This is a genomic window from Rhodococcus sp. SG20037 (assembly GCF_031763325.1).
In the GTDB taxonomy this organism is placed as follows: Bacteria; Actinomycetota; Actinomycetes; order Mycobacteriales; family Mycobacteriaceae; genus Rhodococcus_F; species Rhodococcus_F qingshengii.
Genome location: NZ_CP134497.1, coordinates 3718358 through 3776028 on the forward strand (window position 1 = coordinate 3718358; position 57671 = coordinate 3776028).

The 57671-nt window shown below is 63.9% G+C and carries 56 protein-coding genes and 1 riboswitch (2 of these 57 running past the window's edge); of the genes, 24 read left to right on the plus strand and 32 right to left on the minus strand.

All coding sequences use genetic code 11. The features are described from left to right. The 8 genes from murD to mraZ form a co-directional block, all read right to left on the minus strand. Positions 1 to 911: the 5' portion of a UDP-N-acetylmuramoyl-L-alanine--D-glutamate ligase gene (gene murD / locus RHP72_RS16980; RefSeq protein WP_047270101.1), read on the minus strand. The gene continues 613 nt to the left of window position 1, outside the view; the window shows 911 of its 1524 coding nt (coding positions 1-911); it begins with the start codon at positions 909 to 911; the stop codon falls past the left edge of the window. Between the two features lie 5 nt (positions 912 to 916). Further along, positions 917 to 1999, minus strand: coding sequence for a phospho-N-acetylmuramoyl-pentapeptide-transferase (gene mraY / locus RHP72_RS16985; protein WP_003941699.1), 1083 nt, complete (start codon positions 1997 to 1999; stop codon positions 917 to 919). After that, positions 1996 to 3555: a UDP-N-acetylmuramoyl-tripeptide--D-alanyl-D-alanine ligase gene (murF, locus tag RHP72_RS16990; RefSeq protein ID WP_073512219.1), complete on the minus strand. Its 1560-nt coding sequence runs from the start codon at positions 3553 to 3555 to the stop codon at positions 1996 to 1998. Before murF ends, mraY begins: the two co-directional genes overlap by 4 nt. After that, positions 3552 to 5186, minus strand: a complete 1635-nt coding sequence (locus RHP72_RS16995; RefSeq protein ID WP_042921840.1) for a UDP-N-acetylmuramoyl-L-alanyl-D-glutamate--2,6-diaminopimelate ligase — start codon at positions 5184 to 5186, stop codon at positions 3552 to 3554. Before RHP72_RS16995 ends, murF begins: the two co-directional genes overlap by 4 nt. Before the next feature lie 183 nt (positions 5187 to 5369). After that, positions 5370 to 7244 (minus strand): penicillin-binding protein 2, encoded by a 1875-nt coding sequence (locus RHP72_RS17000; protein ID WP_311093630.1) that lies wholly within the window; start codon positions 7242 to 7244, stop codon positions 5370 to 5372. Then, complete coding sequence (locus RHP72_RS17005; protein ID WP_003941715.1) at positions 7241 to 7885, minus strand: hypothetical protein; 645 nt, start codon at positions 7883 to 7885, stop codon at positions 7241 to 7243. Before RHP72_RS17005 ends, RHP72_RS17000 begins: the two co-directional genes overlap by 4 nt. Continuing rightward, the gene (gene rsmH, locus RHP72_RS17010; protein ID WP_007730079.1) at positions 7882 to 8895 is read right to left on the minus strand and encodes a 16S rRNA (cytosine(1402)-N(4))-methyltransferase RsmH; all 1014 of its coding nucleotides are present in this window, start codon (positions 8893 to 8895) and stop codon (positions 7882 to 7884) included. Before rsmH ends, RHP72_RS17005 begins: the two co-directional genes overlap by 4 nt. Before the next feature lie 190 nt (positions 8896 to 9085). Beyond that, positions 9086 to 9517 carry a division/cell wall cluster transcriptional repressor MraZ gene (mraZ, locus tag RHP72_RS17015; protein ID WP_003941779.1) on the minus strand — a complete coding sequence of 144 codons (432 nt, stop codon included), beginning with the start codon at positions 9515 to 9517 and terminating at the stop codon, positions 9086 to 9088. Between the two features lie 403 nt (positions 9518 to 9920). Here mraZ and RHP72_RS17020 point away from each other — a divergent pair, with 403 nt between their 5' ends. Then, positions 9921 to 10115: a hypothetical protein gene (locus RHP72_RS17020; protein ID WP_003941749.1), complete on the plus strand. Its 195-nt coding sequence runs from the start codon at positions 9921 to 9923 to the stop codon at positions 10113 to 10115. Here RHP72_RS17020 and RHP72_RS17025 read toward each other — a convergent pair. Further along, positions 10112 to 10558 (minus strand): DUF3040 domain-containing protein, encoded by a 447-nt coding sequence (locus tag RHP72_RS17025; protein ID WP_003941660.1) that lies wholly within the window; start codon positions 10556 to 10558, stop codon positions 10112 to 10114. The two genes, RHP72_RS17020 and RHP72_RS17025, sit on opposite strands and share 4 nt — an antisense overlap. Before the next feature lie 237 nt (positions 10559 to 10795). Next, positions 10796 to 11347, minus strand: coding sequence for an SAV_6107 family HEPN domain-containing protein (locus RHP72_RS17030; protein WP_223304500.1), 552 nt, complete (start codon positions 11345 to 11347; stop codon positions 10796 to 10798). Positions 11348 to 11494: 147 nt separating this feature from the next. On the opposite strand from RHP72_RS17030, the gene RHP72_RS17035 reads away from it, so the two are divergent. The 3 genes from RHP72_RS17035 (at position 11495) to RHP72_RS17045 (ending at position 14560) form a co-directional block, all read left to right on the plus strand. Further along, positions 11495 to 12100, plus strand: coding sequence for an N-acetyltransferase (locus RHP72_RS17035; protein ID WP_073512218.1), 606 nt, complete (start codon positions 11495 to 11497; stop codon positions 12098 to 12100). Further along, positions 12097 to 13695, plus strand: coding sequence for an NAD(P)/FAD-dependent oxidoreductase (locus RHP72_RS17040; RefSeq protein ID WP_073512217.1), 1599 nt, complete (start codon positions 12097 to 12099; stop codon positions 13693 to 13695). Before RHP72_RS17035 ends, RHP72_RS17040 begins: the two co-directional genes overlap by 4 nt. Before the next feature lie 70 nt (positions 13696 to 13765). Beyond that, positions 13766 to 14560 carry an LppM family (lipo)protein gene (locus tag RHP72_RS17045; RefSeq protein WP_073512231.1) on the plus strand — a complete coding sequence of 265 codons (795 nt, stop codon included), beginning with the start codon at positions 13766 to 13768 and terminating at the stop codon, positions 14558 to 14560. A gap of 48 nt (positions 14561 to 14608) precedes the next feature. On the opposite strand, the gene RHP72_RS17050 is transcribed toward RHP72_RS17045, so the two are convergent. Next, positions 14609 to 15598: a methylenetetrahydrofolate reductase gene (locus RHP72_RS17050; RefSeq protein ID WP_003941803.1), complete on the minus strand. Its 990-nt coding sequence runs from the start codon at positions 15596 to 15598 to the stop codon at positions 14609 to 14611. Between the two features lie 170 nt (positions 15599 to 15768). Here RHP72_RS17050 and RHP72_RS17055 point away from each other — a divergent pair, with 170 nt between their 5' ends. The 4 genes from RHP72_RS17055 to RHP72_RS17070 all read left to right on the plus strand — a co-directional run bounded on the left by RHP72_RS17055 (position 15769) and on the right by RHP72_RS17070 (position 21134). Beyond that, positions 15769 to 16908, plus strand: coding sequence for a polyprenyl synthetase family protein (locus RHP72_RS17055; RefSeq protein ID WP_080712766.1), 1140 nt, complete (start codon positions 15769 to 15771; stop codon positions 16906 to 16908). Between the two features lie 2 nt (positions 16909 to 16910). Continuing rightward, positions 16911 to 18503, plus strand: coding sequence for a phytoene desaturase family protein (gene crtI / locus RHP72_RS17060; RefSeq protein ID WP_073512216.1), 1593 nt, complete (start codon positions 16911 to 16913; stop codon positions 18501 to 18503). A 98-nt stretch (positions 18504 to 18601) separates the two neighbouring features. Next, on the plus strand, positions 18602 to 20179 hold the full coding sequence (locus RHP72_RS17065) for an alpha-(1->6)-mannopyranosyltransferase A (RefSeq protein ID WP_143173041.1): 1578 nt from the start codon (positions 18602 to 18604) through the stop codon (positions 20177 to 20179). 10 nt (positions 20180 to 20189) lie between these two features. Next, the gene (locus RHP72_RS17070) at positions 20190 to 21134 is read left to right on the plus strand and encodes a phytoene/squalene synthase family protein (protein ID WP_007730072.1); all 945 of its coding nucleotides are present in this window, start codon (positions 20190 to 20192) and stop codon (positions 21132 to 21134) included. A 20-nt stretch (positions 21135 to 21154) separates the two neighbouring features. Here RHP72_RS17070 and RHP72_RS17075 read toward each other — a convergent pair whose 3' ends face one another. Further along, entirely contained in the window at positions 21155 to 21523 is a 369-nt protein-coding gene (locus RHP72_RS17075; RefSeq protein WP_003941747.1) for an Rv2175c family DNA-binding protein, read from the minus strand. A 303-nt stretch (positions 21524 to 21826) separates the two neighbouring features. Here RHP72_RS17075 and pknB point away from each other — a divergent pair, with 303 nt between their 5' ends. Both pknB and RHP72_RS17085 read left to right on the plus strand, forming a co-directional pair. Beyond that, positions 21827 to 23890 carry a Stk1 family PASTA domain-containing Ser/Thr kinase gene (gene pknB, locus RHP72_RS17080; protein WP_003941667.1) on the plus strand — a complete coding sequence of 688 codons (2064 nt, stop codon included), beginning with the start codon at positions 21827 to 21829 and terminating at the stop codon, positions 23888 to 23890. Between the two features lie 27 nt (positions 23891 to 23917). Further along, complete coding sequence (locus tag RHP72_RS17085; RefSeq protein ID WP_003941706.1) at positions 23918 to 24346, plus strand: protein-tyrosine phosphatase family protein; 429 nt, start codon at positions 23918 to 23920, stop codon at positions 24344 to 24346. A gap of 83 nt (positions 24347 to 24429) precedes the next feature. Here RHP72_RS17085 and RHP72_RS17090 read toward each other — a convergent pair whose 3' ends face one another. The 8 genes from RHP72_RS17090 to RHP72_RS17125 all read right to left on the minus strand — a co-directional run bounded on the left by RHP72_RS17090 (position 24430) and on the right by RHP72_RS17125 (position 31060). Beyond that, positions 24430 to 25815, minus strand: a complete 1386-nt coding sequence (locus RHP72_RS17090; protein WP_007730070.1) for a class II 3-deoxy-7-phosphoheptulonate synthase — start codon at positions 25813 to 25815, stop codon at positions 24430 to 24432. A 90-nt stretch (positions 25816 to 25905) separates the two neighbouring features. Then, entirely contained in the window at positions 25906 to 26397 is a 492-nt protein-coding gene (locus RHP72_RS17095; RefSeq protein WP_003941683.1) for a polyadenylate-specific 3'-exoribonuclease AS, read from the minus strand. Positions 26398 to 26463: 66 nt separating this feature from the next. Continuing rightward, positions 26464 to 27270, minus strand: coding sequence for a 1-acyl-sn-glycerol-3-phosphate acyltransferase (locus tag RHP72_RS17100; protein WP_003941692.1), 807 nt, complete (start codon positions 27268 to 27270; stop codon positions 26464 to 26466). Positions 27271 to 27364: 94 nt separating this feature from the next. Next, on the minus strand, positions 27365 to 28405 hold the full coding sequence (locus RHP72_RS17105) for an ROK family protein (protein WP_020969875.1): 1041 nt from the start codon (positions 28403 to 28405) through the stop codon (positions 27365 to 27367). A 124-nt stretch (positions 28406 to 28529) separates the two neighbouring features. Next, a complete protein-coding gene (locus tag RHP72_RS17110) occupies positions 28530 to 28925 on the minus strand; it encodes a hypothetical protein (protein ID WP_007730069.1) in 396 nt (131 codons plus the stop codon). Beyond that, positions 28922 to 30172 carry an ArsA family ATPase gene (locus RHP72_RS17115; RefSeq protein WP_073512214.1) on the minus strand — a complete coding sequence of 417 codons (1251 nt, stop codon included), beginning with the start codon at positions 30170 to 30172 and terminating at the stop codon, positions 28922 to 28924. Before RHP72_RS17115 ends, RHP72_RS17110 begins: the two co-directional genes overlap by 4 nt. Beyond that, the gene (locus tag RHP72_RS17120; RefSeq protein ID WP_003941701.1) at positions 30173 to 30610 is read right to left on the minus strand and encodes an SRPBCC family protein; all 438 of its coding nucleotides are present in this window, start codon (positions 30608 to 30610) and stop codon (positions 30173 to 30175) included. Between the two features lie 63 nt (positions 30611 to 30673). Further along, positions 30674 to 31060 (minus strand): hypothetical protein, encoded by a 387-nt coding sequence (locus RHP72_RS17125; protein WP_003941776.1) that lies wholly within the window; start codon positions 31058 to 31060, stop codon positions 30674 to 30676. 159 nt (positions 31061 to 31219) lie between these two features. Here RHP72_RS17125 and RHP72_RS17130 point away from each other — a divergent pair, with 159 nt between their 5' ends. Continuing rightward, the gene (locus RHP72_RS17130; protein ID WP_311093631.1) at positions 31220 to 33031 is read left to right on the plus strand and encodes a long-chain fatty acid--CoA ligase; all 1812 of its coding nucleotides are present in this window, start codon (positions 31220 to 31222) and stop codon (positions 33029 to 33031) included. 96 nt (positions 33032 to 33127) lie between these two features. On the opposite strand, the gene RHP72_RS17135 is transcribed toward RHP72_RS17130, so the two are convergent. The 4 genes from RHP72_RS17135 to RHP72_RS17150 all read right to left on the minus strand — a co-directional run bounded on the left by RHP72_RS17135 (position 33128) and on the right by RHP72_RS17150 (position 37701). Beyond that, positions 33128 to 34255: a glycosyltransferase family 4 protein gene (locus tag RHP72_RS17135; protein ID WP_003941734.1), complete on the minus strand. Its 1128-nt coding sequence runs from the start codon at positions 34253 to 34255 to the stop codon at positions 33128 to 33130. A gap of 78 nt (positions 34256 to 34333) precedes the next feature. Continuing rightward, a complete protein-coding gene (locus RHP72_RS17140) occupies positions 34334 to 35692 on the minus strand; it encodes a peptidase MA family metallohydrolase (RefSeq protein ID WP_223304499.1) in 1359 nt (452 codons plus the stop codon). 74 nt (positions 35693 to 35766) lie between these two features. Next, entirely contained in the window at positions 35767 to 36819 is a 1053-nt protein-coding gene (locus RHP72_RS17145) for a C40 family peptidase (RefSeq protein ID WP_003941704.1), read from the minus strand. A 324-nt stretch (positions 36820 to 37143) separates the two neighbouring features. After that, the gene (locus RHP72_RS17150) at positions 37144 to 37701 is read right to left on the minus strand and encodes a C40 family peptidase (protein ID WP_003941754.1); all 558 of its coding nucleotides are present in this window, start codon (positions 37699 to 37701) and stop codon (positions 37144 to 37146) included. Positions 37702 to 37715: 14 nt separating this feature from the next. Then, positions 37716 to 37894, minus strand: a riboswitch (cyclic di-AMP (ydaO/yuaA leader). 522 nt (positions 37895 to 38416) lie between these two features. On the opposite strand from RHP72_RS17150, the gene RHP72_RS17155 reads away from it, so the two are divergent. Next, complete coding sequence (locus tag RHP72_RS17155; protein WP_311093632.1) at positions 38417 to 40177, plus strand: DEDD exonuclease domain-containing protein; 1761 nt, start codon at positions 38417 to 38419, stop codon at positions 40175 to 40177. Positions 40178 to 40255: 78 nt separating this feature from the next. Continuing rightward, a complete protein-coding gene (locus RHP72_RS17160) occupies positions 40256 to 40531 on the plus strand; it encodes an Lrp/AsnC family transcriptional regulator (RefSeq protein ID WP_003941677.1) in 276 nt (91 codons plus the stop codon). Between the two features lie 8 nt (positions 40532 to 40539). On the opposite strand, the gene trpD is transcribed toward RHP72_RS17160, so the two are convergent. Together trpD and RHP72_RS17170 are read right to left on the minus strand one after the other, a co-directional pair. Then, positions 40540 to 41631: an anthranilate phosphoribosyltransferase gene (gene trpD, locus RHP72_RS17165; protein WP_003941751.1), complete on the minus strand. Its 1092-nt coding sequence runs from the start codon at positions 41629 to 41631 to the stop codon at positions 40540 to 40542. Between the two features lie 139 nt (positions 41632 to 41770). Further along, a complete protein-coding gene (locus RHP72_RS17170; RefSeq protein WP_054826532.1) occupies positions 41771 to 42259 on the minus strand; it encodes a hypothetical protein in 489 nt (162 codons plus the stop codon). Positions 42260 to 42386: 127 nt separating this feature from the next. Between RHP72_RS17170 and RHP72_RS17175 the strand changes: the two genes are divergently transcribed. The 4 genes from RHP72_RS17175 (at position 42387) to RHP72_RS17190 (ending at position 46717) form a co-directional block, all read left to right on the plus strand. After that, complete coding sequence (locus tag RHP72_RS17175; RefSeq protein ID WP_007730060.1) at positions 42387 to 42998, plus strand: heme-copper oxidase subunit III; 612 nt, start codon at positions 42387 to 42389, stop codon at positions 42996 to 42998. A 64-nt stretch (positions 42999 to 43062) separates the two neighbouring features. Continuing rightward, complete coding sequence (locus tag RHP72_RS17180; protein ID WP_003941682.1) at positions 43063 to 43914, plus strand: cytochrome c; 852 nt, start codon at positions 43063 to 43065, stop codon at positions 43912 to 43914. Then, entirely contained in the window at positions 43911 to 45053 is a 1143-nt protein-coding gene (locus tag RHP72_RS17185; protein WP_007730058.1) for a ubiquinol-cytochrome c reductase iron-sulfur subunit, read from the plus strand. The genes RHP72_RS17180 and RHP72_RS17185 overlap by 4 nt, the downstream gene beginning before the upstream one ends. A 59-nt stretch (positions 45054 to 45112) precedes the next feature. Next, positions 45113 to 46717: a cytochrome bc complex cytochrome b subunit gene (locus tag RHP72_RS17190; RefSeq protein WP_007730057.1), complete on the plus strand. Its 1605-nt coding sequence runs from the start codon at positions 45113 to 45115 to the stop codon at positions 46715 to 46717. Positions 46718 to 46866: 149 nt separating this feature from the next. On the opposite strand, the gene RHP72_RS17195 is transcribed toward RHP72_RS17190, so the two are convergent. Beyond that, entirely contained in the window at positions 46867 to 47163 is a 297-nt protein-coding gene (locus RHP72_RS17195; RefSeq protein ID WP_019748908.1) for an antibiotic biosynthesis monooxygenase, read from the minus strand. Between the two features lie 66 nt (positions 47164 to 47229). On the opposite strand from RHP72_RS17195, the gene RHP72_RS17200 reads away from it, so the two are divergent. Then, on the plus strand, positions 47230 to 47619 hold the full coding sequence (locus tag RHP72_RS17200) for a DUF3224 domain-containing protein (protein WP_030537047.1): 390 nt from the start codon (positions 47230 to 47232) through the stop codon (positions 47617 to 47619). Between the two features lie 109 nt (positions 47620 to 47728). Here RHP72_RS17200 and RHP72_RS17205 read toward each other — a convergent pair whose 3' ends face one another. Further along, positions 47729 to 48145 (minus strand): cytochrome c oxidase subunit 4, encoded by a 417-nt coding sequence (locus RHP72_RS17205; protein ID WP_003941723.1) that lies wholly within the window; start codon positions 48143 to 48145, stop codon positions 47729 to 47731. Between the two features lie 39 nt (positions 48146 to 48184). Further along, positions 48185 to 49249, minus strand: a complete 1065-nt coding sequence (locus RHP72_RS17210; protein WP_030537048.1) for a cytochrome c oxidase subunit II — start codon at positions 49247 to 49249, stop codon at positions 48185 to 48187. 319 nt (positions 49250 to 49568) lie between these two features. On the opposite strand from RHP72_RS17210, the gene asnB reads away from it, so the two are divergent. Next, entirely contained in the window at positions 49569 to 51494 is a 1926-nt protein-coding gene (gene asnB, locus RHP72_RS17215) for an asparagine synthase (glutamine-hydrolyzing) (protein ID WP_283377206.1), read from the plus strand. Between the two features lie 63 nt (positions 51495 to 51557). Here the strand turns inward: asnB and RHP72_RS17220 are convergent, their stop codons facing one another. From RHP72_RS17220 to RHP72_RS17230, 3 genes are all read right to left on the minus strand, one after another. Beyond that, complete coding sequence (locus tag RHP72_RS17220) at positions 51558 to 52535, minus strand: carbohydrate kinase family protein (RefSeq protein ID WP_003941700.1); 978 nt, start codon at positions 52533 to 52535, stop codon at positions 51558 to 51560. Positions 52536 to 52731: 196 nt separating this feature from the next. Beyond that, on the minus strand, positions 52732 to 53082 hold the full coding sequence (locus RHP72_RS17225; RefSeq protein WP_007730053.1) for an iron-sulfur cluster assembly accessory protein: 351 nt from the start codon (positions 53080 to 53082) through the stop codon (positions 52732 to 52734). A 150-nt stretch (positions 53083 to 53232) separates the two neighbouring features. After that, positions 53233 to 54300, minus strand: coding sequence for a glycerate kinase (locus RHP72_RS17230; protein WP_283377207.1), 1068 nt, complete (start codon positions 54298 to 54300; stop codon positions 53233 to 53235). A 134-nt stretch (positions 54301 to 54434) separates the two neighbouring features. Between RHP72_RS17230 and RHP72_RS17235 the strand changes: the two genes are divergently transcribed. The 5 genes in view from RHP72_RS17235 to RHP72_RS17255 are tightly spaced (at most 23 nt apart) and all read left to right on the plus strand, a layout consistent with a single transcriptional unit that may run on beyond the window. Then, positions 54435 to 55091 (plus strand): DUF3043 domain-containing protein, encoded by a 657-nt coding sequence (locus tag RHP72_RS17235; protein WP_007730051.1) that lies wholly within the window; start codon positions 54435 to 54437, stop codon positions 55089 to 55091. Between the two features lie 2 nt (positions 55092 to 55093). Continuing rightward, positions 55094 to 55681 (plus strand): bifunctional adenosylcobinamide kinase/adenosylcobinamide-phosphate guanylyltransferase, encoded by a 588-nt coding sequence (gene cobU / locus RHP72_RS17240; protein WP_257216599.1) that lies wholly within the window; start codon positions 55094 to 55096, stop codon positions 55679 to 55681. A gap of 23 nt (positions 55682 to 55704) precedes the next feature. Next, entirely contained in the window at positions 55705 to 56850 is a 1146-nt protein-coding gene (cobT, locus tag RHP72_RS17245) for a nicotinate-nucleotide--dimethylbenzimidazole phosphoribosyltransferase (protein ID WP_054187294.1), read from the plus strand. 2 nt (positions 56851 to 56852) lie between these two features. Beyond that, entirely contained in the window at positions 56853 to 57620 is a 768-nt protein-coding gene (locus tag RHP72_RS17250; RefSeq protein ID WP_080961137.1) for an adenosylcobinamide-GDP ribazoletransferase, read from the plus strand. A gap of 9 nt (positions 57621 to 57629) precedes the next feature. Beyond that, a protein-coding gene (locus RHP72_RS17255; protein ID WP_283377208.1) for a GlxA family transcriptional regulator crosses the window boundary here: on the plus strand, positions 57630 to 57671 show its 5' end (the start). The gene runs 933 nt beyond the window's last position; only the first 42 of its 975 coding nucleotides appear in the window; the start codon lies at positions 57630 to 57632; its stop codon lies off the right edge, out of view.

Here is a 57671-nt window from a genome sequence, read left to right on the forward strand (position 1 = left end):
AACGCGGCGGCGGCCAGCGCGTCCATGACGCCTGCCGGGCCGGCGGGATCTATCGACGCTGCTTCGGCCAAGCGGACGTGATCGCCGAATGCGTTGTCCACGAGGTGTCCCGCTTCGACACCCAGTTCTCCTTCGCCCGGTTCACCCAATCTGAACCCGGTGACAATGTCTGCAGTTGCGCGAGTTCCCAGTTCGGAAGCGATCGCGTCATCGAGGCCGACCACCGCGACCTTTCCGCTCAGCGCCCGCGACTTGGCCTCGGCGTACGCGCTCATTCCGCCGTGCCAGTCGAGGTGATCCTCGGCGACGTTGAGGACCACGCCGGCATCCGGACGCACCGAAGGCGCCCAGTGCAATTGGAAGGACGACAGTTCGACAGCGAGGTACTCCACGCGCGGCGACGTCTCGGCGAGTGCGTCGAGTATCGGCAGCCCGATGTTTCCGCAGGCTCGGCCGACAACTCCGGCGGCGTCGAGAATCGAGGCCAGCATCGACGTCGTCGTGGTCTTTCCGTTCGTCCCCGTCACGACGAGCCATTTACGGGGTGTGCCGAAGTGCCCGCTGTGGTCGACGCGCCAGGAGAACTCGACGTCTCCCCAGATGGGAATCCCGTGACCGGCGGCGGCTGCAAGGATCGGTGCATCCGGCCGAAAGCCCGGACTGGTGACTACGAGCCCGTACTCGGTGATCGAATCCGGAGCATCCTCGATCGAGGTGGTGGTCACCATGTCCGCGCCGAGCTCCGCGCAGCGCTCCGCGAAGTCCAAGGTCGAATCGGCAACCGTCACGACAGCACCGAGGGCGACGAGAGGTTCGATGGTCGCTTGACCGGACACCCGCCCACCGGCGACCAGCACTCGCGTACCGCGGAGCCAGGACAGGTCGTTCTCGGAATCCGCTGAGCTGGTCATGGTTTTCAGCCTCCGAGCGCTGCGAGGTATTCGCTGTAGAAGAGTGCCAATCCGATAGCCGACGCAATAGCCGCCAGCAACCAGAATCTGATGATGACCGTGGTTTCAGCCCACCCGGCGAGTTCGAAGTGGTGATGGAACGGCGCCATTCGGAAGACCCGCCGTCGGCTGGACCGGAACACCGCTACCTGGATCACCACCGACGCGGCCTCCGCGACGAACAGTGCACCGATGACCACCATCAACAGTTCCGTGCTGGTGGTGATCGACAATCCGGCGAGCATGCCGCCGAGGGCAAGTGAACCAGTGTCGCCCATGAAGATCTTGGCGGGTGCGGCATTCCACCAGAGGAAACCGATGCACGCGCCGGCGCCGGCCGCGCAGAGCACCGCGAGATCGAGCGGGTCTCGGACGTCGTAGCAACCCTTACCGGGATTCGTCTCGCACGAGTAGCGGAACTGCCAGAACGTGATGATGACGTAGGCGCCGAGAACGAAACTCATCGCACCGGCGGCCAATCCGTCGAGGCCGTCGGTCAGGTTGACGGCATTGGACCAGGCGCTGACCAGTAGGTAGCAGAAGGCGATGAAGACCACGGACCCGAGTGAGACGGTGGCGATGTCGCGGACGTACGACAGATGAACACTGCCCGGAGTCAGCCCGTCGTCACCGCGGAACTGAAGGGCCAAAATTCCGAAGGCAATGGCAGCGACGAACTGGCCGACCAGCTTCGCTGTCTTGTTCAGTCCCAGATTGCGCTGCTTGCGGATCTTGATGAAGTCGTCGAGGAAACCGACTCCACCGAGCGCGGTGGTCAGACCGAGAACGAGTAGGCCGGACGCCGACGGTCCCTCCGCGTTGTCCATGCCGAGACCGATGAGGTGTGAGCCGAGATAGCCGGCCCAGATTCCGGTCAGGATCGCGACGCCGCCCATCGTGGGAGTGCCGCGCTTGGCCTGGTGACTGGCTGGACCTTCGGTTCGGATCTCCTGCCCGAAACCTTGTTTCGAGAACGCCTTGATCAGGATCGGCGTGAGCATGATGGAGACCGCCAGCGCGATGCCTGCGGCGAGAAGAATCTGGATCACTGCGAATCCCCGCCGTTCTCGCCATCGGTGTTCGCGTCACCGGTGTTGTCGCTGGGCGTTGCGGCCAGTATCGCTTCGGCGACCGTCCACAGTTCCACCGACTTGGACGCCTTCACCAGGACGAGATCGCCCGGTTCGAGTTCCGCTTCGAGAATGGCGATTGCCGCAGCTGCGTCGGGCACGACGACGGACTCGTCACCCCACGACCCCTCCATCACTGCTCCTTGATGCATCGCACGCGAGGTGCGGCCCGTCCCGACGACGATCAACTTGCTGACATCGAGTCTGACGGCCAGGCGACCGATCGCGTCGTGCTCGACAACTGATTCCGGTCCGAGCTCACCCATCTCTCCGAGCACAGCCCAGCTACGGCGACCGAAGTGCCGATCCGATCGCGCCATGGACACCAACGCTTTGAGCGCAGCGCGCATGGAATCGGGATTGGCGTTGTAACTGTCGTTGACGACGGTGACGCCGTCGGCGCGCTCGGTGACTTCCATCCGCCTCGCGGACGCTGCCTTCGTGCCCTCGAGGACACGTGCGATGTCTGCAACCGCGAGGCCGTTCTCGAGTGCGACGGCCGCCGCGGCCAGGGCGTTGCTCACGTGGTGTTCGCCGTGAACGGCCAGGCGAATACGTGCAGAACCCTGTGAACAGTTCAGTGTGAAGGAAGCCCTGGCCTGGTCGTCGACAACCACGTCGGTCGCCCGAACGTCGCAGTCTTCCGACTGACCGACGAATACGATCCGGGCCTTGGTTCGACTCGCCATTGCGGCGACCATGCGGTCGTCGGCGTTGAGGACCGCAACTCCACCGTCGGCTGCCGACGGGAGTGCTTCCACCAGTTCACCTTTGGCGACCGCGATCGCTTCACGCGAACCGAACTCACCGAGATGGGCAGTGCCCACATTGAGAACTACGCCGATCTTCGGCGGCGCGATCTTCGTCAGTTCGCCGACATGACCGACCCCACGGGCCGACATCTCGAGAACGAGGAAGCGGGTCCTCTCGTCGGCGCGGAGCACTGTCCACGGCAGACCCAATTCGTTGTTGAACGACCCGGGGGGCGCAACCACCTCGCCGCACTCGCGCAGCAGCGCTGCTATCAGATCCTTGGTCGAGGTCTTGCCGGCAGAACCGGTGACACCGACCAGCGTCAGTCCACCATCGGCCGGTGTGCCATCAGTTGCCAGTTCGTCGACCACGGCCCTGGCCAGAAGGCCGAGGGCATGCAGGACCGCGGCTCCGGACCCGTCGGTGTCGTGTTCGAGCAGCATCACTGCACTGGGACCGTCGTTCGGCACCGATGGAACGACGATTGCCGGAACTCCGACCGGTCGCGCCGCGAGCACCGCCACAGCGCCCGCTGCCACCGCCGCTTCCGCGTGATCATGACCGTCGACACGCGCTCCGGGTAGGGCGAGGAAGAGCCCACCTGGAGCTACTTTGCGCGAATCGAATTCGACGGTTCCAGTCACCTGCGTCGACGAATCGTCGACGTCGTGCAGGGTTCCTCCGACGATCTCGGCGATCCGAGAGAGCGTCATCGGGATCATTGCTTGCCTCCATGTGCTGTGTTGATCGCGAATCGGCCGATCATTTCGCCCAACACCTCGCGGTCGTCGAACGGGTGTTTGACCCCGTCGATTTCTTGACCTACTTCGTGGCCTTTGCCTGCCACCAGGACGACATCTCCTGGCTGTGCCCACCGGACTGCTTGCTCGATCGCGGCGGCCCGGTCCCCCACTTCGCGAACCTCGCCGCGTTCGGATTCGGGCACGTCCATGGCGCCTTGCATCACCGAAGCGCGAATCTTCGCCGGATCCTCGGTGCGTGGGTTGTCGTCGGTGACGATCAGCAGGTCTGCGCCTCGCGCACCCGCTTCACCCATGAGTGCCCGTTTGCCGGCGTCGCGATCCCCGCCTGCGCCGACCACCACGGCAACGCGACCGGGAACCTGGTTGCGCAGCGTGGCGATCACAGCTTCGAGCGCTGCCGGTTTGTGCGCGTAGTCGACCACGGCGAGAAAGCTCTGCCCCCGGTCGATCCGCTGAACTCGCCCGGGGACGTCCACGGTCCCGAGCGCTCGAACAGCCGCGTCCGGGTCGAGGCCCGCAGCAAAACTGACGGTCAACGCCAGTGCAGCGTTGGCCACGTTGTATCGCCCGGGGAGCCGAAGTGAGACCGGCCACGATTGTCCGTCCGGCCCGACCAACTCGAAGGTCTGCGAGCCGTCCTCGGCAACCTCGACTGCGCCGACCGTCCACTCGGCCTCGGCCGTCGAGGTCGAGACCGTGGTCACCGCGTCGCTCTCGTCGGTCGCGGCCAACTCGGCCATCCGTCGACCCCACACGTCGTCGACGCAGACGACGGCATGCTCGGCTCGCACCGTCGACTCAGGATCGAACAACCGAGCCTTGGCCTGGAAGTACTCCTCGAAGTCCCGATGGAAATCCAGGTGGTCCTGCGAAAGATTGGTGAACGCGCCGATGTCGAAGCGGATGCCGTCGACGCGTCCGAGAGCAAGAGCGTGACTGGAGACCTCCATGACGACGGTATCGATCCCCTGCTCTGCCATCACGGCGAACAGAGCATGCAGTTGCGGAGCTTCCGGCGTGGTCAGAGCGCTGGGCACCCGGCGGCCGTCGATTCGAGTCTCGATGGTCCCGACCAGGCCGGGCTTGCGGCCGGCTCCGGCAATCGCAGCTTCGAGCAAGTACGACGTCGTGGTCTTGCCCGATGTACCGGTAATGCCGACGACCTGCATCTTCTCCGAGGGCCGGCCGTAGATTTCCGCGGAGATCTCACCGAGCACATCCCGCGGGTTCGGATGAACGAGAACTGGGACGGACCGGTCAGGCGCCTTGTCCGCGGCCTCGATCAGTTCGAGGCCGGCCTCGTCGGTCAAGATCGCGGTCGCACCGCGCCCCAGAGCGTCGACGGCGAACTGAGCGCCATGGGTCCGTGCACCGGGCAGAGCGGCGAAGAGGTCATCGGTCACGATTCCCTGCGCACGCAGGTCGACGCCCTTGACGACGACCTCCGAGGACTGTGATCCCGGTTGCCCCACCCATTCGAGGCGAGCCCCGGACAGTTCGGAGAGCGCCGTGATCGCGGTAGCAACCGGTTGTGTCGGACGCGTTCCGGGAGCGCCGTCCGAGTTCGACGATTGCAAACGATTCGGCACTGTCACTCGACTCCTGGCAATTGTCGTTGTTCTATCGCGGTCGTTGTCTATGGCGGTCGTTGTCTATGGCGGTCGCAACGCAAGCAAAGTTCGGCGCACTGCGATGAATGAGGTTACTGCGACGTTTGAGATTACCGTGTCCGGGATTCACCCGAAGACCGTGTCGAAACCGACACACCGCAATCAGTCCGCCTGCAACACCAACTTGCGACCGGGGTCCGGCGACATCGGGACACTGTCACGCTGGAGCATCCACGACGCGATGTTGTGGAACAACGGTGCCGCCGACTGACCGCCGCCGCCGTCCACGCCGCGAACCGGTGCGTCGAGCATGATTCCGATCACGAATCGAGGATTGTCCGCAGGCGCGATTCCCGCGAAGGTGATCCAGTAGTTGGAGTTGGAGTAGCACTTGCACGCGGGATCCACCTGCTGCGCGGTCCCGGTCTTTCCACTGACCTGGTATCCCTCGACGCCCGCGGCAACACCGGTTCCTCGTTGGTTGCCGGTGTCTTCCTGAGTGACCGACCGGAACATGTCCCGAACAGTCGCCGCTGTCTGGGCGCTGACCACCTCGACGCCCTCGGGCTGCGGCGTCTCGGTCCGCGTGCCGGAAGAGTCGACAGTCGACTTCACGATCCGCGGAGGAATTCGCACGCCGTCGTTGGCAATGGCCTGGTACATCCCGGTCATCTGCAGGGTTGTCATCGAGAGACCCTGCCCGATCGGCAGGTTCGCGAAGGTTCCGCCGGACCACTGGTCGCGACTCGGAACGCTGCCCGCGCTCTCGCCGGGAAGTCCGACGTCGGTGCGTTGTCCGAGGCCGAACCTGTTCAGCATGTCTGCGTAGCGATCCTCGCCCACTCGCTGAGCGAGCATCAAGGTGCCGACGTTCGAGGACTTTCCGAATACACCGGTAGAGGTGTACGGGGCCACACCGTGATCCCACGCGTCCTTGACTGTGGCACCGGACATCGTGATGCTGCCCGGGACCTGCAGAACTTCGTCCGGAGTTGTCTTACCGTCCTCGATGGCCGCTGCTGCGGTGACGATCTTGTTCACCGATCCGGGCTCGAACGGCGTACTGACCGACGGATTGCCCGTTTCGGCTGTCGGCGCGTTCTTGTCGATGCCGATTGCGGGGTTGAAGGTGCTGTCGTTGGACATGGCCAACACCTGTCCCGTCTTGGAGTCCATGACCACAACCGAAGCGTTCTTTGCGCCCGACTTGTCCTTGGCGATCTGGACCTGCTGCTGAACGTAGAACTGGAGGTCCGAATCGATGGTCAGCTCGACACCCGAACCGTTGACTGCCGGTTGCTTGTCACGCCAGCTGCCGGGGATCACAGCGCCGTCGGAACCGCGGTCGTACGTTTCGGATCCATCGGTTCCGGCGAGCGTGGAGTCCATCGAATCTTCGAGACCGAGCAAACCGTGCCCGTCCCAGCCGGTCGCGCCGACGAGATTCGCGGCCAGAGAGCCACCGGGGTACTCGCGGATGTCCTGACGCTCGAGGCCGACCTCCCGGAACTTGTCCGAGATCTCGGCAGCAACCGCCGGATCCACGCTGCGCGCGAGGTACGTGAAAGTCTCGTTGCTGTTCATCTTCTGAAGCAGATCTTTTTCCGGAACGGTATCGCCGAGCTTGGCGTGGATTCCGGCGGCGATCTCGGCGAGGCGATCGCTCACTTCCGGCGCCTGCTTGTCACCCTCGGCGCCCTGCTCGATGCTCTTGGCGCGCGCTTCCTCGAGTTCCTTGCGTACCCGCACCGGCTGGAAAGTCAGCGCCTTGGCTTCCATGGTGAAGGCGAGGGGGTTTCCGTTGCGATCGGTTATCGAGCCACGTACAGCCGGATCGACCTGGGTCGTGGTTCGTTGATTGGCAGATTCCGCAGCCAGACTCGGCGCGTCGATTCCCTGAATCCACAAGAGCTGCAATGCCGCAACGGCGAGCGCACCACACATGGTGATACGACCGACTCGCTGACGAAACGGAAATGAGGCGGTGGCCGAGCGGCGCGGACGCCGACCGGGGTTGTTACGGGAGTTCTGACTCACCGACGTTCCTCAGGCGGAGCAGGCACCGCCGTCGTGGTGGCGGGTGCTGTCGTCGTGGGGATCACAGGAACCAATTGTTCACTCTGCGCGAGGTTTCGCGTGTTATTCGGAACGCTCGGCGTGGCTCCGGGAGCAACCGGCGTTGTGGTGCGCGGGGGTGTCGCAGTCGGTGCGGGCACCGATGTGGGCGCATCGAGCGGAGGCATAGCTCCGGCAGTCGCGGGAGTCGGCGTTCCGACGACCTCGACCGAACCGTCCGGATGAACTACCAGTCGTGCAGGGTCCTTGGCGGGGACCATGCCGAGAGCGCTTGCCTGATTTGCCAACTCCGGAGCCGAGTTACGCGACTGGAAGTCACGTTCGAGCGCTGCTTTCTGCTCGACCAAAGACTGGTTGTATGCACGTGCATCACTGAGTTGGTACGAATCCTCGGCAGCGCGAGTGGTCAGCAGCAGAGTCACCGCGAGACCGATGGACAGAAGTCCGATGACGGAGGCGACGAACGGCACTCTCCCCTTGAGCATCGCCCGAGGAGAGATAGACGGGCCGGCAGCAGCGACAGTTCCGGTCCGGCCTGCCGCCCGTGCGGTGCGCTTGTCGTATGCACGTTGCGCTGCACCGGATTTGCCCTGACGACTCATGCCCGCCTCCTGGAAATGCGTTCTGCGGCACGCAAACGCACCGGAGCTGATCGTGGGTTCTCTTCGATTTCCTGCTCTGACGCACGTTCTGCGCCACGGGTGAGAATGCGGAACTCCGGTCCCATACCCGGCAACTCGACCGGTAGTCCTTCAGGACTGGTGGACTTCGAGCGGGGAACCAACTCCGCCTTCACAACTCGATCCTCGAGCGACTGGTAGGACATGAACACCACTCGCCCACCGACTGCCAGTGCGTCGAGCCCGGCAGGAACGGCTGCACGAAGCGAATCCAACTCGGCATTGACTTCGATCCGCAGCGCTTGGAAGGTGCGCTTGGCCGGGTGTCCCCCCGTACGCCGCGTGGCTGCCGGGATTGTTCGGTACAGCAATTCGACCAGAGCTGCACTGGTGGTGAAGGGTTCACGCTCACGCTGCCGAAGGATCTCGGACGCAATCTTTCCCGCGAACCGTTCTTCGCCGTACGTGCTCAGAATGCGAGCAAGGTCGCCGTGACTGTAGGTGTTCAGGACCTCTGCCGCGGTCAGCCCGACCGTCTGATCCATCCGCATGTCGAGAGGAGCGTCGATCGAGTACGCAAAACCTCGGTCGGCTTCGTCCAACTGCATCGACGACACACCCAGATCGAAAAGGATCGCGTGAACCGACTCCGTCGACGGCAGACCTGCCTGTTCGAGCGCGTCCTCGATCCCGTCATACGTGGTGTGCACGAACGTCGTTCGGTCCGCGAATGGCGCCAGACGCTCGGAAGCGATCCGGAGTGCGTTGGTGTCGCGATCGAGACCGATGAGGTGAAGGCCCGGGTACTTGCCCAGGAAGAATTCGGAGTGGCCACCGAGCCCCAACGTCGCATCGATCATGTATGCGCCCGCTCCACCGTCACCGACGGCGGTGATGGCAGGGCCGAGAAGATCGTCGGCGCGGTGCAGAAGTACAGGGACGTGCGCGAAGCCATCGGCATCCGAGGGTTCGTTCACCTCGTGATCCACCATGATTGCTCCGGCTCCTACTTTCATGATTTCCGATGACTTTTCGAAAAGGTGCTGACTTTCCGAGAAGGCGATGACTGTTCGAGAAGGCGAATGCTTCGAGGTCCCTGCCCGAAGGAGAACCTGGCGCTGGGGAAGTGCGTCAGGGTCTTTCCGGGCAGAGGCCTCGCGGCATTCGCCGGGGGCTCTTCGCCTAGACGATCTCGCTGAGAGATTCGCCTGTTGCCTGCGAATAGTCCTCTTCGTTGTCTCCGAGATACCTCTCCCAGGCTGCTAGATCCCAGATCTCGAGGTAATCGACGGAGCCGGTCACTACGCATTCCTTGGACAGGTTTGCGTAACGCCGATGATCAGCCGAGAGGGTGATTCGCCCCTGGGCATCGGCGTGCTGTTCATCTGTGCCGGCGGCCAGGGCACGGACATACGCCCGAGCTGCCGGATCATTGCGTGGAGCTGCCGCTGCCTTTCGAGCAAGCTTGACGAACTCGTCCCGGGGGTAGATGGCGAGGCTGTGATCCTGACTCTTGGTGATCATCAATCCTCCTGCCAGTTCGTCTCGGAACTTTGCCGGCAACGTGAGCCGACCTTTGTCGTCGAGCTTCGGCGTGAAGGTACCGAGGAACACTCGACACCTCCTGCGAGCTTGCGCTGAAACCCTCCCTATCGAGCGGATCGTGCTTCAGCTCTCCGCCCGAACCCACAGTACCCCACTTTCCCCCACAAACAAGGAGCACATGGTCCCTATTCAGCATCATTTGCTGATAAATAGCAGGTCAGCGCAGGTGGGGAGACGTGGGGGAAATTTGTAACCGTGTCCCGCCCCACACCGCCGTCAGATCGACCCTTTACGCCACGATCTGTTGCTCCCCCACACAAAATCGCAGTACAAGCGCGGTTTTCGAATAGACGTGAGCGGGACGAGGTCTGGTCGTGCGCTGCAGTTCGACCAGGGTGGAGGAAAGTGGAGGGCCGAGTGGAGCGAAGTGGAGGAAGCCCGCGGGCATGCCCTGAGGCAGCAGGAGTGGCGAGTGATTCGCTCGCACGTCACTGATTCACTCGATGGATTGCCGGCGCACACGTACAACACCCACAGCAACGGCGTGTGGCGGTCGGCAACCTTGGTTGCCGACCGCCACACGTGTGGTCGTCCGTGCCCTGAAGAGGGCGTCACGTCCGAACTGCATCACTCTCGAAGTACGCCCGAAGAAGGGCGGGAGAGCTAGTCCTGCTCGAACCTGCGTTTGAATCGATCTTCCATCCGCGACGAGAATCCGCCGCCGGACTTCCGGCCGCGTCCCCGCCCGGATCCGCCGGCACTACCCCTACCCGGCGGACCGGAGGGATGATTGCCACCTTCGGAAGCGGAGTCGGCGGCCGGCGCAGACTTACGTCCACCACCCCAGAGGAACAACACCCCTGCGCCGAACATGAACAAGAAACCGAACAGGCTGATGATCGGAAAACCGCCCGGCTTGAGCGGGAGTGCAACCCCCGCGATCAGCAGGACCAGACCCAGCACGAATAGAGCCGCTGCTTGGAACCGCCGTCTACTCGACGGCGCCCGCATACGGCCGCCCCTCACATTGGAGGCGAACTTGGGGTCTTCGGCATAGAGAGCGCTCTCGATCTGATCGAGCATGCGCTGCTCGTGCTCGGAGAGTGGCACGGTACCTCCCCCGGCACTGGAAGTTTGGCAACCACCCCACGGTGTGAGGCGGCGGGTAATCAAGTTGGACGATTACCTGTTTTCATAATACGAGCAGTTTAGGTCTCGGACCACCAACTCCGGGTACGAGTTCCGCCACAAGCGTACGTATTCGTGCCGAAGGGCCCCGATTCGGCTCCATTTGCCTGTGCGGACCAGGAAATTCCCCGGAAACAACTGCCGACACGGACCATTTGTTCACGACGCTCGCAAATGCTCGGACGCGTCCTGACCGATGAAATCTTCGACCGCCGTGAGAAAACGGCCGACCTCGGCGAAGAATGCGTCGGAATCGGAGTCCGTGATCACGATCGACACGCCGGTTTCCACGGCCGCACGCGTAGAGGACCACCCTGCGAAGAACTTCGACCACGCTCCGAACGCGGGCGCTGCGGCGTCCATCAGAACCCACGCGTTTCCGCTTCGCTTGCGCTTCGAGCCGGCACCGGCAGGAGCTGCGGCCAACACTGCCCCGGCACCACGTAGGGCCGCCAGGTAGGCACACCGGAACCGGTCGGCAGGATCGCCCGCCCCAATCGCTTCCTCGAGAAGCGCATCCGCCTTCCGGAGCAGCCCCCACGCCACACCGGACTTTCCCACTCGAGCAGTGCGGTCGCTGGCGTCCCTCGCGCCGAAGGACCGCCTCGCCGACATCGGCAATCGAGAAATTGCGGCATCCGACGGACTCGACAACTCGGCAGGAAGAGTTCGTTGGCACTTCACACGTTCAGGCTTCACACGCTCGGACATCGGGGCACCTCCTGCACCGTGAGGATCCAAGACCAGGTGGGCCGGAGATGCCCGCTTCCCTTCGGGCATCTCCGGATCACCCACATCGAACATCTGTTCGACCTATTCAATATAACTGCACCCACCGACACGCCGTCAAGAGAAGAGGTGAGACCGGTCGACCCGCAGATCGCCTGGACACCACATACGGTCGACCTCGATCGCGCAGAATTCGCGAGTCGACTCCACGAGGCACTGGCCGTGTACGTCACCGCGATGGACTATCCGCGAGGAACCGAGTTCCATCGCGCACCGATGTGGCAGGAGCACGCGAACCGGCCTGGCTGGAAGGCAGTCGGCGCTTTGGCGGTTCCTCAGCAACCGTCACACGAAAATCTGCCGCTGGTGGGGATCGCTTACGGGTATCGCGGGAGCCCGGACCAGTGGTGGCATCAACAGGTACTGCACGGGCTTCGGCGCTCGGGTCGTCCCCAGAGCGAGATCGACACGATTCTGAGCGACTACTTCGAACTCACCGAACTCCACGTGCATCCGAACGGACAAGGTCACCGGTTGGGCGAATCGCTCTTGCGTCACCTCCTCGTCGATCGACCCGAACGCAGTGTTCTGTTGTCGACACCCGAGGTGTACGACGAGGACAACCGAGCCTGGCGGCTGTACCGTCGCCTCGGCTTTCGTGACGTGCTCCGCAGATTTCGTTTTGCCGGCGACAACCGGCCGTTCGCAGTCCTCGGCCGTGGACTCCCGCTGTGAGCGCGCTTCTCGACGCCGTCGTCGTCGGCTCCGGACACAACGCGCTCGTATCGGCCGCCTACCTCGCACGCGAGGGTTGGTCGGTCGAGGTTCTGGAGAAGGACACGGTTCTCGGCGGCGCCGTCTCGACCGTCGAGCGATTTCCCGGATACAAGGTGGACCGGGGGTCGTCGGCACACCTCATGATCCGACACAGCGGCATCATCGAGGAACTCGGACTCGGCGCGCACGGACTGCGCTACATCGACTGTGACCCGTGGGCGTTCGCGCCGCCCGCCCCGGGCACCGACGGGCCGGGCATCGTGTTTCACCGCGACCTCGACGCAACCTGCTGGTCCATCGAACGAGCATGCGGGACAAAGGACGCCGACTCCTACCGGCGATTCGTCGCGGTCTGGTCGGAGCGCAGTCGACATGTCATGAAAGCGTTTTCCGCACCGCCCACCGGATCGAACCTGATCGGTGCGTTCGGAGGTCTCGCCACCGCACGCGGCAACAGCGAACTGTCTCGGCAGTTCCTCGCGCCTGGCGACGCACTGCTCGACGAGTATTTCGACAGTGAGGCACTCAAAGCAGCGCTTGCGTGGTTCGGCGCCCAGTCCGGGCCTGCGATGTCGGAACCGGGAACCGCTCCGATGGTCGGCTTCGCGGCCCTCATGCACGTCTTGCCGCCAGGGCGAGCAGTCGGTGGAAGCGGCGCACTGAGTGCTGCGTTGGCCTCCCGGATGGCTGTCGACGGCGCCACGGTCGCGCTCGGTGACGGCGTGACGTCGATCCGTCGAAACTCGAGTCACTGGACCGCCACAACCGAGAGCGGTCGAGAAGTTCACGCTCGCAAGGTAATCGCCGGGTGCCACATCCTGACCACGCTCGACCTCCTGGGCCGAGGGGGCTTCGACCGAACCACGCTCGATCACTGGCGGCGGAAAATCAGGGTCGGCCCCGGCATCGGCGCGGTACTTCGACTGGCGACATCCGCGCTTCCGTCGTACCGCGGCGACGCCACGACACGGGAAAGTACCTCGGGATTGCAATTACTCGTCTCCGATCGCGCACACTTGCGCACTGCACACGGCGCAGCACTGGCGGGGGAACTTCCTCCTCGCCCTGCGGTTCTCGGAATGAGTTTCAGCGGAATCGATCCCACGATCGCCCCGGCCGGTCGGCATCAGGTGACACTGTGGTCGCAGTGGCAACCGTATCGCCTCAGTGGACATCGCTATTGGGCATCGGTCGCCGAGGCGGAGGCCGACCGGATCGTCGGCGAGATGGAGGCTTTCGCACCCGGGTTCGCCGATTCCGTCCTCGACCGGTTCATTCAGACCCCCCGGGACATCGAGTCGGAATTGGGGATGATCGGCGGAAATGTCATGCACGTCGAGATGTCACTCGATCAGATGATGTTGTGGCGACCGCTTCCGGAACTGTCCGGCCATCGCGTTCCGGGAGCAGACGGGTTGTATCTGACCGGAGCATCGACTCATCCCGGTGGCGGTGTGTCCGGAGCCAGCGGTCGCAGTGCGGCTCGAATCGCACTGTCGGACAGCCGCCGGGGCGCGACTCGTCGTTGGATGCGTCGTTCGAGCAGGTCGTGAAGGTCACCCGCCGAACTTCACCCGCCGACACGCCCCCGCCTCGATGACTGGCTACGCCACGGCTGGCACGATGACCACTGTGCAACAGTCCACCGATCCCGCCGCCAAGCCGACCAGTCGGAAACGTTTCCTGACGGTTGCCGCGCTCGCCCTCATGCTTGTTCCCTTGCTTGCCGGGTGCATCCGCGTGCAGGTGTCGATGGGAGTGTCCGCGAACGATCGTGTGACCGGACAGGTGGTAGCTGCCGCTATTCCGGCGAACGAGGCGGACAAGGGTCCGCAGCTGACCCCACCTTCGTCGCTGGAGGACAAGATACGGGTTCAGGAGTACAAGAAGGACGGGTACGTCGGCAGCCAGGCGTTCTTCAGCGACTTGTCCTTCGGTGACGTCGCCCAACTGGGCTCCATGTACGCCGAGGGGTCCGGGTCGTTCCAGATCACCCTCAAGCGATCCGGGGACACCGTCACGCTCGACGGCAAGGCAGACCTGAAGACGGTTCCAACTCAGGGCGCCGACGTCCAGGTCAGCATCGCCTTCCCGGCACGGGTCGGCACGACCAACGGAACACGAGACGGCGATTCCCGGGTGTCGTGGACCTTGCCCGCCGGCGAGGTGTCCACGATGCGCGCCGAGGTCAACTACGCGGACCCAAGCACCCGAAGCTTCGCCGGGTGGGCAGGAATCATGGCCGGGCTGGCGCTCGGTGTCGCGATTGTCGTCGGTGCGATGGCCTGGATGGCGCGCAATCGAGCACCGATCAAGCGCGCGCCCGCCGCGAAAGCACCGGCTATGAAGACGCCTGTCACGAAATCACCTGCCAGCAAGCAAGCTGACACCAGGAATCCGAAAAACACCACGAAGTAGCGCCTGGCGATTGCCCCCCTCGATTGGTGTCGAGCGGGGCAACCGGGATCAGACGGCTTGCGCTGTCCCGACAGAAGTGTCGGGGGTGAGACCGAGTCGCTCGAGGACCTCACTGGTGGCGCGCGCGAAGTTCAACGTGATGAAGTGCAGGCACGGAGCGCCTTCGGCGATCAACCGCTCACCCATCTCGGTGGCCAGATCGATGCCGAGTTCGCGGACCGCTGCACGGTTCTCGTCCGGACCGCTTCCGGCCGCGGCGTCGAATCGACGCTCGAGAGCGGGGGGCAATGACGAGCCCGAGAGCTCGAGCATGCGCCGCACCGAGCGTAGCGACGTCACCGGCATGATCTCCGGGATGATCGGCTTGGCGCCCTGTTCTGCGTCGTACGCACTCACCCGGTCACGAAGACGCAGGTAGTCCTCCACGTCGAAGAACATCTGAGTGATCGAGTACTCGGCGCCGGCACGCAACTTCGACACCAGGTACTTCGTGTCGTATGCCAAGTCCGGAGCGCGGTAGTGCCCCTCGGGGAACGACGCGACGCCGACGTGGAAGTCGCCCAGGTCACGGACCATCCGCACGAGTTCCTCGGCGTACTCGACGCCTTCGGGATGCTTCTTCCACTCGCCGAGCGGATCGCCGGGCGGATCGCCGCGCAATACGAGGATGTTGCTGATCCCACGATCGGCGTAGGCACCGACCATGGCGCGAAGCTCTTCGGTGCTGTGTGAGACAGCAGTCAGGTGAGCAACCGGCAGCAGGGTCGTCTCTTCGGCAAGTTCGCCGGTGACACGCACCGTACGATCGCGCGTCGAGCCACCTGCGCCGTAGGTCATCGAGACGAACGCCGGTCCGAGCCGCTCGAAGGTACGCACCGCACGCCACAGGCGCGCTTCGGCGTCCGCGTCACGCGGCGGCGAAAACTCGACCGAGAACGGAATACGGCTACCTGTCGAGGAAGCGATCCGATCGACGATCGACGGTGTTCGGGTGGCCCACCCCTCGCTGGAGCGGCCCCTGACTGGATCGAATGTCACCGGTCAAGCATATGTTTTCCAGCTGCAAACAAGCTCATCGCCCAGGACTGCGTATCCCGAATGTCAGGATCACGCAGTTCACGGCCCGACCCGCCGTTGATTCCAACCCCCACTAAGCTGGGCTCCAAGCTCGCTTCCGTGTAACCATCCGGCGCGAGAACATACCGATCTTGGAGGCCACCCTGTCCGCAGGAACCGCGCGCGTTGGACAGAGTTCGACCAACACCGCACCGCATCCGACCTCACTCGAACTGCCAGGTCTGTTCGAAGCAGCGCTCCGCGACTTCTTCGCTTCACGCCGCGAACTCGTCTCGAACATCGGCGGTGGATACGAGGAGGCCGTCAGCACCCTCGAGGCCTTCGTCCTGCGCGGAGGAAAGCGCGTCCGACCGTCGTTCGCCTGGACGGGATGGCTCGGCGCCGGAGGCGACCCGAACGGTAAGGACGCAGACGCGGTGATTCGTGCGTGCGCCGCCCTCGAACTGGTGCAGGCCTGCGCGCTCGTCCACGACGACATCATCGACGCATCCACGACCAGGCGCGGCTTCCCGACCGTTCACGTCGAATTCGAGGACCAGCACCGAGACGAGGAGTGGAGCGGCGATTCCGCGCACTTCGGCGAGGCCGTCGCCATTCTTCTCGGCGACCTGGCCTTGGCCTGGGCGGACGACATGATCCGAGAATCCGGGATCAGCCCCGAGGCGGCCGCACGAGTGAGCCCGGTCTGGTCGGCAATGCGCACCGAGGTGCTCGGTGGCCAATTCCTCGACATCAGCAATGAAGCCCGAGGCGACGAGACCGTCGAGGCAGCCATGCGGGTCAACCGCTACAAGACCGCCGCGTACACGATCGAACGCCCACTGCACCTCGGCGCCGCGCTGTTCGGTGCGGACGCCGAGTTGGTCGATGCCTACCGGACCTTCGGCACGGACATCGGTATCGCCTTCCAACTTCGCGACGACCTGCTCGGTGTCTTCGGAGATCCGTCCGTCACGGGCAAACCGTCGGGCGACGATCTCATCGCCGGTAAGCGAACTGTCCTGTTCGCGATGGCGCTTGCCCGCGCCGACGCCGCAGATCCGGCGGCAGCAGAACTGCTCCGCAACGGAATCGGCACGCAGCTGACCGACACCGAGGTCGACACTCTGCGCCAGGTGATCACCGATCTGGGCGCCGTCACCGACGTCGAAACGCAGATCGACACCCTCGTCGAGGCAGCTGCGAACGCCCTCGACTCGAGCACGGCAACGGCAGAGTCCAAGGCTCGCCTGACCGACATGGCGATCGCGGCCACGAAGCGAAGCTACTGACCGTGGCACACGTGCACCGCACTCGAACCGTCAGCTCGCCGACCGATCGAGTCGTGATCGTCGGCGCGGGACTTGCCGGACTGTCTGCGGGGTTGTATCTGCGTGGCGCCGGCCGCGACGTCACGATTCTCGAGAGCAACAGCTCGGTCGGTGGGCGAGTCGGTGTCTACCAGGGCAATGACTACAGCATCGACAACGGCGCAACGGTGCTCACGATGCCCGAACTCGTCGAAGACGCCCTTGCGGCCGTCGGCGCCGACCCAGCCTCGACAAACCCCAAATTCGTTGTGCACAAGCTCGATCCGACGTACCACGCGCGATTCGCAGACGGCACCGCTCTCGATGTCCACGCCGACCCAGAAGACATGGCTGCCGAAATCTCCCGTGTCTGCGGGCCGGAAGAAGCGCAGCGATACCGTGCGTTGCGGCGATGGCTGAACCGGATCTTCGACGCGGAATTCGACCGCTTCATGGACGCCGACTTCGATTCTCCCCTCGGACTGGTCAATTCGCGTGACGCAGTCAAAGATCTGAGCCGGCTCGTCGCACTGGGAGGATTCGGGAAACTGGGCGGGCAGGTGGATCGCAAGATCCGCGACCCTCGCCTCCGGCGGATCTTCACCTTCCAAGCGCTGTATGCGGGCGTTGCTCCGTCTCGGGCCCTCGCGGTGTACGGGGCGATCGCTCACATGGACACCTCACTCGGCGTCTACTTCCCCGAGGGCGGGATGCGCACGATCGCCGAGTCGATGGCCGACGCCTTCACCGAGGCCGGCGGAATTCTGCATCTCGGCCGCACTGTCGAACGCCTCGAGGTAAGCGATCGGCGCGTGCACACCGTTCACACACGCGACGGCGAGCGCTTCGACTGTGACGCCGCCGTCCTCACTCCCGACATGGCCGTCACGGACTCGCTCTTGCGCCCGCATACGCGATTGCGTCCGCGCCCGGTGCGTACATCGCCGTCCGCCGTCGTGATTCACGGCACTGTTTCCTCCGCGGTCGCCGACGAATGGCCCGCGCAGCGACACCACATGATCGACTTCGGCGAGGCGTGGAAGCGCACCTTCGCCGAGATCACGGCACGCCGCGGCCGCGGGCGGCTGATGAGTGATCCGTCACTGCTCGTCACCCGACCGGCGCAGACCGACCCGAGCCTGGTCTTCTCGCGAGACGGCCGGATCCGTGAACCGCTGTCAGTCCTCGCGCCGTGCCCGAATCTGGACAGTGCGCCGCTCGACTGGGAAGTTCTCGGCCCGGCCTACGTGCGTGAAATCATCCTCACGCTGCAAGAACGTGGCTATACGGGACTGGTCGAAGGGTTCGAGATCGATCACGTCGACACCCCGCAGACCTGGCTCGAGAAGGGCATGGCCGCGGGTAGCCCGTTCGCAGCGGCACACACCTTCACCCAGACGGGGCCGTTCCGACGCAAGAACCTCGCCCGCGGCTTCGACAACGTCGTTCTCGCCGGATCGGGAACCGTTCCGGGGGTGGGAGTACCGACCGTTCTGCTGTCCGGACGGCTCGCCGCCGAACGTATTACCGGTACACGCGAGCGAGCCAGCGCGGTGGGCACTCGTGCGAGCAACTAAACTAGCCCCTCGTAACCGACCATTCATCCACGATTCACCGACTCGGGCGCTGCATGCGCCGATCGACACCGATCTCCTCGGGGGAGGAACCTGCACCGATGACGTCCTCTGCCGCAGCCACTGAAAGACCGTGGCACCTAAGGGCCGCCAATTTCCTTCGGACTCCCGAAGGTCACAGTGCACTGCTCGGTTTCTTCGGCGCAGTCATGGTCACTTTCGGCGGATTCGGTGCCGGTAGCGTCCGGCGCCAAGATCCGCTGCTCGAGTCGATGCATCTGTCCTGGCTCCGTTTCGGCCACGGATCGATTCTGTCGGCGGCCATCGTCTGGATCGGTGTCCTGTGCATGATCGCCGCCTGGGTTCGACTGGGCCGCTCGACTCTGCGCGGTGACGTCTCGTTGCGCGGATTGCGCTACGTCGTCCCGGTCTGGACGTTTCCGCTGCTGTTCGCGGTGCCCATGTTCAGCCGTGACGCCTACTCCTACCTGGCGCAAGGCGCGTTGTTGCGCAACGGCTTCGACCCGTATGCCGTCGGCCCCGTCGTCAATCCGGGAATCCTGCTCGACAACGTCTCCAACGTGTGGACGACGACAACTACCCCGTACGGTCCGGTTCACCTTCTCCTTGCCGACGCCATCGTTCGGCTGACCGGTGAGAACGTCATCGCCGGCACGATGCTGTTGCGGATCACGATGCTCCCCGGACTCGCCCTGATGATGTGGGCCGTTCCCCATCTCGCGACGAAGCTCGGCGGAAACACCTCGATCGCCCTGTGGCTCGCAGTACTCAATCCCCTCGTCCTGATCCACCTGATCGGCGGCGTTCACAACGAGATGCTCATGGTCGGCCTCATGGCCGCAGGCATTGCGCTCGCTCTCGAACGCAAGCACCTCTTCGGGATCGGGCTGATCGCGCTCGCCGTCGCGATCAAGGCAACCGCAGGCGTCGCACTTCCCTTCATAGTCTGGATCTGGATGATCCACGAGCGGGAGGACGCCGCAGCCGCCGGGCGAGAACCGGCGTCACCGATCCGATCGTTCGTCAAAACGGCCGGCGCAGGTTTCGCGGTGTTCGTGGCGGTACTCGGATCCACCTCACTGATCGCCGGAGTCGGCCTCGGCTGGACGACGGCACTCTCCGGTTCGGCAAAGATCATCAACTGGCTCTCGCTGCCCACGATCGTGGCGCACATCGGAACCATGGCAACCTCCTGGTTCGCCGGCGACCATTTCAACGACATCCTCGAAGTCTCCCGGACCATCTCGGCGGTTGTGTTGATCGCGATCATCGCCGTCGTGTGGTGGCGCTACCGCAAGACCGAGCGCGACGCCGTCATGGGCATCGTGATCGTGATGGTCGCCATCGTCGTTCTGTCCCCCGCAGCACTCCCCTGGTACTACTCCTGGCCGCTGGCAGTAGCTGCCGGTTTCGCAATGTCGCCGACGACTCTCGCCGTACTGACCGGGCTGTCCACCTGGCTGATGCTGGTGTTCCAGCCGGACGGATCGATCGGCCTCTACACGTTCCCGCACGTGGCTCTGGCCATCGTCGCTGCCGTGATCGCGGCGATGTCCTTGCAGACGGAAGACCCACTGCGACTTCGTGGACGCAAACACGAGAAACCGATCGAAATGACGTCAGCCGCCTCGGCGCCCTCGACGTCAGGATCTGCGTGATCCGCGTGTCATGAACGCACTGCCTGCGTCCTATGAATTCTGCGAGGACGTGACGAGGGAACACGGCCGAACGTACTTTCTGGCCACCCGGTTGTTGCCCGTACCTCGACGCCGCGCAGTTCACGCGCTCTACGCATTTGCTCGCGTCGTCGACGACATCGTGGACGAACCCTCGGGTCCGCATGAACGAGGCACGGTGCTCGCCGACGTCGAACGTGCAGCCGTCAACGCACTCGACAACCCCACTGCGACAGGTGGCTTCCCGTCGACGGTTCCCCTCGACCTGACACGCGTACTCCCGGCCTTCGCGGATGCTGTGAAGACGTTCGACATCCCGCGCGCATATTTCGACGCCTTCTTCGAGTCCATGCGGATGGACGCCCCCGACACGGCGAAGTTTCGACCCGTTTACAACACGATGGACGAACTCAGCGAGTACATGTACGGCTCTGCCGTCGTCATCGGTTTGCAGATGCTCCCGATTCTCGGAGTGAGCGTTCCGCAGCAGGAAGCTGTAGTGCCCGCGTCGAATCTCGGTGAGGCGTTTCAGCTGACCAACTTCATCCGCGACGTCGGTGAAGACCTCGACCGGGGACGTCTGTATCTACCGGCGGGCGAGTTCGCCGCATTCGGGGTCGACATCGAGATGCTCGAGCACGGGCGCAGAACCGGAACGGTGGACGTTCGGGTCAAGCGCGCGCTGGCACACTTCATTGCCGTGACGCGGGGGAGGTATCGGTCTGCCGAATCTGGCATCCCGATGCTCGATCGGCGGGTCCAGCCGTCGATCCGCACGGCTTTCGTGTTGTACGGAGCAATTCTCGACCAGGTCGAGCGCGCCGACTTCCGGATACTGCATCGACGTGTGTCCGTTCCCGGACGCACGCGACTTCGAGTCGCTGCGCCGGGTCTGGTCCGGTCGGCAACCTACGCGGCGAAAAACCGCATGCGGTGAGTTGTCAGAAGGCCGGCAGCTCAGAAAGCCATGGCCTGTGCGCGGCGGATGACCTCACGCGCGAGATCACCATGCAGTGCGTCCACCGGGCGCCCCGGCAGGGAATCGTCGGCCAGGAACAACCAGCGGAGGATTTCGACATCGGTGTAGCCGCCGTCGTGCAGCACCGCCAGCAGACCGGGCAGCCACTTGACGATCTGGCCGTCCTCGCCGAAGAACACTTCGGGGACACCGAGAACGCCATGCCGCTTGACTGCGATGATCTTGTGATCGCGAAGCAACTGGTGAACCTTGCTCACCGGCAACCCGACGTTCTTCGCCACATCCACCAGCTGGAACAGGGAAACCGAAGAATCCAGGACATCATCACAATAAGGAATCGCGCTCACCGCGAGAAGTTTATCCGGTCCGGCGAGCCCGCTGTGTACCGCCCGGTGCAGTGCTCGAAACTGCCGCTCCGCTCAGGTCACAGCGCTCTGTGACGTTCTCGAGACTTCCGCGTCGGTATCGCTGGCTACGATGGACGGGATGCGGCGTATCAGTAACCGGGATTTCGCGGTGGATGTAAATGGGTGCCCTCACTGCGGGAGCCAGTACGCGGTAAACAACCACCCACATGCCGACAGCTACCACCTAGACCGCAAGCAGACAGATCGCAAGCACGGAGGAACAGTCATTACGGAGGTCGAGGGTTGATCGGCGAAATGCTCGAGCGCCGCTATCGAGTGGACGCACCGATCGCGCGCGGCGGTATGTCGACCGTGTATCGAGGCCTCGATACACGGTTGGATCGACCTGTCGCGATCAAGGTGATGGACCCGCAATTCGCCGGCGATCCAGCGTTCCTGACTCGTTTCGAGTTCGAGGCCCGGGCCGTGGCCCGACTCAAGCATCCGGCCCTTGTGGCCGTCTACGACCAAGGCAGCGATCGCAATCACGTGTTCCTCGTGATGGAACTCGTCGACGGTGGAACCTTGCGTGAACTCCTTCGTGAGCGCGGACCGATGCCGCCACACGCAGTCGCTGCAGTCGTGGCACCTGTCCTGGACGCGTTGGCGGTGGCGCATCGAGCGGGACTGGTGCACCGTGACGTCAAACCCGAGAACATCTTGATCTCGGACACCGGCGAAGTGAAGATCGCCGACTTCGGATTGGTGCGTGCAGCTGCGGCAGCAACCACCACCTCCAACAGCGTGATCCTCGGCACCGCGGCCTATCTGTCGCCGGAACAGGTGACGTCAGGAATTGCCGACACTCGAAGCGACGTCTATTCCACCGGCGTGTTGATGTTCGAACTTCTCACCGGTACAACACCGTTCACCGGCGATACGTCACTCTCCATCGCCTACCAACGCATCCACGACGATGTCCCGCGCCCAGGTTCACGTATCCCCGGTGTACCGGCGCAGTTCGATCGTCTGGTTGCCGAAGCCACTCACCGCGAGCCCGCACATCGTTTCGCCGACGCCGGTGAGATGGCAGCTGCACTTCGCAGTGTGAGCGAGCAACTGGAACTTCCGTCATACCGCGTTCCCGCTCCGCGTCGAAGCGCCCAGCACCAGAGCGCGCAAGTTGCCCCGGCCCGGCCACAACCGGCGCCTGCGCCTCCCACGGAGGTACACCCGAACTCTGCTGCGCGCCCGAACCCTGCTGCCACGACGGTATTGGCGTCCGGCGTGGCCCCGGCTGTGGCAGCCACCACGGCGCTCGGCACGGGCTCTCCTCCCCCTGGCGGTATCCAGCACACTCGCGCGGTCACCGCACAAACTGCTCGTCCGGCGACGGTCGACGGCGACTCGGATTTCGACGACGGTTCCGATTTCGGCGACGACCACCCGGGGCACGACGATCCGCATGCTCATTTTGTCGAGGCACGACGCAAATCGCGACGAGCCACCCTGATCTGGCTGCTCGTCATCGCGGTCCTCGCGCTCGCGTTGGGCTTCGGCGGATGGTGGATGGGATCGGGCCGCTATACAGCCGTTCCCTCGATCGACGGGCTGACAAAGGACACTGCGGTCACCGCTCTGCAGGACGCCGGGCTCTCCCCCGACGTCCAGGGTCAGTACTCCGACGCCCAACCCATCGACACGGTGATCGGGACAGACCCGGCCTCCGGCTCCAGGGTTACCAAAGGCTCGACCGTCGCGCTGCTGACTTCGCTCGGGCGTCCGACTGTCCCGCCCATTCCGGCCGGCGGCGACGTCTCGGCCCTGGGCGCACAACTCGCCGATCGCACTCTCGTCGCGGTCGACGGCGGGGACACATTCAGCTCCAAGATCCCGATCGGCGGCGTGGCCGCGCTCGACCCGGCACCGGGAACCGAAGTTGCCGTGGGCTCCTCGGTCAAGGTCATCACATCCAAAGGGTCACCGCCCGTGGACATTCCCGATGTGAAGGGCATGTCCGAGAACGCTGCGCGCGCCGCCCTCGACAAGGTAGGTATCTCCGTCAGCACCACCAGAACAACGTTCGACGACGCCGTCGAGGGCGGTAGCGTGATCGGCACCGATCCCGCAGTCGGGTCCTCCGTCAACGCCGGCACCTCCGTGGTTCTCCTCATCTCCGACTCCGTCAAGGTTCCCTCGCTGATCGGCCGCTCCGTCTCCTCAGCACGCGAAGAACTCGGCCGCCTCGGCCTCGAGATCACCGTGCGTCAGCTCACCCAGAACGACAGCTCGGTCATCATCAGCCAGAGCGTCAAGAACGATCTCGTTGCCAAGGGCACCGACATCAGCGTCGTCGCAATTCCCTGACAGTCCGCTTCGGCCTAATCTGAATTCATGGCCACGTGGGAACCCGAGAGCATTGGGATACTCGACTTGCCGTCGGGGAGATCGATTCGGGGTCGAGGACTCCGCAATCCACTTCCTTCCGGACCTCTCCCCACCTTCGGCGTCTATCTGACCGGTAAAGAACCTCCCGACACCGAGTGGGAGTCGGAGTGGGTCCGCTGGCGAGATTTCTGGTTGCCGAGCGATCCCGATGCGCTGCGCAGGGCCTTGCACGAAGTGTGGGTGCGCTCGGAAACCGAAAGAGTCGAGATCGCTTGTGGTGGTGGATACGGCCGCACCGGAACAGCGTTGGCCGCTCTTGCCGTCATGGACGGAGTGCCCAGTAAGGACGCCACCGCGTACGTTCGCGCACGTTACTCACCTCGCGCCGTCGAAATGCCCTGGCAGCGCCGATTCGTCACACGATTCACGCAATAGCGAACGCCCCCACCTGCGCGAGCGGGTGAGGGCGTTTGCCGAAAATCAATGCCGGCGCGAATCAGCTTCGGCGAAGCAGGGTTTCAGCCTCGCAGCATCTCGGCCACGAGGAACGCGAGCTCCAACGACTGTTGGGTGTTCAATCGGGGGTCGCACGCCGTCTCGTAGCGACCGCCGAGATCGAGGTCGGAGATGTCCTGCGCGCCGCCGAGGCACTCGGTGACGTTCTCACCGGTCAGCTCGACGTGGATGCCACCCGGATGCGTGCCGAGACCGTTGTGGACCTCGAAGAATCCCTGAACCTCGTCGACGATGCGGTCGAAGTGGCGCGTCTTGTACCCGGTGGAGGCTTCGTGGGTGTTGCCGTGCATCGGATCGCACTGCCAGATGACCTGGTGACCGGTGGCTTGGACCTTCTCGATGATCGCCGGCAGCAGGTCGCGGACCTTGCCGTTGCCCATGCGCGAGATCAGAGTCAGACGACCCGGCTTGTTGGTGGGGTCGAGACGCTCGACGTATTCCACCGCCATTTCCGGCGTCGTGCTCGGGCCGATCTTGAGGCCGATCGGGTTGGACACCAACTCGGCGAAGGCGATGTGCGCGCCGTCGAGCTGACGAGTGCGGTCACCGATCCAGAGGAAGTGAGCCGACAGGTCGTAGAGCTTGGGGTGATCGCTGTCGTTGTCGAGACGCAGCATCGCGCGCTCGTAGTCGAGCACCAGGGCCTCGTGGCTGGCAAAGATCTGTGCCTGGTGCAGGCTCGGATCGGTGACGCCACACGCGTTCATGAACTGCAGGCCGCGGTCGATCTCGGCTGCCAGTTGCTCGTAGCGTGCGCCCGCGGGAGACGCTGCGACGAATTCGCGGTTCCAATCGTGCACCTTGTGCAGGTCGGCCATGCCGGCGCCGGTGAGTGCGCGAACCAGGTTCATCGCGGCGCTGGCGTTGGCGTATGCACGCACCAGTCGCGAAGGATCGTGGGCGCGGACTGCCTCGTCGGCGACGAGCGAGTTGATCATGTCGCCGCGGTAGGACTTCAGACCCAACGAGTCGATGTCGGCAGAGCGCGGTTTGGCGTACTGGCCGGCGATGCGAGCGACCTTGACGACCGGCATCGAGGAACCGTAGGTGAGCACGACGGCCATCTGCAGCAACGTGCGGATGTTTCCCTTGATGTGCGGCTCGGTGTTGTCCGCGAAGGTCTCGGCGCAGTCACCGCCCTGGAGCAGAAATGCCTCACCACGCGCGACCTGCGCGAGACGCTCTTGCAGCGCCTCGACTTCGCTGGCCACCGTGATGGGAGGCACGCTCTCGAGCACAGTCCGCATGGCGGCCGCCTGGTCAGCGGGCCACGAGGGCTGCTGAGCAGCGGGCTTCGCGAGCGCCTCGTCGAGCTGCTTACGCAGTCCGGCAGGCAGCGGCGGGAGTTCGGGCAAGCGGTCGATCGGCACGTCGACAGTCCAGTTCACCTCTACAGGATATTCGCTCGCTCGTCGGCGCGTCACACAGGCTCTCGATCGCAGCCCAATCGGAACACTTCCCGCGCACCGAAACCTGGGTCAGCGAAGTGACCGTGCAGCCGAAATGGCGTCGAACTTCACGAGGTTGTGCCTGGCGTCGGCAAGTGCGTCGTGTGCGTCGGCGGGCGCCGACGGGAGGGCAGGACTGCCGTTGTCTTCCCAGAACTGTCGGAGTTCGCGGGTGTACCGCGGCATCGACTGCGGTAGTTCCGTCATGTCGCCCCACAACTGGCACAGCGCGACGTGGTCGTAGGCGGCGACCCACGCCCAGAGCTCCGGAACCACCATCGGCCGCGGAACGAAGAATTTCAGAAGATCGTCGCGGATCTTCTCGCGTGATTTCCACAGCGGCGACGAAGGCTGCGGCAACTTCGGCAGCACGTTCTTGCGCACCCAACTACCGGCACGGGCGGGATCGAACTCCGTCGAAACCGCGTAGTACTCTCGGCCGTCCTCACAGACAACGCCGATGGACACGAGATCGATGGTTCGACCGTCTTCGATGAATTCACAGTCGTAGAAGTAGCGCACGTCCGAAAACTATGCCGCACGCGCAGGCTCTGGAGCCAATGCGCGTGCGGCCGGTGTGGGAAATCTCTAGCTGGCTTGTGCGTCCGGGAGCGAATCCTTGTCGGACTTCGCGGATTCCTTCGACTCGGCCGAGGCCACGAGATCGACAACCGACTCGCCGCCTTCCGCCGGAACGTCGACGGCAGCTTCGGGTTTCGTGGGCGCCTGGTTCTTGAGGCTTGCCGCGTAGATGTCCACGTACTCCTGGCCGGAGAGTTTCATCAACTTGTACATCACCTCGTCGGTCACAGCGCGCTCGACGAAGCGGTTTCCGCCCATGCCTTCGAAGCGGGAGAAATCGATGGGTTCGCCGACGATCACGGTGACCTTGGCGGGACGCCACATCCGTGAGCCGATCGGATTCATCTTGTCGGTGCCGACCATCGCTACCGGGATCACCTTGACGCCCGATTCAAGTGCGAGGCGCGCCATTCCGGTCTTGCCCTTGTAGAGGCGACCGTCAGGCGAGCGCGTCCCCTCGGGGTAGATACCCAGCAGGCTGCCCGAACCGAGGACCTTGAGACCGGCGTTGAGTGCATCCTGCGCCGCGTCTGCACCGGTTCGGTCGATAGGGACCTGACCGACCGCGGTGAAGAACCACTTCTGGAAAGCGCCCTTCAGACCGGAACCGGTGAAGTACTCACTCTTGGCAAGGAACGTGATGCGGCGGTTGACGCGAAGCGGAAGGTAGAACGAGTCCAGAACCGCCTGGTGATTGCTGGCCAGAATGGCCGCCCCGTCAGTCGGAATGTTCTCGTGACCCTTGACCGTCGGACGCCCGAGCAGCCAGAGAATCGGCCCCAGCAACACATACTTGAAGAGCCAATACCACACGGCGTCCCTCCCATTCACAGCTGAATTTCGCTGAGTACGACCTTACTGCCGACCGGTAACCCCCGCTACACACGCCCCTGCAGGATCGACCCGATCACAGTCCGGCAGACGTGGTTCCAGCGCCGTCGACCCCACCGAGATCCTGAGGCACTACCGATCGGGCCAAAGCGGCGGCGCCGACCATGCCCGCAGCTTCGCCCAGCTGAGCGGAACGGATGCGGGCCAGTGGGCGGTGCTTCGCCCCGGTCAACAATGTCGCGTATTGCTCGCGGGCGTCGTCGAGAAACAGTGGGGCAGAACTCGCGACGCCGCCGGCGATCACGACCAGATCGGGATCGTAGACGTCACCGACCATGGCCAGACCCACGGCCAGCCAACGGGTGAACTCGGCGATCGTTGCCAGCGCGAGTGGGTCACCGTCCTGCGCGGCGTTGGCGATCCGGCGACCGGTGAGCGAACCAGGATCCACCGCTACCTCACGCGCCAGGACCGTCGACGCGGCCGGGTCGGCGGCAAGCAGTTCGATTGCCGTGTCGACGAGCGCCGTTCCGCTGCAATAGCGCTCCCAACACCCACGTTTGCCACACGCGCACTGACGCCCGCCCGGAACGACCTGGATGTGGCCCAGTTCGGGAGCGACGCCGTGACTCCCCCGGTACAGCTCACCGTTGATCAGCAGCGCTCCACCGATTCCGGTCCCGATCGCCACCATCACGACATTGCGGCCACCTGCGGCCGCGCCGAATCGGTGCTCCGCGAACGCCGCTGCATTGGCGTCGTGTTCGAGAACGACCGGCAAGCCGAGCCGCTTGCTCAAGTCACTTCCGACCGGCGCGTCCACCCATGGCAAGTGCGGAGCGAACCGAACCGAGCTTCGATCGGAGGTGATGAAGCCGGCGACCGCCAACCCCACGGCCGATACCTCGTGCCTGGTGACCAATTCGCGCACGACGCGATCGAGACCGTCTTCGAGTGCCCTGGCCGACTGCGGGGTCGGGGCTTGAATCATCTCGAGCACTTGTCCGTCGACGTCCACGACGGAGGCCCTGATACTCGTCCCGCCGACGTCGATGCCGACCGTCAAGATGTCGTCCATGGTGGAGTCGGAGACCGCTTTCAAGCGGCGCGCGCTCATCGCGACGATTCCCGCGCGAGCGGCGTCCGCTGGAGTGCGCACCCTGAATCGGTGCCTCGTGCGTCGGTGACCATTGTGTCGATTGTGCTCATCTCGGGCCGTTCGCTCTACCCGGGGTACTGAGTCAGTCCTTGACCGTCACGTTGATCGGGACAAATGCCGCCGTGCGAGTTCGCTCCGCACCTGGCGTCGTCGGACCGCCTTCGGGTCCACGATCGGGGCCTGACGGCCCCCCGAGAAACTCGTCGAGAATCTCACGAAGCAACGCAAGGAATGCTGCTGCTTGACCCGCGAGGAATGCCAACAGTTCGTGGTGCTCACCGCGAACCAGTGCGGCGAGGGCGCACACCGGACACCAGCTGCAGCCGGTGAACACCGGCTGCGTGTCCGTGGACGCCGAGTCGCTCGCAACGTCGGCCGTCGCTGCTGCGGCCTTCTGCAGCACCGGTTCCAGGCGCGTCAGAACGGTTTCCGCCAGCGCGCGAAACTCCGCGACGAGGCGCTCGTGCTCTTCGCTCATACCGGCCACACCGCGGGATCCGGGCTGAACCGGATGATCAGGTAACTGCCGTCCAACTCCGCCCCGTTCACGACACAACGACGCAGCACCGACGCCAAACGAACTCTGCGTCGTACGCCGTCTGCTCCCACCAGCACATCGTCCTCCACCCGGCCCAACGACAACGACGACGGATCCACGAGCGGAAGGTACATCCGCATCACGTACACCGAATCGACTCCGGTCCCGGACTCCAACGACACCACGATGTTGTCCGCGGTACCGACGGTGCCCGAATCCGTGCCCGTTCCACCCTCGAACGTGGCCGCGATCTCGCCCAGAGCGGCCAACCCTACCGGTTCGGCGCAAGCGCGTTCGACCGTTGTGACGGACATTCCATCGGTTGATCCACGCAGTTCGTCCACGACGAGTGCCTGAGCCGCCCGGATCGACGCGAGCCACTGCGCCGCCGGTGAATCGTCGACACCCTTCCCGGCGGACGAGTTGAACTGCGGGACAAGGTTGTTGACCACAATCCCGTCAACTCGCAACCCGGCCAGAGCCAGCCCGGACAACGTCCGACGAGTCGCCGCGACCGACACGCCGTCGGCCGACGTCACCACACGCACGCCGGTGTTCTCCCGATCCGAGAGGTGAACCGCGATCCGATCCACCGACGCGAGCACGCGTTCGACGACGGACACGAGCAGGAGCAGCCGCATGTCCGTACCTGTCACAGCGACCATCCGCCTGTGCCGCGGCCACAATCGCTCGAGATACTCCGACACCATCGACGGCGAGCCGAGTATCCGCAGCGCTTCGGCGGCGGCCGGACAGTCCACGATCACGAGGTCGTAGTCGCCGCTGTCCGAGAGGTCGACGATCTCGGCGAGCCCGAGCATGTCTTGGATGCCCAGGGATCCCGTCAACTCTTCCGGTTCCAAGCCCTCGAACGACGAACCGTGTTCGTGATCTCCCGCTCCGAAAGTTCCTGCAGCGTCGATCAACCCCGACAATCCTCGGAACTTGTCCTCGAGGAGCGCTGACGTGTCGAGTTGCCGGACGTCGAGACGCTCGGTGAGAGATGTGGTCGTTCGCGGATTCGGCACGCCCAGGACGTCTGCAAGAGAACCTGCCTGATCGATCGACACGAGCAGCACTCTCGCCCCATCGGTCGCAGCCGACACAGCAGTCGCTGCGGCAAGCGTCGTCGTGCCTACTCCGCCTTTACCGACGAACAGTTGGACGCGCGATCGTTGCTCCGGCACTCAGCCCTCGACTCGCTTCTTCAGTTCCTTCAGAGCTGTGTCGGTGATGATCTTCTCGGCCTTGCGCTTGAACAGTCCGATCATCGGAATCGTCAGGTCGACCGTCAACTCGTAGGTGACCGACGTGGTGCCGTTCGGGCCGGGCTCGAGTGTGTACGAACCGAATTGGGACTTCTGAATCTCGCCCGAGATCAGCTCCCAACTCACCGCCATACCGTCCGGTGCCCACGAATACTGCAGTTCGTAGGTGTCCTTCACCATCCCCGCGTCGAGGACGAAACGTACTCGGTCCGCGCGGCCGCCCTGTCCCGGCGCCGTCACCTCGACGGACTTCGCCGCGGCCACCCACTCGGGGTACCGCTCGAAATCGGCGATGACGTCCATCACGGCGTCGGCAGGAGCGTCGATGCTGATCAACCCCTTGGTCTTCTCGGCCATACGACTGCGCTACCTTCCTTCGTCAAAAGTCCAGAACCTGCACAACGTGCAGTGCTTCGATTATCAGTCCGGTGCTACTCCGGCGGCACGTCCCGCTTCGAGTTCGCGTTTGAGCTGGAACGACATGACCTTGCCATCGACCCGACGCTTGCGGTTCATCCCGGCGAGGTCGAGGGTCGCCAGATCGGACGGCGATACGCCGACCGGCTCACAGTGCAGGAAGTAGTGCGCGATCGTCCCGTCCATGACCGGTTCGAGCCACACCTCCATGGTGCCGACCAGCTGACCGGACACTCCCCAACGGAATCCTGCGGGACCGCGATCTTCCCGGACTTCGAGCTCGAGATCACTGAACCAGCGACGCCACTGCGCGCGCGAGGACAACAGTTCGGCGACCCGCTCGGGCGGGGCGGCGATGAAAGTCTGGTCTGCGACCTGAATGCTGCTCACCGAAGTAGCTTCACATATCGCGTCCGCGAAGCGTCGAGGGGTGTCGCAACACTACATACCGGACAGACTGTAAGCCTGGCCACAACTGCGTCGGACATGCGACTACAGTAGGAGACGAAAACCCTACTCGTCAGTATTTCGCAGTGTCGGAGGTATTTCGTGCCTGAGTTCAGCGCACCCCAGACGTTCACCATTCCCGAGGATGCCTCCGCGGTCGACTCGGTCTTCGCCTTCGCGAAGACGAAGCCGGCGGCGGTTGTCTACAAGCGCAAAGTCGGAAATGCATGGGTCGATGTCACTGCAGGCGATTTCGCCGCTCAGGTGACTGCCGTCGCCAAGGGCCTCATCGCGATCGGCGTCAAGCAGGGCGACCGCGTCGGCCTCATGTCGGCGACGCGTTTCGAATGGCCGCTCGTCGACTACGCCATCTGGGCAGCCGGTGGCGTGACGGTTCCGATCTACGAAACCTCCGCAGCCGAGCAGGTTCGTTGGATTCTCGAGGACTCCGAAGCAATCGACCTCATCGTCGAGAACGACACTCACGCCGCGACCGTGAAGGACGTCGCTGCAGCCGCCCCCGCGCTGCGCACGGTCTACCAGATCGATGCCGCGGCGGGCGGTAAGGGTGTCGTCGAGGAATTGACCGCACTGGGCGCCGACATCTCCGACGAGGACGTCCACGCCCGCGTCGCGGCACTGAAGGCATCCGATCCCGCGACCCTGATCTACACGTCGGGCACCACGGGCCGACCCAAGGGCTGCCAGCTGACGCACTCCAACCTGATTGCCGAGTCGAAGGGCATCCTCGACTCCAACCTCGGCACGCTGCTCAAGACTCCTGGCGTCCGCACGCTGATGTTCTTGCCGCTCGCGCACGTTCTCGCTCGCGCAGTCAGCATCGCGTCGTTCGACGCCGGTGCAGCGCTGGGGCACACGAGTGACATCCCGAACCTCGTTCCGACGTTCGGCGAGTTCAAGCCCGACTTCATCCTCTCGGTGCCGCGCGTGTTCGAGAAGGTCTACAACAGCGCACGCGCCAAGGCGCACGGCGACGGCAAGGGAAAGATCTTCGACGCGGCCGCAGACACCGCCGTCGCGTGGAGCGAGGCGCAGGACAAGGGCGGCGCCGGCATCGTTCTCAAGGCCAACCACGCTCTCTTCGACAAGCTCGTGTACTCGAAGCTGCGCGCAGCGCTCGGCGGGCAGTGCCAGCTGGCCATTTCCGGTGGTGCACCTCTGGGCGCTCGACTCGGCCACTTCTTCCGCGGTATCGGCGTCACGATCTACGAGGGCTACGGACTGACCGAAACCACCGCGGCCTTCGCCGTCAACACCATCGGCGCACAGAAGGTCGGTTCTGTCGGAAAGCCGTTGGCCGGCAACTCCGTTCGTATCGCAGAAGACGGCGAAATCCTCCTCTCGGGACCGGTGGTCTTCACCGGCTACTGGCGCAACGAGAAGGCCACCGCCGAGTCGATCGAGAACGGCTGGTTCCACACCGGCGACCTCGGCACCGTCGACAAGGACGGCTACATCACCATCACCGGCCGCAAGAAGGAAATCATCGTCACGGCAGGCGGCAAGAACGTCTCCCCCGCTCAGCTCGAAGATTCCCTTCGCGCGCACCCGCTGATCAGCCAGGCCATCGTGGTCGGCGACCAGAAGCCTTTCATCGGCGCCCTCATCACCATCGACGCCGAAGCTCTTCCCGCCTGGAACGAGCGCAACAACAAGGCCGCAGGAACCACAGCGGCCGACCTGGTTTCGGACGGCGAACTGGTCGGCGAAATCCAGGACGCCATCGACGAGGCCAACAAGCTCGTCTCACACGCCGAGGCGATCAAGAAGTTCCGCATTCTTCCGGTCGACTTCTCCGAGGACACAGGCGAACTCACGCCCACGATGAAGCTCAAGCGCAACGTCGTGCACGAGAGCTTTGCCGCCGACATCGAAAAGATCTACGCCAAGTAGTCTTTCGCCGATCAGTCCTCTGCCGACACGAACGTGCCGACATGAACGGCCCGCACCGAATTCGGTGCGGGCCGTTCGCGTTCGAGTCCCGTTTGCTCAGCCGAGGAGATTACGCAGTTTGGAAGCGAGCGTGTCCCACTTCCAGTCTTCGGCAACCCATGCCCGGCCGGCTGCTCCCATCGCGGCCGCGCGATCACGATCGGACAGCACCTCGATCACGGATTCGGCGACGTCGCGAACCGAGGTGCCGTCGACCACGAGCCCGGTCTTGTTCTGCTGCACCGTTTCCGGAGCGCCACCACTGCGCCCGGCGATGACCGGCACACCGGTAGCCGAGGCCTCGAGGTAGACGATTCCCAGTCCTTCGACGTCCAATCCGGCGCCTCGGGTACGGCACGGCATGGCGAACACGTCGGCGATCGTGTGGTGCGCCGCCAACTCTGCGGCGGGCACCGTGCCCGTGAAGACGACGTGATCGTCCATCCCGGTCTTACGCGCCAATTGGCGGAGATGGTCCTCGTACGGCCCACCTCCGACGATCACCAGTACCGCCCCGTCAATGCTCTTGCGTACGGTCGGCAGCGCCTTGATGAGCATGTCCTGCCCCTTGCGTGGCACGAGCCGCGACAGGCACAGGATCGTGGGCCGCTCGCCCAGCCCGTATCGCTTACGCAGTTCCGCGCGGGCGACCGAGTCCGGGTGGAACACTGACGTGTCCACTCCGGAAGGAAGGTGCTCGAGCGCCGCTTGCGGGCCGAAGGCCGCCGAGAACCGCCCACGGGTGTATTTGCTGACGAACGTCACCGCATCGGTGTGGTCACCGATCACACGCAACGACTGCCGCGCACCGGGAATCATCGACCATCCGACCTCGTGGCCGTGAGTACTCGCGATCACTCGGCTCGCTCCGGCGCGTCGAACAACCGGTGCCAACAACGCCAACGGCGCTGCCGCACCGAACCAGACCGACTCGCAGTCGTGCTTCTTGACCAACTTCGCGGCTCGACGAGCAACAAAAGGCGACGGCAGCATCAGCGTCGTCGGGTGCCGAACGACCTCGAAAGGCTGTGCCGCATCGAACTTCTTGTGTGAGTCGCCCCGCCACCGCGGTGCGTACACCACCAACTTGTCCGGCGGCAGATGCCCGGCGAACGTGTGGAGATAGGACTGGATACCTCCGGGGCGAGGAGGAAAATCGTTGGTCACCAAGAGGGTCCGGCGCATCCGTCCACCGTAGGGCACTCGGTGCTTCAAACGTGCGAAGGGCACCTCGCCGCTGCAATCGACCCAGCCGCGAACCGCTCAGCCCAGATGGCTGTTGGTCCAGTCGACCCATCCGGCTCGCAGTTCCTCGGTTCCGACGCCAACGACCGCTCGGATCCGCGAATCGAGGTCTTCGGCCGTCATCTTTCCGGAGGCGAGAGCGCGAAAGAGGTCGGTCAGCTTTGCTTCTCCGAATCGATCGGCGATATACGCGTTGATCGACCACGCCGATTCGTACGCCAGTGAACTCACGACCGGTACACCGCTGAACTGCGTGTCGTCCGGAAACTCGGTCGGAGTATCGCCGGAGCGTACCGCTGCTGCCAGAGTCGGCGCGATCTCACCCCAGGCCCGCGAGGATCCACGGTTTCCCGCGTATTCGGCAAACCCTTCCAATACCCACATCGGCGACCCGTCACGGGTTTTCGATCGGGCGGCTATGTGCATCAGTTCGTGGCGCAACACCGTTCGCCTGGTGATGTCGGTCAACCTCGAAGCCGCGGCAGGCGAGAAGACCACCCGCTGGCCGCTCACGTCGGAAGACCCGTCCGCCGTCGCATCCGCGACCGACACTGCAGCAATCGAAGCGCCGTCGTGATGGGAGCCGACCAGTGCGGTGAATTCCTCAGCGGACCCCGCCACCATGAGCACCGCGCGCTCGGACCACCACGGCCCCCACAACTGCGTCGTGTTCTCGATGGCTGAGTCCACATCGGCAGCCAAAGCGTCGACGAACGCCTGCTGACCCGGGTGGCCGATCACCAGCGCGTTACCCGCAGAATTCTCGGCGACGGCAAGCGGGCCGAAGTCCCAGGGGCCGTTCCAGGATTCGCCCGCCGTTCGGGCGCCGTCCAGTCCGACGATCGACCCGTCCGCAAGAACCGACCACTGATCGCCGCGTTTCGCGAGCGTCATGGACACTGCCTTGCGCGTGGGCAATGCGTCGACGCCGTCGAGGGCGTACCGCAACAGAACTTGCGCATTCCATACTTCGACGTCTCCGCCCGGCGCACCGGTTCGCGGCGCCGGAGTCAGGCCGCCGCTGGGAATCTCGTATCCCCAGTCGGAGAATTCGAGCGCTCCCGCAGCAGTGGCTCGTCGAACTTCCGCCTCGAGCACACCGGGTGCGGCGGCACTGTCGACGAACTTCGCCAGCCCCGACGGATCGTCGGACATCTGAGCCGCGGCCCATGCATCGAGAAAGCTCTGGACTTGAGCGCTGCGTTCCGCGTCCTGTTCGGCGGCGGCATTTTCGTCGGAATCGGACCTGTTCGTCAGGAAGATCGTCAGGCCCAGAACGAGCACCACGGCTACACCGAGCGCCACGAGGGCCGGATACTCCCAACGGCGTGGTCGATCTGCGCCGACGTCGGGCGTCGTCATCGGTTCAGTCGGCACGGTGCCGAGTGTAGGAGAACTCGACTCGACGCTTCACGGCGGCTGGCCACACGCCACTCAGGCGCAGCAAGCCGTCAGTAACGACGCGCAGTGGAGAACTCCATGCCTGCCATCGACTGGACCTTCACCGGTACGCCGAACGTCGACGCATGCAGAATGTTTCCGTCGCCGGCGTAGATGCCGACATGCGAGTTGTCGCTGTAGAAAGTCACGACGTCGCCGGGCTGTAGTTGGTCCCTCGACACCGGTACACCGCCCTGCGCCTGCGCTTGGCTCGATCGCGGCAGAGTCTTTCCGATCTGCTTGTAGGCCCACACCACCAGACCTGAGCAGTCGAACTCGTTCGGGCCGGTCGCGCCCCAGACGTACGGGTCACCGATCCGCGTGAGGCCTGCCTGCAGAGCAGCAGCACCCGAGCCAGGGGTCAAGTTAGCCAGAATTTTGCTGAGATCGACGTCCGGCGGGAAAGGCGTACCGCTCAGTTGGTTACGTTCGTCGTCGGTGAGATTCTGGAAGGCTTTGGTCACGTCGGCGATCTGCGTCTGCAGTTCACTCTGCTTGCGCTGCAAATCGTCACTGAGCGCGCGGGCTTGATCGGCGGCGGTTCGCGCTTCTTCGGCCGATCGCTTCGACGCTTCCGAGGCGGCACGCGCATCGGCAGTGGCTTGGTTGAACTGAGAGACCTGTACTGCCGCGTCGTTGGAAATCACGTCGAGCGCAGACATCTGGTCGAGCAACTGCTGCGGCGAGTCGCTCACCATCAACGCAAAGAGGCGATTGGTTCGCGCACCCTGGTAATTCGCTGTGGCAATACGGTTTACCGCCGGAGCGAACTCGGCGACGCGCGCCGAAGCCGCGTCGAGAAGACCCTGATCGGCTGCCGATCGCACGTCCGCATCATTCGCGACTGCCAGCTTCGCGTCGAGGTCGATCTGCGCGTTGTGCAGCGCTTCGTTGGTCTGCTCGGAAACCCGGGAGAGTTCACCGAGCTTGTCGAGCGCCTCGGTGGGGTTGGTGATGACGGGGTCGGCACCGGCCTGCATCGAAGGCCCTGCAACGAGTCCGAACGCCAGCACTCCCACTGTTAATGCGGCCCGTACTCGACTGTTGTTTTTCGATGAAACCACGGAATGCAACTCTCCGTCTCGGTGAAGCGACGCCGACCGGGGCCGGTCGACGATCTGTTAGCTGGCTGTCAACTATCCACAGTACCTGTCTCGGCCGCGCAATGTCTCGATAAGGTTACGGAACGGCATACGTTTGTGTCTACTCGCCGGTAGGCGTGTCGGGGTGAAGTACCGGGCGAATTGTCGCGAAACGAAAATGTGGGCCCCGAATCGAAGATTCGAGGCCCACATTCGAAGATCCGGAGCTCCCCCGAGCTCCGCCGCATCACAGCGGCGGATCGTTCCGACTGCCTACCGGAGACAGCCGTCGAGCGTGTTCAGAAATCAGTAACGGCGAGCGCCGTCGTACGGCATCGAGGACACCGGAGCGAGCTTCACGGGCTGACCAGCGGTCGACGCGTGGATGACATTGCCGTTACCGGCGTAGATGCCCGAATGCGATCCGCCGTAGAAGGAGATCACGTCGCCGACCTGAAGATCGGACTGTGCGACGGCAACGCCGGCTGCAGCCTGGTCGTAGCTCGTGCGAGGCAGGTTGAGACCGGCCTGCTTGTATGCCCACTGAACGAGACCGGAGCAGTCGAATGCGTCCGGGCCGGCTGCGCCGTACACGTACGGGGAGCCCAGCTTGCTCTCTGCGGCGCGAACTGCCTGCTCACCAACACTGGAGATGGGAGCGGCCGGTGCAGCCGGTGCGATGTCGGTGATGCCCGGAATGACCGGCAACTGAGGAATAGAAACGCCCGGAACCTCGAACGTGCCGACGCCGGGGATGGTGATGGGGTCTGCCGAGGCAGGTGCAGCGGTTGCAGCGAATGCTCCGACTGCGAGCGCGCCGGCTACTGCCAACTGCGCTGAACGCTTGAAACTCTGTGACGCCACTTAAGGGGTGCTCCATTTCTTCCATTCATCCGCCGACCGAGTTAGCTGACGGGTTCGGGCTGGGAAGATCAGCCCTACCCGCGTGGTCTGCAGCGATCCTGCGTGCTGCACCCCAGGCGGGATTCACCCCAGTGGAAACTTGGGTTCCCGGTTCGGGTTCCTCGCGGAGATCCCGATTAGGCGGTTCCTGACGATGCCGGTCCTGTTTGGTCCGGCAAGACTTCGTTAGGTCTCAGGAAGGTTACGAAATGATCGCGACGATGTCGACCGCTTCGTGACAATCGTGCCCGATTCGCCGGAAATCGTGGTGCCGCGCCCGCGATACGCCCGGCGGGTCACGGGGAGATAACAACAGGTCGGTTCGGCGACCCACTCCAGGCCGTCAAACCCGCGCCCGCTACCCACTGCCAAGGCTCACCAAACCCGACAATCCGATCTTCCATGCAGTTCAACGATGATTACTTGAAACTAGAACTTGTTCCGGTCACGGACGCGGTTTCAGCCGTCGACAGACGCACCGAAGACCCCCTCGACTCGCCCTACTCACAAGTAGGCGCGCGTCCACATTCGCGAGTTCCCACCGCAAGTGTGATCCTCGTCTCTCCTACTTTTGTCGGGCGTTCATCGACCGATTTCGCAACGGAAGTCCGTGCGGGTCGGATTCCGTGTCTGCACTCTCGAATTCGTGTCGGGGGGTACTTCTACTGTCTGCGGTGTGAGTCCCGCCTCGGCCCGAGAATCTCCGTCTCCGCCCCCGTTCTCCGACGGGGAGAAGTTCGACGTCGGGCGGCAACTGAGCTTCGACGAACTGGACACACCGCTGAGCGAGACAACATTTGTCGTCGTCGACCTCGAGACCACAGGGGGCAGCGCCGACCAGGACTCCATCACCGAGATCGGCGCCGTCAAGATCCGCGGCGGCGAGGTACTGGGCGAAATGGCAACACTCGTCGACCCCGGCCGGTCGATTCCGCCGTACATAGTCGAACTGACCGGAATCACCACAGCCATGCTGATCGGTGCACCTCCCATCGAACGTGTCCTGCCTGCTTTTCTCGAGTTCGCCGAGGGCGCGGTGCTGGTGGCACACAACGCGCCGTTCGACATCGGTTTCCTCAAAGCAGCGGCGTCACGCAGCGCGCGCCCGTGGCCTGCGTTCCGTGTCCTGTGCACCGTCAAACTCGCCCGGCGCGTACTCACACGCGACGAAGCACCTTCGGTGAAGCTCTCCGCACTCGCCCATCTCTTCCAAGTGACCACCCAGCCGACGCACCGGGCTCTCGACGACGCGCGTGCGACCGTCGACGTCCTCCACGGACTGATCGACAGGGTCGGAAACCAGGGTGTCCACAGTTACAGCGAACTAGTCGACTACCTGCCCAACATTTCCTCGCATCAACGGGCCAAACGGTCCTTCGCCGCAAACCTGCCGCGAAGCCCCGGTGTCTACCTTTTCCGCGGTCCTTCCGACGAAGCCCTCTACATAGGAACTGCTACCGACCTTCGACGCCGCGTCCGCAACTACTTCACCGGTTCGGAGACCCGCGGCCGGATGAAGGAAATGGTCGCGCTGGCCACCCGTGTGGACCATGTCGAGTGCGCGCACGCTCTCGAGGCCGGGGTGCGTGAACTACGACTGCTGAGCGCGCATGCGCCGCCGTACAACCGTCGCTCCAAGTTTCCCAAGCGAGGTTGGTGGATCACCCTCACCGACGAGGCGTTTCCGAGACTGTCCGTGGTTCGCACGCCCACGGCCGATTCGATCGGCCCGTTCACCTCTCGCGCCGACGCAGTCGACGTCGCCGACACCGTCGCAGAGTTCAGTCGTCTGCGCACGTGTACCAAGCGTCTCGGACGCGGCGCCGTTCACGGCCCTGACTGCCCCGCTCGCGAACTGGGGGCGTGTCCAGCCTCCTGGACCCCGGAAATCAACGCAGAGGACTACGCGGCCGCCCCTGAGGCCGTGCGTGGATTCTTCCGAGGAACCAACGACGCTCCCCTCCAACAGATGCAGGCCCGGATCGACGAGCTGTCCGCACACGCGTTGTTCGAGAATGCTGCTCGTCTGCGTGACCGAACGGTCGCAGTCGCCACCGCAGTGCGGCGCACTCAGCGACTCGCTGCAGTCGCGGCGATCGAACAACTCGTTCTCGCCCGCCCCACCGGAGACGGCGGCTGGGAGCTGTCGGTGATCCGGTCCGGGCGTCTCGCGTCCGCCGGGCTCGCCAGACGTGGGACTCACCCGATGCCCGTCGTCGACGCCATCACCGCGGCGGCCGAAACCGTCCTACCGGACGACGCCCCGTTCCGCGGCGCGTCACCCGAAGAACTGGGACTGATCGCAAGGTGGCTCTCGTCGGACGGTGTCCGAATCGTGTCGGCGACGTCCGGATACGTCGAACCTGTGAGCGGCGCCGGCAAGTGGGAAGCCTGGTGCCGACTCGCCCGAGCCGGAACCGAATCCGAACATCGATGACGTAACGGCGGGGCGGCACCCCTAAGCTCGATCGAAACCACCGGGTCATCACAACCCGCAGGGAAATCGAGGAGAGAAATGATCAACGCCATCGTCATGATTCACGCCGAGTCCGCTCGGATCCCGGAAACCGCGCAGGCCGTCGCCGACCTGTCCGGAGTGACCGAGGTCTACTCGTGCGCAGGTGACGTCGATTTGATCGCCATCGTGAAAGTGCGTGACCACGCCCAGATCGCCGACGTGGTCACCGGAGGAATCAACAAGGTGCCCGGCGTTCTCCGAACCGCCACACACATTGCGTTCCAGTCATTCTCCAGCGCAGACGTCGAGGCCGGTTTCTCGCTGGGTGAATAGCCCCTCGATCAGGCTTGGTCGGCCAGCTCGGCGGTGAGCGCCGCCCACTTGTGAAGCAGTTCAGCGCCCGCGCCGCTGTCGATCGCGGCAGCGGCTGCAGTCATCCCGGCAGAGATCGCACTCTCGAGATCGTCGCCGACACCGTTGAATGCCGCGATGGCTGCTCCCGCGTTCAGCAGGACCGCGTCCCGGACCGGCCCCTTCTGCCCGGAAAGCAGCGTTCTGGCGACGGTGGCGTTGATTTCGGCGTCGCCTCCACGCAACTCTTCGAGAGGAACGCGGTCGATTCCGAGGTCACGCGGATCCAGCGTGACAGTTCGCACACTTCCACCGCCGACGATGTGAACCGTCGACGTCGTCGATGTGGTCAGTTCGTCCAGTCCGTCGTCTCCCCGTACCACCAACGCCGAATTGCCGCGCTGCGCAAGGACTCCCGCGACGACCGAGATCAGTTTCGGAAATGCGCACCCGATCAGCCCGGCACGCGGACGAGCCGGATTGGTCAGTGGACCGAGCACGTTGAATGCCGTCGGAATGCCGATTTCCTTGCGAGGCACCGCCGCAAAGCGCAGTGCGGGATGGAAGACCGGCGCGAAACAAAAGCCGATGCCGACCTCTTCGACGCACCTCGCAACCTGCTCCGGCCCGAGGTTGATGCGAACGCCGAGCGCCTCGAGCACGTCGGCGCCACCGCTCTTGGACGAAGCAGCGCGGTTGCCGTGCTTGACAACTCGCACACCGGACGCGGCAACCACGATCGAGGCCATCGTCGAGATGTTCACCGTGTTGGAGCGGTCACCACCCGTGCCGACGATGTCGACGACGTCGGAATCGACCGGCACGCGCCTGGAGTGTTCGAGCATCGCGGCGGCGAGCCCTTCCAACTCCGCGGGGGTTTCTCCCTTCATCTTCAGACCGACCCCGAAAGCAGCGATCTGAGCGGAGGTGGCGTTGTCCGACATGATCTCGCCCATAGCCCAGCGACTGTCGGCTTCCGACAAGTCACTGCCGTCCGTGAGCAAACCGAGAATCATCGGCCAGGACCGCACCACTGCACTCGAATCGACGTTCACGGCGTTGGATGCGTCGGTGCCGGCCATAGTGCCTTGGTCCCCTGTCGTTCAAGTGGGCTGGATTTCGAGCTGTCGTTTCGAGCTGTCGTTTCGCGCTGCCATTTTGTGCTGCCGATGACCCTCGCAGCCTAGTCAGTGAGGTAACGAGGAAACCGAATAGGGCCGCTCAGGACTTTCTGCGACCGCGTTTGGGCGGCGCCTCCGCAAGTATCGGGGGCTGGAGCGCGTCCCACCCGGCGACCGAACCACCGAGTCGCTGCGCCAGACCAGCCATTCGTGACCGCTCCTGGGAGCAATGCAGGGCGTCAAGCACCTGGACACGCTCGAAGACGACGCGAACCGAATTCTCGACCACCGGAGTCACGTCCTCGGGCCGACTCGAGCCTCGCACATATCCGTCCTGGGCGACGATGCTCTCGGCATCGGCTACCGAGCCCTCCGGGAGGTCGAGATGATGCCGCAGAACCACTTCGGACTCCGCCCTGAACTCCGGCTCGGTGGAGGCGGCACGTTCGAGAGCCGTCGAGCTCGCCTCGGCGTCGTCGAAGCCTTCGGCAACGACGACCAGATCCGACCGCCCTGCATCGAGCGGTGTCGGAATCTTCGTGCCGAAAATTCTCAGGAACCACGGTCTACTCTTGTGTGTAGCTGCCATCGCGCCAGCATATTCCGACCACGCCACCAGCGCGTTCGCCGCTCGATCCCGCGAACTCGAGCCGAGCGACGCGCCGATGGTGGACCCGAGTGGTCGTCTCTTACGACGAAGCGTCATACTTCTGTCTGTGACGAGCGCAGTAGGGACTTCAGGATCGGCAATCACCCAACGCGTGCACTCGCTGAACCGGCCGAATATGGTCAGCGTTGGCACCATCGTGTGGTTGTCAAGTGAGCTCATGTTCTTCGCAGGGCTCTTTGCCATGTACTTCGTGGCACGAGCTCAGGCGAACGGAAATTGGCCGCCGGAGCCAACCGAATTGAACCTTTATCTGGCCGTGCCGGTGACCTTGGTGCTTATCGCATCTTCGTTCACCTGCCAGATGGGTGTCTTCGCGGCTGAGCGTGGCGACGTCTTCGGACTTCGTCGCTGGTACACCATCACCTTGGTCATGGGGGCGTTCTTCGTCGCCGGCCAGGGTTACGAGTACTACCACCTCGTGCACGAGGGCACCACGATTTCGAGCAGCGTGTACGGCTCGGTGTTCTACATGACCACCGGCTTCCACGGTCTGCACGTCATCGGCGGTCTCATCGCCTTCGTCTTCTTGATCGCACGTACCCGGGTCAGCAAGTTCACGCCCGCCCAGGCCACCGCCGCGATCGTTGTTTCGTACTACTGGCACTTTGTCGACATCGTGTGGATCGCGCTGTTTGCCACGATTTATTTCATCCGTTAATCAGCTGTACGCCCCAGGCAGCCCCTGACGTCCAGTTCCGTCCCGACATACCAAAGGGATACAGATGAGTTCATCCCCCCCTCCCGCATCCGATAACTCAGCGAATGCCGCGAAGTCGCGTCGCCAGCGGAAAATCCGCCGGCGCGTCACTGGCGCGCTCGTATTGATGATGGGATTGATCAGCGCAGGTTTCCTCGCTTCGGCGTTGACACCAGCTCCGCAGGTTGCGACCGCCAGTGACGACTCAGCAGCCCTGATTCGTGAAGGCAAGCAGCTGTACGACACGTCATGCATCACGTGCCACGGCGCGAACTTGCAGGGCGTGCAGGACCGCGGTCCCAGCCTCATCGGCGTCGGCGAAGCAGCCGTGTACTTCCAGGTCTCCTCTGGTCGTATGCCGGCAGCTCGCAACGAGGCCCAGGCTGCACGCAAGGACCCCAAGTTCGATGCTGCGCAGACCGACGCCCTCGGCGCTTTCATCCAGGCCAACGGCGGCGGCCCGACGCTCATCCGCGACGAGAACGGCGAAATCGCCCAGTCCTCGCTGCGCGGTGGCGACGTCGGACGCGGCAGTGAGCTCTTCCGGCTCAACTGCGCGTCGTGCCACAACTTCACCGGCCGCGGTGGCGCACTGTCCTCGGGCAAGTACGCCCCGGTCCTGGATCCGGCCAGCGAGCAGCAGATCTACGCTGCCATGGTTACCGGTCCCCAGAACATGCCGAAGTTCTCGGATCGTCAGCTGACGATCGAGGAGAAGAAGGACATCATCGCCTACGTCAAGTCGTCGGGCGAGTCGAAGGACCCCGGTGGGTACGGGCTCGGTGGCCTCGGTCCGGCCTCTGAGGGTCTCGCCATGTGGGCCGTCGGAATCATCGCTGTCGTCGGTGCAGCATTGTGGATCGGAGCAAGGTCATGAGCGACGCTGGCCAGCATGGCGGCGATACGCCTAAGAAGTACACAGATGAAGAGCTCGACGCGATGTCACGCGACGACCTGGTCAAGCTGGGTACCAATCTCGATGGCGTCGATGTCGTCTACCGCCGTGATCGTTGGTCGGTAAAGGGCACCAGGGCGGAAAAGCGCGCCGAGCGCAACGTCGCCTTCTGGTTCGGCCTCGCCGGCGTTTCGGCGATCGCGTTCATCGCGATCTACCTGTTCTGGCCCTGGGAGTACGCAGGCGCCGGTGACGAGAACTACGGCAAGTACAGCCTGTACACCCCGCTGATCGGCTTGACCATGGGTCTGGCGATCCTCGGCGTCGGCATCGGTGCCGTTCAGTTCACGAAGAAGTTCATCCCCGAAGAGGTCTCGATCCAGGACCGCCACGACGGTGGTTCCACCGAGGTCGATCGTCGCACGATCGTCGCCGAGCTCGGCGACACCCTCGAGACGTCCACCCTCCCCCGCCGCAAGGCCATCAAGCGCAGCTTGATGTTCGGCGGCGGCGCACTCGGCGTCATGATGGTCATGCCCCTCGGCGGACTCATCAAGAACCCGTGGGCCAAGGGCGACGACTCACCTCTGTGGGTGTCCGGCTGGACCCCGAACTACCCGGGCGAGACCATCTACCTGCGTCGTGACACCGGCCGTCCCGAGGACATCGTCCTCGTTCGCCCGGAAGATCTCGATGCCGGTTCGATGGAAACGGTCTTCCCGTTCCGCGAGTCCGACCGTGGCGACGAGCACGCTCTGCTCGCAGCACTGCGCGGCATTCGTAACTCGGTGATGCTCATCCGCCTCCGCACGGAAGACACCGCGCGTGTCACCAAGCGTAAGGGCCAGGAAAGCTTCAACTACGGCGATTACTTCGCCTACTCGAAGATCTGCACCCACCTGGGTTGCCCCACCTCGCTCTACGAACAGCAGAGCAACCGTATTCTGTGCCCCTGCCACCAGTCGCAGTTCGACGCACTGACCTACGGCAAGCCGATCTTCGGTCCCGCTGCTCGCGCACTTCCGCAGTTGCCTATTACAGTGAACGAAGAGGGCTTCCTGGTCGCCGACGGTGACTTCATCGAAGCACTCGGCCCGGCATTTTGGGAGCGTCGACCGTGACCACAACAACAACCAAACCGTCCAAGATCAGCGCGGCAGCGGCTGGACAAGCGGAGGCTATGGACTCCCGCTACCACCTCGCCGCAGGCATGCGCCGGCAGATCAACAAGGTCTTCCCGACGCACTGGTCCTTCATGCTCGGCGAGATCGCGCTCTACAGCTTCGTGATCCTGCTGATCTCCGGTGTGTTCCTGACGCTGTTCTTCGATCCGTCGATGGCACACGTCGTCTACCAGGGCGCATACCAGCCGCTTCGCGGTGTCACGATGTCTCGCGCCTACGAGACGACCCTGAACATCTCCTTCGAGGTGCGCGGCGGTCTCTTCGTTCGCCAGATTCACCACTGGGCTGCACTGATGTTCGCGGCGTCGATCATCGTTCACCTCGCTCGCATCTTCTTCACCGGCGCCTTCCGTCGCCCACGTGAAGCGAACTGGGTCATCGGCTGCCTGCTGCTCATCCTGGCGATGTTCGAAGGCTTCTTCGGTTACACCATCCCCGACGACCTGCTCTCGGGCACCGGCCTCCGCGCCGCCTTCGGTGGTATCACGATGAGTATCCCGATCGTCGGTACCTGGATGCACTGGCTGATCTTCGACGGCGACTTCCCCGGCGACCTCATCATCCCGCGTCTCTACGTCGCTCACGTGCTGCTGTTCCCGGGCATCATCCTGGCTCTGATCGCCGGCCACCTCGCGTTGGTCTGGTACCAGAAGCACACGCAGTTCCCCGGCCCCGGCCGTACGGAACAGAACGTCGTCGGCGTCCGCATCCTCCCGGTCTTCGCGATGAAGGGTGGCGCGTTCTTCGCCATGACCTTCGGCGTGCTCGCACTGCTCGGTGGTCTGTTCCAGATCAACCCCGTGTGGAACATCGGTCCGTACAACCCGTCACAGGTCTCGGCAGGTTCCCAGCCCGATATCTACATGATGTGGACGGACGGCCTTGCTCGACTGTGGCCGGCGTGGGAGATCTACCTGTTCAACCGGTACACGATCCCTGCAGTGTTCGCCGTCGCCCTGATCATGGGCCTCGTCTTCGCACTGTTGATCGCGTACCCGTGGATCGAGAAGCGTCTCACCGGAGACGACGCTCACCACAACATCCTGCAGCGCCCGCGCGACGTGCCGGTCCGTACCGCTATCGGTGCGATGTCCATCGCGTTCTACCTGGTGCTCACGATCTCCTGCATCAACGACATCATCGCGTACCACCTGCACATCTCGCTGAACGCAATGACGTGGATCGGCCGTATCGGCATGGTCATCCTTCCGCCCATCGCGTACTTCGTGACGTACCGGTTCTGCATCGGCCTGCAGCGCAGTGACCGTGCAGTCCTCGAACACGGCATCGAGACCGGCATCATCAAGCGGATGCCGAACGGCCAGTACATCGAGATCCACCAGCCGCTCGGCCCCGTCGACGAGCACGGACACCCGATCCCGCTCGAGTACCAGGGTGCTGCTGTCCCGAAGAAGATGAACAAGCTCGGCCTCGCCGGCAAGCCCGGTAGCGGTAGCCTGATCACCGCTGACCCAGTCGAGGAGAGCGAGGCTCTCGAAGCCGCTCATCACGAAGCTGAGCACGAGCAGCTTCAGATCCTTCTGGACTACCAGAACCGAACCAACGGCAAGTCCGATGGTTCCAGTGGAGAACTCCACTAAGAACGTCAGTTGACCAGTGAGGCCCCGAACCGGATTCCGGTTCGGGGCCTCACTCGTTCTCTGAGCGATTCAGTATGGACAACCTCCAAGTGGGCACCACTCCCCCGGCTCGTCGTCTGAGCGCCGACAACAGCAGGCACTACGCTTTGCTAGACCTCGAGCACAGTCGAATAGTGCTCCACCGTCGGGAACGGCTCGTAGAAGTGATGGAGAAGTTCTCGCCACTTCTCGTATCCTGGCGACTTACGGAACCCGATGGTGTGTGACTCCACGTCTTCCCACTCGACCAGCAGGAGATATCGCTCCGGTGATTCCAGGCAGTGCGAGAGCCGCAGCCTGATGAATCCGGGAACCTCGGAGATGATGGTTCGGGCCACGTCGAATGCGGCCTCGAAACGCGCTGACTGCGACGGATCGACCTGCAGGACGGCATGTTCGAGAATCATCTACCGAGTGTTGCACGTTCTCGGGAGTCCCCTCGAGGCGTTGTCGCCTGGTGAGATACTCGGACCATGACATCCCATGCACGCGGCACCTTCGAGATCGATCTTCGCCCCGCCGATCCTGAGCTCTCCGGACGCGTCGGACGCTTCGAGTTCGACAAGACGTTCATCGGCGGCGTCGAGGGCACGTCGTCCGGCCTGATGCTGTCCGCGGGCGATCCGACAGCCGGTGCAGCGGGCTATGTCGCTTTGGAGTTTGTCACGGGGCAGGTCGACGAAGCTGTGGGATCGTTCGCCCTGCAGCAGTTCGGTCAGATGATCGACGGAACGCAGAAGCTTCTGTACGAGATCGTGCCGGGGTCCGGAACCGGCGAGTTGAAGGGCATCGCAGGCACTCTCGAGCTGGAGGTCGTCGACGGTCTGCACCGCTACGACCTCGAATACTCGCTCCACGATTGACAGAGAGCGGTTGTTGACAGGCACCCTCCTACCACCGAAACTCACATAAACGACAACAGAGGCGCCGTACCCGGGTGGGTGCGGCGCCTCTGTTCGAGTGCGGGTGAAACTAGTGCTTCTCGGGTCCGGTGTAGTACTCGAACACCAGGCCTGCGGCTGCGGCGAGCACACAGACAACTGCGACTGCGATGAGCCACGGCTGGAAGTACGCCAGCGACACTGCCGCGAGTGCAGCAGCAGCGGCAAGCAGGATCGGCCAGAAGCTACCCGGGCTGAAGAAGCCCAGTTCTCCTGCACCATCCGAGATTTCAGCGTCGTCGTAGTCCTCGGGACGGGTGTCCAGACGACGGGCGACGAAGCGGAAGTAGGTACCCACGATGAGCGTCAGACCTGCAGACAGGACGATGGCCGTCAGTCCGGCCCACTCGATACCTGTGCGTGACAGAGCGGTGAACACTCCGTAGATGATCGCGACGAGAATGAAGAACATCGTCAGGATCTCGAAGAGCTTGGCTTCGATCTTCATATCAGCACTTGTCCTTGTTCAGTGAAGAGGCTGGCCGGCTCAGTTGCCTGCAGTGGCGACGGTTGCCTGACGGTACTCGCGGTCGGTGTTGAACGGCGTGGTCGACGTAGCCACCGGCGACTGACCGATTGCCTGCAGAGCCTCAGCGGTCGTCAGACCACCCTTGCCCTCCGCGTCACCCTTGCGCAGTTCGATGTACTTGGCGAAGTCCTCGGGCGAAACCGCACGAACCTCGAAGTTCATCATCGCGTGGAACGTGCCACACATTTCTGCACAACGCCCGACGAACGCGCCTTCCTTCTCGATCTCACTGATCTGGAAGATGTTGTCCGAGTGGTTCTCCTTGGGGTTCGGGAGAACGTCGCGCTTGAACAGGAACTCAGGCACCCAGAAAGCGTGGATGACGTCCGAGGAAGCAAGTTCGAACTGGATCCGCTTGCCGGTGGGCAGAACGAGGATTGGGATCTCCTGGCTGGAGCCGACGGTCTCGATCTTGTCGTAGTGCAGGTAGCTCAGGTCCTCGGTGCTGTTGCCGTGGATCGGGCCGGGGACTTCTTCCCCGTGTTCGTTCACGGTGGAACCCTCGGTCTTTGCAGCCTCTTCGGCCTCGACGTCGATTCCGTTGTACTTGGCGGAGCCGTCACCGAACTCGATGGAGCGGTAGCCGAACTTCCAGTTCCACTGGAAGGCCGTGACGTCTACAACGACGTCAGGGTTGTCCGTCTTGTCCAGAACATGGTTCTGAACGATGACGGTGAAGTAGAAGAGAACCGCGATGATGACGAAGGGAACTGCCGTGTAACCGAGTTCGAGCGGCACGTTGTATGCCGTCTGACGCGGGAATTCCGGCGAGTCCTTCTTCTTACGGTGGAAGATGACGGCCCAGAAGACCAACCCCCACACCAGCACACCCATGACGAGGGCGGCTACAACCGACCACGTCCACAGCTCACGCATGCGCGTCGCCTCCGGGGTGATGCCCGAAGGCCACCCGAAACGAAGCACTTCGTTGTCGATGGAGCAACCCGACAGCAGCAAGGCAGCAATGCCCAGAGATACTGCCAGCCCCGCTCGCCGAAGGATCCGACCTTGCGCCACGTTCACGCCTTCCTGATCGCCACAAAATTCAACTAGGGCATGCCCGGAGGGAAGGCCCAATTACTACGCAGCGTAGACCAAAGCCGGGCGCTATCCATCCTCGGGTCCTCGCCCGTGTCGCGGCGGACGTCACACAGCTCTCTCAGGTGCTGCTCAGGAACGGCTCAGGTCGTTTCGGCGACGCACATCACGTCGATTCGTTCCGCCGCGATCGGCAGGGACGTCGATCTGCGGCATACTTTCGTCAAGAGTTCGTTGACCTCTCCCCGACACTCGTGTCCGGGAGCCTTCTGTACAAAAATTCTGAATCGAGGAACCGGACGCTGTGTGTGGACTGCTCGGGCTACTGACATCTGGCGGAACCAGCGAGGACGCCGTCTCGCGGGTCGACCAGGCGATGCATTGCCTTCGTCACCGCGGGCCGGACGAACACGGGACGTGGAACGACGATCACCTCGTCTTCGGGTTCAACCGCCTGGCGATCATCGACATCGCTCATTCCCACCAGCCGCTGCGTTGGGGCCCACCGGAGAACCCGGAGCGTTATGCGCTCACGTTCAACGGCGAGATCTACAACTACTTGGAGATCCGCGCCGAACTGGTCAAGGACCACGACGCCGAGTTCTTCACCGAGGGCGACTCCGAGGCCATCGTCGCTGCATTCCACTACTGGGGTGAGGACGCGGTCCGGCGCCTGCGCGGAATGTTCGCGTTCGCGATCTGGGACACCGACACACGCGAGCTGTTCATCGCGCGCGATCCGTTCGGGATCAAGCCGCTGTTCATCGCGACCGGCGCCGGCGGCACCGCGTTCGGCAGCGAGAAGAAGAGCCTGCTCGAACTCACCGATCTGATCGGCATCGGTACCGAGCTGGATCCGCGTGCCATCGAGCACTACACCGTTCTGCAGTACGTACCGGAGCCGGAAACACTGCACAAGCAGATCCGCCGCCTGGAGTCGGGCAGCTTCGCTCGGGTGCGTCCGGGCGAGGAGCCCACGTTCACGCGGTATTTCACGCCGAAGTTCCCGGCCAAGCCTTTTGCACCTGGCACCGAGAAGGCGCGCTACCAGGAAATCGCCGAGGCACTCGAGGATTCGGTCGCCAAGCACATGCGTGCCGACGTCACCGTCGGTTCGTTCCTGTCCGGCGGTATCGACTCCACGGCGATCGCGGCGCTGGCGATGCGCCACAACCCCAACCTGATCACCTTCACGACCGGTTTCGAACGTGAGGGCTATTCCGAGGTCGACGTCGCTGCAGAATCTGCCGCAGCGATCGGCGCGAAGCACGTCGTCAAGGTGGTCTCCCCCGCCGAGTTCGCCGCTGCCATTCCCGAGATCGTCTGGTACCTCGACGACCCGGTAGCCGATCCGGCATTGATTCCGCTGTGGTTCATCGCGAAGGAAGCGCGCAAGCACGTCAAGGTCGTGCTGTCCGGCGAGGGTGCCGACGAGTTGTTCGGCGGCTACACGATCTACCGTGAGCCGTTGTCGCTCAAGCCTTTCGAGTACCTCCCCAAGGGGCTGCGTCGGGCCGCGGGCAAGTTGTCCGAACGCATCCCGGACGGCACTCGCGGCAAGAGCCTGCTCAATCGCGGTTCGTTGACCCTCGAGGAGCGCTACTACGGAAATGCTCGTAGCTTCAACGACGCTCAGCTCCGCGCCGTCCTGCGCGATTTCCGTCCGGAGTGGACGCACCAGGACGTCACTGCGCCGATCTACGCGCAGTCACTGGACTGGGATCCGGTTGCGCGGATGCAGCATCTCGACCTGTTCACCTGGCTGCGCGGCGACATCCTCGTCAAGGCAGACAAGATGACGATGGCCAACTCGCTGGAACTGCGTGTGCCGTTCCTCGATCCCGAGGTCTTCGACGTCGCGTCACGCGTACCGCTCGATCAGAAGATCACGAAGGACACGACCAAGTACGCACTGCGCCAGGCCCTGGAAGGCATTGTGCCGCACCATGTTCTGCACCGTGCGAAGCTCGGATTCCCGGTTCCCCTGCGCCATTGGCTGCGCGGCACCGAACTCTTCGACTGGGCACATCTGCAGATCGAGGAGTCGGGTACCGACCACATCTTCGACAAGCAGGCCGTCGTGAAGATGCTCAACGATCACCGCGAGGGCGTGTCCGACCACAGCCGACGCCTGTGGACCGTCCTGACCTTCATGGTCTGGCACGGAATCTTCGTGGAGAAGCGCATCGTGCCGCAGATCCAGGAGCCGGTGTACCCGGTCAATATCTAGGCCTTCGGCCCCGTGAGCGGTTAGGGAGTCTCCGAACTCCTCAACCACTCACGGGGCGGAGCCCTACTTCGGCAGGATCGTCGCGATCTCGTCCGCTGCCGCGCTGCCGTATGCGTCGGTAAGGCGCTTGAGTGCCTCGTCGCGATTGAACACCCACTCCTGCGTTCCCACGGTCTCGAGAATCAACACAGCGACCAAAGATCCCAACTGTGCAGCACGCTCGAAGCTCAGACCGGCGCCGTGTGCGAGCAGGAACCCGGCGCGGAAGCCGTCACCAACGCCCGTCGGATCCACCTTGCCGGTCTCGGGCACTACATCGACGCGCACCCAATTGCCTTCGGCGTCAACAATTTCCACACCCTTGGAGCCGAGGGTGGTGACACGGATGCCGACCTGCGCGCGGATCTCTTCCTCGCTCAGACCAGTCTTCTGCTGAAGCAGACCCCACTCGTACTCGTTGGTGAACAAGTACTTCGCGCCGTGAATGAGCGCCTTGGCCTCGTCACCGGACAGGCGGGCAAGCTGCTGCGACGGATCCGCTGCGAACGGAATCCCGAGCAGACGGCATTCGTCGGTATGGCGAACCATGGCCTCGGGGTCGTTGGCGCCGATCAGCACCAACTCGACTGCGCCCGCAGTCTTGGCCACTGCCGCGAGTTCGATCTCGCGAGCCTCGCTCATCGCACCGGGGTAGAACGACGCGATCTGCGCCATGTCCTCGTCGGTGGTGCACACGAAACGCGCCGTATGTGCCTTGTCCGAGATACGGACCGCGCTGCAGTCGACGCCGTTGTCCTCGAGCCACGTGCGGTACTCGGCGAAGTCGGCACCGACTGCGCCGACGAGTAGCGGGGACCCACCGAGCACGCCCATGGCGTAAGCGATGTTGCCGCCGACACCACCGCGGCGAATCACGAGATCGTCGACCAGGAAACTCAGCGAAACGTGGGCGAGCTGATCGGCGAGGAGCTGATCGGCGAAGCGGCCGGGGAAGCGCATCAAGTGGTCGGTGGCGATGGAACCGGTTACCGCAATAGTCACGGATCGTGGCCTTTCAGCGAAGTGAGTACAAGAATGAAAGAGGAGCAAAAGTTCACGTTACCGCCCGTAGCGCCGTCATCGGCGCCCGAGCTGTCGGATCGGAACGGTCTACGTACGAGTCACCACAAACAACTGACGCGAAACCGAATGTCGGTTCCGCGTCAGTTGTTCGTGAATTGAGTTGTGATCGACAGACTCAGTTGAACGAGTCACCGCAGGCGCAGGAGCCTGTTGCATTGGGGTTGTCGATCGAGAAGCCCTGCTGCTCGATGGTGTCGAGGAAGTCGATGGACGCACCTTCGACGTACGGCGCGCTCATCCGGTCGACAACCAGGTTGACGCCGTTGAAGTCGACAGTGAGGTCACCGTCGAGCGTGCGGTCGTCGAAGAACAGCTGGTACTTCAGTCCGGCACAGCCGCCGGGCTGCACTGCAATACGCAGCGCGAGGTCGTCGCGACCCTCCTGATCGAAGAGTGCCTTCGCCTTGGCGGACGCGGCCTCGGTCATCTTGACGCCGTGGGTGGCGGTCTCGTTCTGCACAGTCATGGGCTCTCCCTAATGTTCGTACCAACCCGTGAACGCTTCAACGGTACGCCGCTGCCGACTTATTCCCGCCAGTCCTTTACCGGGTGCGATTCGTCTTCATCCTATCCGGTCTTCCAGACACGGCAACGGCGCATCGACGCTTGTGGATCCTCACCTCCGGACGCCGCGCCAGAAGTTCCACTCGCGTGCCGTGTGTTCGGCGAGTCCCTCGAGACACGCCGACGCTTCCTCCATCGCACGTTCCACCGACCCGGCGAAATCCGTCACCGACTTCGCCGCGACTATCGAGGTCGACGCATAGTCCGCCTCGTCGAGCGTCACCTGGCCGGCAAAGACGAGCGTCGGAACGCCGTGTGCTGCCCCCGCCGAAGCGAGCGTTGTGACGAGTTTGCCGCGCAGAGATTGGTGGTCGAACTTGCCTTCGCCCGTGATCACCAGGTCAGCGGAAGCCAGTAGCGCGGCCTGTCCGGTGCGATCCGCGACGACGTCGGCCCCGGATCGCCGCTGTGCACCGAGCGCAAAGAGCGCGGCACCGATACCACCCGCGGCGCCGGCACCCGGAAAATTCGACACTCGTTTTCCGGTGACGGACTCCAACTGTTCGGCCCATCTCGCGTTGCTCGCTTCGAGGACTGCGACGGCTTCGGCGTCGGCGCCCTTTTGCGGGCCGAACACCGCTGCCGCACCGTGCTCGCCGAGAAGTACGTGTTCGACGTCGGTGGCGGCGAACAACTGAGTGCCTGCCGTAGCCGCCGCTGCAACCTCCAGGCCGCCCAGCGCCTCCACCAGTCCACGTCCCCCGTCGGTGCAGCAACTCCCACCGAGTCCGACGACAACCGTCTTCACGCCTGCCTCGAGCGCGACAGCGATCAGCTCTCCCACACCGAGACTGTGCGCGGCGAGTGCAGTGTCCCGCGTCGGCGGACCTCCGAGCAGGCCGAGCCCGACGGCCTCGGCGGACTCGATGTACGCCGTGTCCGAATCGAACAGCCACGTGGCGTCGACGGCGGCGGTCAAAGGCCCGGACACCCGTGCAGTCCGGATGTCGCCCCCAGCCGTGGCCAAGACGTCGACGAAACCCGGCCCACCGTCGGATTGTGGCGCGGTGACAACGTCGTCTTCGGGTCGGCCACGTCGCCAACCGGCAGAAATGGACTCAGCCGCCTCGACGGCCGTCAACGTCTCACCAAACGAATCTGGAGCAACTATTACCCGCATAGCCGAAGTCTAAGAGTCCCGAATGACCCCGATGTTTCACGATCTCGCGCGTTTCAGTGCCTCGGGCGATCGGGTTTTTCAGAAAGACCGAGGTCGGTTTCCCAGACCGTGCACTTATCCAATAGCCTGGAGGTGTGAAATTGCTACGCCGCGGTGACTCAGACAACTCCGACAAACGTGACGTCGAGGGCACTGAGGCATCCTCGGCCTCCGAAGAGGCGCCCATCGAGCAGGTGGGCAAGGGCCGCCCCACACCCAAGCGTCGTGACGCCGAGGCGAAGAGGCGTGGCCCCGTTGCCCCTGCCCCGCTGACCGCGAAGGAAGCCCGCGCCCGCCGTAAGGCGACCCGCGGCTCCAAGGAGGACCGCAAGGCCGAAGCCGCCGAGCGTCGTGCATCGTCGGCAGACCGCCGCGCCCGCATGCTCGCCGGCGAGGACAAGTACCTGCTCCCCCGCGACAAGGGACCGGTTCGCGCCTACGTCCGTGACTTCATCGACGCTCGCCGCAACCTCGTCGGGCTGTTCATGCCGCTCGCATTGATCCTCATCATGACGATGTTCGTCACGCCCGCACTCCAGCAGATCGTCACGCTGGCAATGCTCGTGATGATGCTCTTCATGGTCGGTGAAGGCATCTGGCTCGGTCGCATGATCAACAACCGCGTCGCCGAGCGCTTCCCCGACAGCACCGACGGCGGATTCAAGCTCGGCTGGTACGCGTTCGTTCGCGCGTCGCAGATCCGTAAGCTGCGCGCACCGAAGCCTCGTGTGGGGCCGGGCGACGCAATCTGAGCGTGACGAACACGTATAGAACTTTGGTCCTCGGCGGCGCGCGGTCTGGTAAGTCCGCGCACGCCGAGGATTTGGTTTGTGCAGGCCACTTACCCGAAAGTTCGGCACCGGTCCGGTACCTGGCGACAGCCAGACGTGATGTCTCCGACGCAGACTGGGAGAGCCGGATCGACCAGCACCGCAACAGACGGCCCTCCCATTGGTCGACGGTCGAAACCGCAGATGCCGGCGATCTCGCGGCGCAGCTCGAAAGCGATTCACACACAGCGACGTTGGTCGACGATCTGGGAACGTGGCTGACCGCGGAACTCGATCGGCAAGGCGCCTGGGACGCTCCGCGCGGCACCGTCACTCCCGCTGCGGACAGCCTGGTCGCCAGTGTCGAGAACTATCGCGGACACCTGGTGCTGGTCAGCCCCGAAGTGGGTTTGGCCGTCATCCCCGAGACGCGGTCCGGACGATTGTTCCGCGACGAGATCGGCACTCTCAACGCTCGTATCGCCGGGGTGTGCGATCGTGTCGTACTAGTGGTTGCAGGGTTACCGCTCATCTTGAAAGATACTGCTGCACAACCGGAAGGCACGATGTGAGTACCGAGGCCAATCCAGGGGCCATTTCAGGGGCGAATCCAGATGCCAACCCTGACGTCGCGCCAGTCAGTAGCGCCGACTTCGAACCCGTCACCCCGCCCGACCGCGAGGTGCGAGCGCAGGCCGATGCGCGTCAGCGTGATCTGACCAAGCCGGCCGGTTCGCTGGGCCGACTGGAGGCTCTCGCCGGCTGGGCATCAGCCTGCCAAGGAGTTTGTCCCCCACACGCTTTCGCTCGGCCTCGCGTCGTCGTGTTCGCGGGTGATCACGGAATCGCCCGCAACGGCGTCTCCGCCTATCCGCCGGAAGTGACCGCACAGATGGTCGCCAACTTCCTCGGGGGCGGCGCGGCGGTCAACGTCCTCGCCGAGGTTGCCGGCGCCACGGTACGCGTCGTCGACATCGCAGTGGACGGCGATACCGATCCGTCCGTCTCGAACCACAAGGTACGCAGGTCTTCCGGGTCCATCGACCGCGAAGACGCCATGTCGAACGAGGAAACCCTTCAGGCCATCGCCGCCGGCCGAGCGATCGCGGACGAGGAAATCGACGGGGGCGCAGATCTTCTCATCGCCGGCGACATGGGCATCGGCAATACGACGCCCGCAACCGTACTCATCGCCGCACTCACGGACAGTGAACCCGTCGCGGTCGTGGGTCGAGGTACCGGTATCGACGACGCCGGATGGATCCGCAAGACCGCAGCGATTCGCGACGCTCTCCGGCGTGCCCGTCCGCACGTTCGCGACACAGTCGCGCTGCTGCGCACGTCTTCGGGTGCCGACCTCGCCGCGATGGCCGGCTTTCTGGCCCAGGCAGCTTCGCGTCGTACGCCGGTGATCCTCGACGGCGTTGTGGTCACCGCAGCCGCCATGGTTGCCGACGAACTGGCTTTCGGCGCACGTGAATGGTGGGTCGCCGGACACCGCTCCACCGAACCCGCCCACACCATCGCATTGACCCGAATGGGTCTCGACCCGATCGTCGAGTTCGACATGCGTCTCGGTGAAGGTTCAGGTGCAGTCACAGCTCTCCCGATTCTTCAGGGCGCAGTGGCGATCCTGAGCAAGATGGCGACATTCTCCGAAGCCGGTGTCAGCACTCAGGGCAGCGCACCTGCCGACGAACCGGAGTCGATCGACCTGACCAAGACCGATACGGCGGAGTGAGCGTGGCGGGCCCGCTGTCCGGAGTGCCGCTGGCCTTCTCGTGGCTGACGGTCCTTCCGGTTCGTGGTCCCTCCGACATCGATCGAACTGCCGGCCGTCGCGCCATCGCGGCAGCTCCGCTCACCGGGATCGCTCTCGGCATTGCCGCGACGTTTCTGCTCTGGGGCACAACCAGTATCGGCCTGAATCCCTATCTCGCAGGCTTGCTGACGGTCGGTGCGCTCGCTCTCGGGACACGCGGGATGCACGTGGACGGACTGGCAGACTCCGTCGACGGACTGGGTTGTTACGGTCCACCGGAGCGCGCCCGCGAAGTCATGCACAGCGGCGGTGCCGGACCGTTCGGGGTCGCGGCGCTGTTCATCTTCCTCGGGCTGCAATCGGTCTCCTTCGGCGTCCTCGCTGTTGCCGACTCCCCCACGCAGTGGATCGCCGTTCTCGTATCTGTCGCTGCGGGTCGTGTGGCCGTCGTTTTTGCCTGCCGCCGAGGTATTCTCGCGTCGAGCCCGAGCGGATTCGGTGCGCTCGTCGCCGATTCACAACCGCTGTGGGCCGCAATCGTGTGGTCGGTTCCGCTGATCGCCGCTTCCGGCTTTGCCACCGACCGGTGGTGGCTCGGCCCTCTCGTGACCGCGTCGGCGCTGGTGATCAGTGTGCTGTGCGTGCGTCACTGCGTCCGTAGATTCGGCGGACTCAACGGAGACGTTCTCGGATTCGCACTCGAACTCACTGTGACGCTTACGGCCGTCGGCCTCACTCTCGGACTGTGATCCGACGTCGTGCGAGTAGGTGTCCTTGCGTACGAAGGTTGCCTCGCGGCC

Coding starts and splice junctions, on each gene's coding strand:
- murF (WP_073512219.1), bottom strand. CDS start 3,555: ATGATCCCGATGACGCTCTCTCGGATCGCCGAGATCGTCGGAGGAACC.
- RHP72_RS17005 (WP_003941715.1), bottom strand. CDS start 7,885: ATGAGTCGTCAGGGCAAATCCGGTGCAGCGCAACGTGCATACGACAAG.
- rsmH (WP_007730079.1), bottom strand. CDS start 8,895: ATGGTGGATCACGAGGTGAACGAACCCTCGGATGCCGATGGCTTCGCG.
- RHP72_RS17030 (WP_223304500.1), bottom strand. CDS start 11,347: ATGTCCGAGCGTGTGAAGCCTGAACGTGTGAAGTGCCAACGAACTCTT.
- RHP72_RS17045 (WP_073512231.1), top strand. CDS start 13,766: ATGACCACTGTGCAACAGTCCACCGATCCCGCCGCCAAGCCGACCAGT.
- RHP72_RS17065 (WP_143173041.1), top strand. CDS start 18,602: ATGACGTCCTCTGCCGCAGCCACTGAAAGACCGTGGCACCTAAGGGCC.
- RHP72_RS17070 (WP_007730072.1), top strand. CDS start 20,190: ATGAACGCACTGCCTGCGTCCTATGAATTCTGCGAGGACGTGACGAGG.
- RHP72_RS17085 (WP_003941706.1), top strand. CDS start 23,918: ATGGCCACGTGGGAACCCGAGAGCATTGGGATACTCGACTTGCCGTCG.
- RHP72_RS17105 (WP_020969875.1), bottom strand. CDS start 28,405: ATGAGCGCGCGCCGCTTGAAAGCGGTCTCCGACTCCACCATGGACGAC.
- RHP72_RS17110 (WP_007730069.1), bottom strand. CDS start 28,925: ATGAGCGAAGAGCACGAGCGCCTCGTCGCGGAGTTTCGCGCGCTGGCG.
- RHP72_RS17120 (WP_003941701.1), bottom strand. CDS start 30,610: ATGGCCGAGAAGACCAAGGGGTTGATCAGCATCGACGCTCCTGCCGAC.
- RHP72_RS17135 (WP_003941734.1), bottom strand. CDS start 34,255: ATGCGCCGGACCCTCTTGGTGACCAACGATTTTCCTCCTCGCCCCGGA.
- RHP72_RS17160 (WP_003941677.1), top strand. CDS start 40,256: ATGATCAACGCCATCGTCATGATTCACGCCGAGTCCGCTCGGATCCCG.
- trpD (WP_003941751.1), bottom strand. CDS start 41,631: ATGGCCGGCACCGACGCATCCAACGCCGTGAACGTCGATTCGAGTGCA.
- RHP72_RS17170 (WP_054826532.1), bottom strand. CDS start 42,259: ATGGCAGCTACACACAAGAGTAGACCGTGGTTCCTGAGAATTTTCGGC.
- RHP72_RS17180 (WP_003941682.1), top strand. CDS start 43,063: ATGAGTTCATCCCCCCCTCCCGCATCCGATAACTCAGCGAATGCCGCG.
- RHP72_RS17185 (WP_007730058.1), top strand. CDS start 43,911: ATGAGCGACGCTGGCCAGCATGGCGGCGATACGCCTAAGAAGTACACA.
- RHP72_RS17190 (WP_007730057.1), top strand. CDS start 45,113: ATGGACTCCCGCTACCACCTCGCCGCAGGCATGCGCCGGCAGATCAAC.
- RHP72_RS17195 (WP_019748908.1), bottom strand. CDS start 47,163: ATGATTCTCGAACATGCCGTCCTGCAGGTCGATCCGTCGCAGTCAGCG.
- RHP72_RS17200 (WP_030537047.1), top strand. CDS start 47,230: ATGACATCCCATGCACGCGGCACCTTCGAGATCGATCTTCGCCCCGCC.
- RHP72_RS17205 (WP_003941723.1), bottom strand. CDS start 48,145: ATGAAGATCGAAGCCAAGCTCTTCGAGATCCTGACGATGTTCTTCATT.
- RHP72_RS17225 (WP_007730053.1), bottom strand. CDS start 53,082: ATGACTGTGCAGAACGAGACCGCCACCCACGGCGTCAAGATGACCGAG.
- RHP72_RS17230 (WP_283377207.1), bottom strand. CDS start 54,300: ATGCGGGTAATAGTTGCTCCAGATTCGTTTGGTGAGACGTTGACGGCC.